The organism is Streptomyces sp. NPDC096152 (assembly GCF_044763235.1).
Lineage (GTDB): Bacteria > Actinomycetota > Actinomycetes > Streptomycetales > Streptomycetaceae > Streptomyces.
Genome location: NZ_JBIWFW010000005.1, coordinates 56502 through 114172 on the forward strand (window position 1 = coordinate 56502; position 57671 = coordinate 114172).

The window sequence follows — 57671 nt, forward strand, 5'->3', positions numbered from 1 at the left end:
ACCCGGGCATGAACGAGCTGCTCATCGTCGCCGCCCTCCAGGCCGCGCCGAAGTTCGGCGTCCAGCGGATCTCCCTCAACTTCGCCATGTTCCGCTCGGCCCTCGCCCGCGGCGAGAAGATCGGCGCGGGCCCGGTGCTGCGCGCCTGGCGCGGGCTGCTGGTGTTCCTCTCCCGCTGGTTCCAGATCGAGTCGCTGTACAAGTTCAACGCCAAGTTCCAGCCCCGCTGGGAACCGCGCTTCGTCGTCTACCGCGCCTCCTCCGACCTGCCTCGGATCGGCTTCGCCGCCATGCAGGCGGAGGGCTTCGTCAGCCTCGCCCTGCCGCTGCCCCGCTTCCTGCGCCGCCGCACGGCCGCCGCGCGCCCGTGCCCGCACGCGGTGGCGGAGCGGGACGTGCGCGCGGCGTGAACCGGCCCGGGCCCGGGCGCAGGCCGCCGCCCCTCCGGCGCCGAGGTCCACGCCAGGGCCCGGGCGGCGGGAAGTCACGACGCCCGGGCCGCGGGAAGTCACGGCCGCACCCTGGGCCTACGCTGAACGTATGAACAACCAGAGCGGGCGCGGCCGAGTGGCGGGACTTCCGGCATGGGACCGCTGCGCGGTCATGGGGGTCGTGAACGTCACCCCCGACTCCTTCTCCGACGGCGGCCGCTGGTTCGACACGACCGCCGCCGTCAAGCACGGCCTCCACCTGGTCGCCGAGGGCGCCGACCTCGTCGACGTCGGCGGCGAGTCCACCCGCCCCGGCGCCACCCGCGTGGACGAGGCCGAGGAACTGCGGCGCGTCGTCCCGGTCGTCCGCGGCCTCGCCTCCGAGGGCGTCACCATCTCCGTCGACACCATGCGCGCCTCCGTCGCCGAGCAGGCCCTCGCCGCCGGCGCCGCGCTGGTGAACGACGTCAGCGGCGGCCTCGCCGACCCCGCCATGATCCCCGTCGTGGCGGACGCCGGCGCCCCCTTCGTCGTCATGCACTGGCGCGGCTTCCTTCAGGGCGGCAACGTCCACGGGTCCTACGAGGACGTCGTCACCGAAGTCGCCGACGAGCTCCGCACGCGCGTCGAGGCCGTCCTGGCGGGCGGCATCGCCCCCGACCGCGTCGTCGTCGACCCCGGCCTCGGCTTCTCCAAGGAGGCCGAGCACGACCTCGCGCTCCTGGCCCACCTCGACCGCCTGCGCGCCCTCGGCCACCCCGTCCTGGTCGCCGCCTCCCGCAAGCGGTTCCTCGGCCGCGTCCTGGCCGGCCCCGAGGGTGCCCCGCCCCCCGCGCGGGAACGCGACGCCGCGACGGCCGCCGTCTCCGCCCTCGCCGCACACGCCGGCGCGTGGGCGGTACGCGTGCACGAGGTCCGCGCGACGGCGGACGCGGTACGGGTCGCGCACGCCGTGGAAGAGGCGCGCACCGGCCGGCACACGCCCGGCGAGAACGCGCCGGAAGGAACCCGGTGAGCGCCCCCCACACCGACGTCGAACAGGTCGAGGCCGCCAACACCGCCTTCTACGAGGCGATGGAACGGGGCGACTTCGAGGAGGTCGCCTCACTCTGGCTCACGCCCTCCGACCTGGGCGTCGACGAGGAGTACCACGACCCGGCCGACACCGGCGTGGTGTCCTGCGTGCACCCCGGCTGGCCGGTCCTCACCGGCCGCGGCGAGGTCCTCAGGTCGTACGCGCTGATCATGGCGAACACCGACTACATCCAGTTCTTCCTCACCGACGTGCACGTCTCGGTCACCGGCGACACCGCCCTGGTGACCTGCACCGAGAACATCCTCAGCGGCGGCCCCGCCCCGGAGGGCGCCGACGAACTCGGCCCGCTCGTCGGACAACTCGTCGTCGCCACCAACGTGTTCCGGCGCACATCCGCCGGGTGGAAGCTGTGGTCGCACCACGCCTCCCCCGTTCTGGCCGAAAACGGCGAGGACGAGGACGACGAGGCACCCGCCTGAGTGGGCAGGCGGCCTCGCGAGGGCCAGGAAGTGGTTGGAATCACGGGCCACCGGGTAGGGGCGGCTTCCGACCCGCGAGCGGCCGGGTTCTCCAGGGGAAACACCCGGTGAAACCTGACGGACCGGCCCGAAACCCACCGCCCCGGGGCCTGGCGCTGTCCGTGCCCGCAGGTAGATTCGTCCCAGACCGGCCGCACCGCCCGCACTCGGTACGGACCGGCCGTCACCGACGATTGCAGGAGTGATTCGCGTGGATCGTGTCGCGCTGCGCGGCCTGAAGGCCCGCGGGCACCACGGTGTGTTCCCCGAGGAACGCGAGGAGGGCCAGCTCTTCGTCGTGGACCTCGTCCTCGGACTGGACACCCGTCCGGCCGCGGCCGACGACGACCTGGCGAAGACCGTGCACTACGGCATCGTGGCGGAGGAGGTCGTGGCCGTCGTCGAGGGCGAGCCCGTCAACCTCATCGAGACGCTCGCCGAGCGCATCTCCCAGGCCTGTCTGAAGCACGAAGGGGTCCAGGAGGTCGAGGTCCGCGTCCACAAGCCGGACGCACCGATCACCGTCCCCTTCGACGACGTGACCGTCACCATCACCCGGAGCCGAGCATGACCCGACCTTCCCTCCAGGGTCACAGCGACCCGACCGTCCAGCCGGTGCCCGCCTCCGTCGTCGAGCAGGTCGACGCAGCCGACACCACCCTGTCCAATCCGAAACGGGCCGTGATCTCCCTCGGCTCCAACCTCGGCAACCGCCTGGAGACCCTCCAGGGAGCCGTCGACGCGCTGGAGGACACGCCCGGCGTGCGCATCAGGGCGGTCTCCCGCGTCTACGAGACGGAGCCGTGGGGCGTCGAGCCCGGCACCCAGCCGTCCTACTTCAACGCCGTGGTCGTCCTCAAGACGACCCTGCCGCCGTCCTCCCTGCTGGAGCGGGCGCACGCCATCGAGGAGGCCTTCAACCGGGTCCGCGACGAGCGCTGGGGGCCGCGCACCATCGACGTCGACATCGTCGCCTACGCCGACCTCGTCTCCGACGACCCGCACCTCACCCTCCCCCACCCCCGCGCCCACGAACGCGCCTTCGTCCTCGCCCCCTGGCACGAGGTGGACCCGGAGGCGCAGCTCCCGGGCCGCGGCGCCGTGGCCGACCTCCTGGCCGCCGTCACCCCCGCGGGCGTCCAGCCGCGCCCCGACCTGGAACTCCGGCTGCCCGAGTAGTCGTTAAGGTCAAGACGACGCACGGCGCGACCAGGCCGGGGACCGGACCGGGGCGGGCCGCCGACGACCGGCCACAGTCCGGGGGAGCTGAAGGGACACCGTGAAAGAGCTGCGCATCAGGGTGCTGGCCGGCGTGTTCGTCGTCGCCGGAGTGCTGTCCTGGGCGGGCGCCCGCCTGTGGAACTCGGTGGGGACACTCCCCAGCGTCCCGCTGGCCGCCCCCATCGTCCTCGCCCTGATCGCGGCGGTCCTGCTGTCCACGGCGCTCTCGCTGCGCGCCCGCCTCAGAGCCCAGCGCGAGCGCCGCCCCGGCGCCAAGGGCGTCGACCCCCTGATGGCCGCCCGCGCGGTCGTCTTCGGCCAGGCCAGCGCCCTGGTGGCCGCCCTCGTCTCCGGGATGTACGGCGGTACCGGCGTCTTCCTGCTGGAACTCCTGGACATCCCCGCCCGCCGCGACCAGGCCCTCTACGCCGCCTTCTCCGTCCTCGCGGGCATCGCCGTGATAGGGGCCGCCATGTTCCTCGAACGCGTCTGCAAACTCCCCGAGGACGACGACGAGAACCCCCCGGGCGCGGAACCGGCGGCGTGAGCGGCCGCTCGAGGACCTGAGGCGCCCCAGCCGGCCCGCCGGGTCAGCGAGCCATGATGAGGCTCATCGCCTCGTTCCGCGTCGCCGCGTCCCTCAGCTGACCGCGCACCGCCGAGGTGAGGGTCTTCGCGCCGGGCTTGCGGATGCCGCGCATCGACATGCACATGTGCTCGCACTCGATGACCACGATCACGCCGCGCGGTTCGAGGATCTCCATCAGCGAGTCCGCGATCTGCGTGGTGAGTCGTTCCTGCACCTGGGGGCGGCGGGCGTAGACGTCCACCAGCCGGGCCAGCTTGGACAGCCCGGTGATCTTCCCGCTCACGGACGGGATGTACCCGACGTGGGCGACTCCCCTGAAGGGCACCAGATGATGCTCACAGGTGCTGTACACCTCGATGTCCTTCACCAGGACCATCTCGTCGTGCCCGAGGTCGAACGTGGTCGTCAGCACGTCCTCCGGCTTCTGCCACAGTCCCGCGAATATCTCCTTGTACGCCCGCGCCACCCGGCCCGGGGTTTCTCGGAGGCCCTCGCGGTCCGGGTCCTCGCCGACCGCGATGAGGAGTTCGCGTACGGCGTTCTCGGCGCGCTTCTCGTCGAACTCGCCGATGGGGCCCTCGCCGTCCAGCGTCACGGGGTCGGTCATCTGCAGCCTCGTTCCTGTGCTTGTCACGCGTGTGGGCCACGCGCCTCATCTGCGGACATACGGAAATGCCGCGTCCCCCAAGGCTAGAACCTTGGGGGACGCGGCATCCATTCCGGTCCGGTGGGACCACCGGGGCCCGGACAGTGAGCTCCGTCAGCTCTCGCGGCGGTCCTCGGGTGCCTGATCGGTGGCCGGGCCGCCGTGCTCCGTCGCCGTGGACTTGGCGGTGCTGATGGCCGGCGTAGCGCCGTTCGCACCGTTGGTCAGGGCCAGCTCCTTCGGGGAGAGGACCGGCGGGCGGGTGGACGGTGTGCGGCGGGAGGAACCGGTCCAGGCCGGCCGCGCCGGGCGCTTGACGATCTGCGCGAAGATCTCGGCGATCTCCTCCTTGCCGAGCGTCTCCTTCTCCAGCAGGGCCAGGACGAGGTTGTCGAGGACGTCGCGGTTCTCGACCAGGATCTCCCAGGCCTCGTTGTGCGCGTTCTCGATGAGCTTCTTGACTTCCTCGTCCACCAGCGCGGCGACCTCTTCCGAGTAGTCGCGCTGGTGAGCCATCTCACGTCCGAGGAACGGCTCGGTGTTGTCGCCGCCGAACTTGATCGCGCCGAGACGCTCGGTCATGCCGTACTGCGTGACCATGGCGCGGGCGGTGGCGGTGGCCTTCTCGATGTCGTTCGCCGCGCCCGTGGTCGGGTCGTGGAAGACGAGCTCCTCGGCCGCGCGGCCGCCCAGCATGTAGGCCAGCTGGTCCAGCATCTCGTTGCGCGTGGTGGAGTACTTGTCCTCGTCCGGCAGGACCATCGTGTAGCCGAGGGCACGGCCGCGCGACAGGATCGTGATCTTGTGGACCGGGTCGGAGTTCGGCGAGGCCGCCGCGACCAGGGCGTGACCGCCCTCGTGGTACGCGGTGATCTTCTTCTCCTTGTCCGACATGATCCGGGTCCGCTTCTGCGGGCCCGCGACCACGCGGTCGATCGCCTCGTCCAGCATCTGGTTGTCGATCAGACGCTTGTCGCTGCGGGCCGTGAGCAGCGCGGCCTCGTTCAGGACGTTGGAGAGGTCGGCGCCGGTGAAACCGGGGGTGCGGCGGGCGACGGCGGCCAGGTCGACGTCCGGCGCGACCGGCTTGCCCTTCTGGTGGACCTTGAGGATCTCCAGGCGGCCCTGCATGTCGGGGCGGTCGACCGCGATCTGGCGGTCGAAGCGGCCGGGACGCAGCAGCGCCGGGTCCAGGATGTCGGGCCGGTTCGTCGCGGCGATGAGGATCACGCCGCCCTTGACGTCGAAGCCGTCCATCTCGACGAGCAGCTGGTTCAGCGTCTGCTCGCGCTCGTCGTGACCGCCGCCGAGGCCGGCGCCGCGGTGGCGGCCGACCGCGTCGATCTCGTCGACGAAGACGATCGCCGGGGCGTTCGCCTTGGCCTGCTCGAACAGGTCACGGACCCGGGAGGCACCGACACCGACGAACATCTCGACGAAGTCGGAACCGGAGATCGAGTAGAACGGGACGCCGGCCTCGCCCGCGACGGCACGCGCGAGCAGGGTCTTGCCGGTGCCGGGCGGGCCGTAGAGCAGCACGCCCTTGGGGATCTTGGCGCCGACGGCCTGGAACTTGGCCGGCTCCTGCAGGAACTCCTTGATCTCGTGGAGCTCCTCGACGGCCTCGTCCGCACCCGCGACGTCCGTGAAGGTGGTCTTCGGGGTGTCCTTGGTGATGAGCTTGGCCTTGGACTTGCCGAAGTTCATGACCCGGGAGCCGCCGCCCTGCATCTGATTCATCAGGAACAGGAAGACGACCACGATGAGGACGAAGGGCAGCAGGGAGAGCAGCACGCCCAGGAAGGGGTTCTGCTTGGACGGCGACACCGTGTAGCCGTCGGGGATCTGCTTGTCCTGGTACTTGGTCTGCAGCGTGTTGGCGATGGTCACGCCCTGGTCGCCGATGTAGCTCGCCTGGATCTTCGAGCTGCCGTCGACCTTCTGGCCGTCCTTGAGCTCGACCTTGACGGTCTGCTCGTCGCCTGTGGTCAGCTTGGCCGACTGGACTCTGTTGTCATTGATCGCCGCCACGACCTGGCCGGTGTCAACCGTCTTGTAGCCGCCGGACGAGCCGACGACCTGCATCAACACGACCACGGCAAGGACGGCCAGCACGATCCACATGACCGGCCCACGGAAGTATCGCTTCACGTCCATCCATACGGAGCGGTGCCGCCCCGTCCCTCCTGCCATAGTGAGTTTGATAAGACAGTTCTTCTGACGGTACCCCAGCATTGTGGCCCGAAGCCGCACGGGAGGGCTGGCGTTCCCGTCTGCATCCTCCAACGGCCGGAGGGCCTCCGGGGTTCCCGATCACCGTAGTGAGGTTGGGCCCTTCGGGGTCATCCGCCGTAGACGTGGGGCGCGAGGGTACCGACGAACGGCAGGTTCCGGTACTTCTCGGCGTAGTCGAGGCCGTAGCCGACGACGAACTCGTTGGGGATGTCGAAGCCGACCCACTCCACGTCGATGGCGACCTTGGCGGCCTCCGGCTTGCGCAGCAGGGTGCACACCTTCAGCGAGGCGGGCTCGCGGGAGCCGAGGTTGGAGATCAGCCAGGACAGGGTCAGGCCGGAGTCGATGATGTCCTCGACGATCAGGACGTGCTTGCCCTTGATGTCGGTGTCGAGGTCCTTCAGGATCCGCACGACACCGGAGGACTGGGTGCCCGCCCCGTAGGAGCTGACGGCCATCCAGTCCATGGTGAGGGGGGTGGACAGTGCTCGGGCGAGGTCGGCCATGACCATCACCGCGCCCTTGAGGACGCCGACGATGAGCAGGTCCTTGCCCGCGTACTCCGCGTCGATCTTCGCGGCCAGGTCGGCCAGCTTCGCGTCGATCTCTTCCTTGGTGATGAGCACCTGCTTGAGGTCTGCACCCATGTCTTTCGCGTCCACCCGCATCACTTTCGGTCGTCCCGCACATGTGGCTCGCCGGGCCTCTCCGGGGAGGAGACCGGCCGCCCGGCACCTCCTCGGCGGAGAGGCCGGCCGCCTCCCGGGAGGGGAGGGATTCAGCCTTGCCGAATCACCAGTCTGCCACCCTGCCGCTGGGCGACGACCCGGCCGGGGAGGTTGATGGCCCCCTGACCGCGCCATCCGGTGATCAGCCGGTCGACTTCCTCGATGTGCCGGGCGAACAGCGAACCGGCCGGTGCGCCGGCCTCGATGGCGGCGCGGCGCAGGATGCGGCGGCGTACGGCGGGGGGCAGGGCGTACAGCTTGGCGCACTCCAGACGGCCGGCGGCGTCCTTGACGGAGGCCTCGGCCTGGCTGGCCCAGGCGTCGAGGGCGTCGGCGTCGTCGCGGGAGAGCTGGGCGGTGCGGGCGAGGGCCTCGACGACGCCCTTGCCGAGGGCCTTCTCCAGGGCGGGCAGGCCCTCGTGGCGGAGCCGGGACCGGGTGTAGGCGGGGTCGGCGTTGTGCGGGTCGTCCCAGACCGGCAGCGACTGGACCATGCAGGCCTTGCGGGCGGTCTGCCGGTCCAGGTGCAGGAACGGCCGGCGGTAGCGGCCGCCGGCCCCCGAGACCGCGGCCATGCCGGACAGGGAGCGGATGCCGGAGCCGCGGGCGAGGCCGAGCAGGACGGTTTCGGCTTGGTCGTCACGGGTGTGGCCGAGCAGGACGGCGGCGGCCGTGTGTCGTTCGGCGGCCGCGTCGAGGGCGGCGTAGCGGGCGTCGCGGGCGGCTGCCTCGGGGCCGCCGCCGCGGCCGACGGTCACGGCGACGGACTCGACCGGGTCCAGGCCGAGCTCGCGCATGCGCAGGGCGACCTCGTCGGCGCGCAGGTCGGAGCCGGGCTGCAGGCCGTGGTCGACGGTGATGCCGCCCGCGCGGACGCCCAGCTTGGGGGCCTCGAAGGCGAGGGCGGAGGCGAGGGCCATGGAGTCGGCGCCGCCGGAGCAGGCCACGAGGACGAGGGGCGACGGGGGGCGCTCGTGCGGGGCGGGCGGCGCGCCCTGCGGGGCCGGCAGCACGCGCCGCGGGGGCTGCTCGCGCCGCGGGCCGTGCAGTGCCTTCGCGGGCCGCGCGGGCGGCAGTCCGGCGGGGGACGAGGCTTGCTCGTCGAGGATGTCGTGGAGGACGCGGCGCACCGCCAGGCGTATCGCCGCGACCGCAGGATGGGGACCCATGTCCGGTTCCCTTCACGGAGTTTTCGGGGGGTGAGCCCGAAGTTCGGTCACTCAGAGTATGTAGATGGTGACAGAAACGGGCCGTTCCCCGAGCATTGCACGCCTACCCATCGCTCACGGTCCCTCGGACGGGTGATTGGCGGGGCGTTCGCCTGCCGACGGCCGGATCGGGTTCACGAAGTTCGAACGTTTCTCACGACTCGGCCCTGCGGTGCACCCGTGCGATCCAGTCCGCCGGCTTGGCGATCTCCGCCTTCGTCGGAAGGGTGTTCGGGGACGTCCACACGCGGTTGAAGCCGTCCATGCCGACCTCGTCGACGACCGCGCGGACGAAGCGCTCGCCGTCGCGGTACTGGCGCAGCTTGGCGTCCAGGCCGAGGAGCTTGCGCAGGGCCAGGTCGAGGCGGGAGGCGCCCTTGGCGCGGCGCTGCTGGAACTTCTCGCGGATCTCCGCGACGCTCTGTACGACGTCCGGGCCGACGCCGTCCATCACGAAGTCGGCGTGGCCCTCCAGCAGGGACATCACGGCGGTGAGGCGGCCGAGGATCTCCCGCTGGGCCGGCGACTGGACCATCTCGACGAGGGACCGGCCGCCGTCGCCCTCCTCGCCCTCGGGGCGGCCGCCGGCGAGCGACTGGGCGGCCTCCCGGATGCGCTCCAGGAAGGCCATGGGGTCGACGTCCGTCTCCGCCAAGAACGACTGGATTTCGCCCTCGAGGTGGTCGCGCAGCCAGGGCACGGCGGTGAACTGCGTGCGGTGCGTCTCCTCGTGCAGGCACACCCAGAGGCGGAAGTCGTGGGGCTCGACGTCGAGCTCGCGTTCGACGTGGACGATGTTCGGGGCGACGAGCAGCAGCCGGCCGCCGCCGTTCTGGCCGGCGGGCAGGTCGCGGGCGGAGGGGGCGAAGGTCTCGTACTGGCCGAGGACGCGGGAGGCGAGGAAGGACAGCAGCATCCCGAGTTCGACGCCGGTGACCTTGCCGCCGACGGCGCCGAGGACCGAGCCGCCGGCGGTGCCGCCGCGCCGCTCCTGCATCTTCTCCAGCAGGGGCCTGAGGATCTCGCGGAACCCGGCGACGTTCGCCCGCACCCAGCCGGGGCGGTCGACCACCAGCACCGGGGTGTCGTGGATCTCGTCGGTGCCCAGACGAGTGAAGCCCCGGACGTGTTCCTCCGAGGCCTTGGCATGTCGGCGCAGCTCCGCGACGACGGCCCGGGCCTCGTCGCGGGTCACCTCGGGGCCCGGCCGCAGGAGCCGGGTCGCGGTCGCCACCGCGAGGTTCCAGTCGATCATCCCGGAAGATGCGGCACCACCGATGCTCGTCATGCGTCAACGGTACGTGAGCGCCGCCGCTTGGGGCAGGCCGCGAAGTCCGGCCCCGGGGGCGGGGCCGGGCCACGGCGTCAGCGGCAGCCGCAGGACGCCAGTGCCGTCGCGGTGCGGTCCAGGGCCGACTGGGCGGCCGCCGGGGCGGTGGTGTTCTCCGTGAGGAAGGCGAAGGCCAGGAGGCGGCCGTCCTGGTCGACGACGGTGCCCGCGAGGGTGTTGACGCCCGTCAGGGTCCCGGTCTTGGCGCGTACGAGACCTGCCGCGCCGTCCGCGTAGCGGCCGCTCAGGGTGCCGGTGAAGCCGGCGACCGGGAGGCCGGTGAGGACGGGGCGCAGATCGGGCCGGGTCGGGTCGCCGGCCTTCGTCAGCAGGGCGGTGAGCAGGTCCGCCGTCAGCTTGTCGGCGCGGTTCAGACCGCTGCCGTCGTGGAAGACGGCGCCCCCGAGGGGGAGATGGAGCTTGTCGAGTTCGGTGGCGATCGCGGCGGCACCGCCGTCGAAGTCGGCCCGCCCGCCGGTGGCGACGGCGGTCTGGCGGGCCAGGGCCTCCGCGATGTCGTTGTCGCTGTTGGTGAGCATGCGCTCGACCACGGCGGACAGCGGTGGCGAGGTGACCGCCGCCAGGGTCTGCGCGCGGGCCGTCGCCTTGGAGGGGCCGGGGGCGGTGGTCGCGATGCCGCGGCCGGCCAGCAGGCGGGCGAAGGTGCGGGCCGCGTCCGGCGCCGGTTCCGCCGCGCGGGGCGCGGGGCCGCCGGCCGAGTCGTCGGTGCGCGCCTCGTCGGCCATCAGCGCGCTGACCGGGGCGAGGTTTTCGTTGACGCCGATGGGGTGCAGTTCGGGGCCGGCGTACAGGGTGGTGTCGTACGAGAGGGTCACCTTGCTCACGCCGCGCTTCTTCAGGGCCGTCGCCGTCCTGTCGGCGAGGGTGCGCAGGCTCGCCCAGCCGCCGGCGTCCTTGCGGGCGGTGAGCGTGGGGTCGCCGCCGCCGACGAGGACGAGTTCGCCGGTGCCGGGTTCGAGGGCGGTGCGGGTGGTGAGGCGGTGGTCGGCGCCGAGCGCGGACAGGGCGGCGACGGCGGTGGCGATCTTCGTGGTGGAGGCGGGGGTGAGCGCGTCGCCGGAGTTCTCGCCGTAGAGCCGCCGGCCGGTGGCGACGTCGACGACCTCGGCGGTGTGGTGGGTGCCGAGCGCCGGGTCCCCCAGGAGCGGGCCGAGGACGTCGGCGAGGGCCGGTCCGGCGGGGGCCGACTTCACGACGGCGCCGGTGCGGCCGAGGCCCACGAGGACGGCGGCGGCGCTGGGGGCCGGCCGCGGCCCGCCGGACCAGGTGCCGGTCGACGTATCGGACGTATCGGAACCGCGGCCGTGATCTGTGCCACCCGCGCGTTCCCGGGCGGCTGCCCAGTCCCGCTCGGCCGTACGCTGACCGGAGGAGTCCCAGGGACCCGCGGCGGTGACCACACCGGCGGCCAGCGCCAGCCCGGCGGTGGCGGCGCCCGCGGTGTACCGCCAGGCCTTCGGCACGGCGAGCCGTGGCCCAACGGCCTGCGTGAGCCGCGCGACCCGTGGTTCCACGGCCCGCGTGACCCGCGTGACCCGCGGTTTCACGGCCCGCGCGGCCCGTACGAGGTGCGGTCGCGCGACCCGCGCGACCCGCGCCAGACGCGGCCTCGCGGCACGCCAGGCCCTCAGCTCCGGCACGACCACCAGCCCCTTTCGCGATCACACACGTGCGTGAGGGACACTTAACCACCAGAACTATGTGTTGATCATGGAGGAGCCACCGGTGGAGTTCGACGTCACGATCGAGATTCCGAAGGGTTCGCGGAACAAGTACGAGGTGGACCACGAGACCGGTCGGATCCGCCTGGACCGTCGACTCTTCACCTCGACCAGCTACCCGGCCGACTACGGCTTCGTCGAGAACACCCTCGGCGAGGACGGCGACCCGCTGGACGCGCTGGTGATCCTGGACGAGCCGACGTTCCCCGGCTGCCTCATCAAGTGCCGCGCGATCGGCATGTTCCGGATGACGGACGAGGCCGGCGGCGACGACAAGCTGCTGTGCGTGCCGGCGTCCGACCCCCGGGTCGAGCACCTGCGGGACATCCACCACGTGTCGGAGTTCGACCGTCTGGAGATCCAGCACTTCTTCGAGGTCTACAAGGACCTGGAGCCCGGCAAGTCCGTCGAGGGCGCCAACTGGGTCGGCCGCACCGACGCGGAGGCCGAGATCGAGCGTTCCGTCAAGCGCGCCCAGGAGCACGGCGGTCACTGATCCGCGCACTGCCGCCGGGCCGCGTGCCCCCTACGGGGGTGGCGCGGCCCTTCGGCCTGCCCGTGCGCATACTGAGGCTTACGGAAGGTGTCGTTCAGGGAGCGTTGCCCAGTGAAGGATGCGGAGGACCGCAAGCCGCAGTCGGACCAGGCGAGGAGCGTGTTCAGGGCTCCCGCGGCGGCGTCGGTGGCCCCGGTCGTCGAGGGCGAGTCGTCCACGACGTCCGAGTTCGCACTGCCCGAGGGGCTGGCCGCCCCCAGAGCCGGCGGCGGTGAGTCCGAGACCACCTCGGAGTTCGCGCTCCCCAAGGGGCTCGGCGTCCCGCAGACGCCGGGCGCGGAGACCGAGGGGTCCGCGTTCAGCCCGCCGAGCACCTACAGCGCCTGGCAGCCTCCCGCCTTCACCCCGCCGAACGGCATCCCCGTGGTCAGCCTGACCAAGGACGTGCCCTGGCAGGACCGGATGCGCACGATGCTGCGCATGCCGGTGGCCGAGCGCCCGGCGCTGGAGCCGGTGCACAAGACGGAGGACGGCGGCCCGGCCGTCCCGCGCGTCCTCGACCTGACCCTGCGTATAGGCGAGCTGCTGCTCGCGGGCGGTGAGGGCGCCGAGGACGTCGAGGCGGCGATGTTCGCGGTGTGCCGGTCCTACGGGCTGGACCGCTGCGAGCCCACCGTCACCTTCACGCTGCTGTCGGTCACCTACCAGCCGTCCCTGGTCGACGACCCCGTGACGGCGTCCCGGACGGTGCGCCGACGGGGCACCGACTACACGCGCCTGGCGGCCGTGTTCCGGCTCGTCGACGACCTCAGCGACCCGGAGACCCATGTCTCCCTGGAGGAGGCCTACCGGCGGCTCGCCGAGATCCGCCGCAACCGGCACCCCTACCCCGGCTGGGCCCTGACCGGGGCGGCCGGGCTGCTCGCGGCGGCGGCCGCCGTGCTCGTCGGCGGTGGCCTGCTCGTCTTCGTCACGGCCGCGATCGGCGCGATGCTCGGCGACCGGCTGGCGTGGCTGTGCGCGGGGCGCGGGCTGCCGGAGTTCTACCAGTTCACGGTCGCCGCGATGCCGCCGGCGGCGCTCGGCGTCGCGATCACGGCGACGCACGTCGACGTGAACGCCTCCGCGGTCATCACCGGTGGGCTGTTCGCGCTGCTGCCGGGACGGGCGCTGGTGGCGGGCGTGCAGGACGGCCTGACCGGCTTCTACATCACCGCCTCCGCGCGCCTGCTGGAGGTCATGTACTTCTTCGTCGGCATCGTCACCGGCGTGCTGGTGGTCCTGTACTTCGGTGTGAAGGTGGGCGCCCAGCTGAACCCCGACACGGCGATGGGCATCAGCGAGCGGCCGTTGCTGCAGATCATCGCGTCGATGCTGCTGTCGCTGACCTTCGCGGTGCTGCTCCAGCAGGAGCGGTCCACCGTGCTCCTGGTGACGCTCAACGGCGGTGTCGCGTGGTCGGTGTACGGCGCGATGCACTACGTCGGCGACCTGTCGCCGGTGGCCTCGACGGCGGCCGCGGCGGGCCTGGTCGGACTGTTCGGGCAGCTGCTGTCCCGGTACCGGTTCGCCTCGGCGCTGCCCTACACGACCGCGGCGATCGGTCCGCTGCTGCCCGGTTCGGCGACGTACTTCGGGCTGTTGTCCATCGCCCAGAACAACGTCGACAAGGGGCTGGTGTTCCTGGCCAAGGCGGTGTCCCTGGCCATGGCGATCGCGATCGGCGTGAACCTCGGGTCGGAGATCTCGCGGCTGTTCCTCAGGCTGCCGGGCGGCGTCGCCGCGGGGCGGCGGGCGGCCAAGCGTACGCGAGGCTTCTGAGGCCCCTCGGGCCTACGGGTCCCGAGGGGGCTCAGCGGGTCGGAGGCTTCAGGGAGCGCGGTAGTAGCCCTGGTCGTACGGGTACTGCTGCTGGTCGCGGCCCGGGTCCCGGTCCTGGCGCGGGTTCTGGCTCTGGCCCGGGGCCCGGTCCTGGCTCGGGTTCTGCCCGTGGGCGCCGCCCGGCCGGGCGTCGTACGGCTGCTGGGGGTACCGCTGGTCCGGGTACTGCTGGTGCGAGGGGTACTGCGGCTGCTGCTGGGGGTACTGCGGCTGCTGGTGCTGCCCCTGCTGGCCGCCGTCGTAGTACCGCTGGTCGTAGGCGCCGTAGTGCTGCGGCTCCTGGGGGTACTGCTGAGGCTGGTGGGGCTGGTGCTGCTGCTGGGGGCCGCCGTAGCCGTGCTCCCGGCCCTGGCCCTGGCCCTGGCCCTGGACCCGGCCCTGCTCCTGGTAGGACGGCTCGACGCGGCGCAGCCGGGTCGTCGCGTCGTCCATGACCGGCTGTCCGGCCGGCTGCTGCTGGTACGGGGCGGCCGGCTCCTGCGGGTTCTTCTTCGCCTTGGAGCGGGCGCGCAGGAACTCGATGGCGATCGGGACCACCGAGACGAGGACGATCAGGATGAGGATCGCCTCGATGTTCTGCTTGACGAAGGGGATGTTGCCCAGCCAGGAGCCGAGCAGGGTGACGCCCGCGCCCCACAGGACGCCGCCGATGACGTTGAAGACCAGGAACGAGCGGTACCTCATGCCGCTGACGCCCGCGACGATCGGCGTGAAGGTGCGCACGATCGGCACGAAACGGGCCAGCACCAGGGACTTCGGACCGTACTTCTCGAAGAACTCGTGCGCCTTGGTGACGTTCTCCTGCTTGAACAGGCGGGAGTCCGGGCGGTTGAAGAGGGACGGGCCCACCTTCTTGCCGAACATGTAGCCCGCCTGGTCGCCGAGGATCGCGGCGACGCAGATCAGGGCGATCGCGCCCCACAGCGGGAAGTCCATCTGGTGCGAGGTGATCAGCAGACCGCAGGTGAACAGCAGGGAGTCGCCCGGCAGGAAGAAGCCGATGAGCAGCCCGGACTCGGCGAAGACAATGAGGAGCAGGCCCCAGATGCCGAACGTGTCGAGGAGGTGGTTCGGATCGAGCCAGCTCGGGCCGAGGGCAAGCGTCATCACGGTTCCGGGCTCCTGAGGGGGTGGGAGGTACGGCGTCGGGGGTGCGGCCGCACAAAGCTATCAACGGATGGTGTACGGAACGGGTTCCACATGTGCCGACCAGGATGCACGGCCGCCCGCCCTGACCCAAGCTGAGAACCATGGGAATCGAGGATTACGGCGGCGGCCAGGGCCCCCACCCGGCGGTGCTGGTCGTGACCACGAACGACGTGCCCGGCTTCCGTGTGCAGCAGGTCATCGGCGAGGTCTTCGGCCTGACCGTGCGGTCCCGGCACCTGGGCAGCCAGATCGGCGCGGGTCTGAAGTCGATGATCGGGGGCGAGCTCAAGGGGCTCACCAAGACGCTGGTGCAGACCCGCAACCAGGCCATGGAGCGGCTCGTGGAGCAGGCACGCGCGCGGGGCGCCGACGCGGTGCTGGCGTTCCGCTTCGACGTGAGCGAGGCGGCGGACGTGGGCACCGAGGTCTGCGCGTACGGCACGGCGGTGGTCCTGGCCCGGGAGTGACCCGCACGGGGCTCCCAGGCCGAGGTCCTGGACGGGGTTCTGGGCCGGACTCCCGGGCCGGGTCCCTGGACGGGGTTCCGGGCCCGGAGTCGCGGGCCTGCGCGGTCCCGGGCCGCGGTCGCGGGGTCCGGGTCAGGAGCCGTGCCGGTCCGCGTTGGCGAGGATCGCCCCCTTGAGGTGCTCGGCGAGACCCGGACGCATCGCGTCGTAGAACGCCTTGAAGCGCTCGTCGGCGACGTACATCCCGGCCAGGCACCGGTGCATGTCGTACGGGCACTCGTAGAACCAGCGGGAGATGTGCCGCCGGTGCTCCTCGGCCAGGTCCATGGCAGCCTCGCCGGTGGGCGGCCCGCCCGCGGCCACCACGTCCGCGTAGCGCGCGTACCAGGCGTCGGACTCGGCCTGCATCCGCTGCCAGTCGTCCTTGGTGTAGCGGGCCGCCCGGCGCTGCGACTCGGCGTACGCCTCCGTGCCGCCCCAGCGCCGCTCCGTCTCCTCGGCGTACTGCTCGGGGTCGTTGTCCCCGAAGACCTCGAACCGCTCCTCGGGCGTGAGGTTGATGCCCATTCTGCGTGCCTCCATGGCGTGCTCCACGGCCGCCGCCATCTTCTGCAGTCTCTCGATCCGGGCGATCAGCACCTCGTGCCGGCGGCGCAGCTGCGCGCGCGGGTCCACGTCCGGGTCGTCGAGCAGCGCGGCGACCTCCTCGAGCGGGAAGCCGAGCTCCCGGTAGAACAGGATCCGCTGCAGCCGGTCGAGGTCGGCGTCGGTGTAGCGCCGGTGCCCCGCGTGGCTGCGCTCACCGGGGACCAGCAGGCCGATGCCGTCGTAGTGGTGCAGGGTGCGCACCGTCACCCCGGCGAAGCCGGCGACCTGTCCCACGGAGTAGCTCACTTCCGCTCCCTTCTCGTTCCGCCCTCCACGCTGCGCCCTCACGCGGCGTGAGGTGCAAGCCCGTTCGGCCTCCGGGGCGGGATTCCCTCCGGATGTTGGGCGGCATTTGTCCGCTTATCGTGAGCGCGTGACCCAGGACACCGCTCAGCAGGCCGCCGGCACCCCGGCGGCCCCGGCACGCGTCCTGCTGACGATGCTCGTGCCCGCCTTCGTCGTCGGGGTCGCCGCGAGCCTGCTGCTCCTCCTGGTGAGCGGGGTGGCGGAGCGGTTGCAGCGGGTGCTGTGGGGGAACCTGCCCGGGGCGCTCGGGGTCGGGCCGTACTCGGTGGCCTGGATGCTCATCATGCTCACCGCGACCGGCGTGGCGGTGGGGCTGGTGGTGTGGAAGGTGCCGGGCCACGCGGGTCCCGACCCGGCCACCCTGGGCCTCACGGCCGCCCCGATGGCGCCGCGTGTGCTCCCCGGTCTGCTGCTGGCGGCCGTCCTGATGCTGGCGGGCGGTCCCAGCCTGGGTCCGGAGAACCCGATCATCGCGGTCAACGTCGGGCTCGCGTTCTGGGCCGGGCGCAGGCTGCTGCCCCGGGTGCCGGGCGCCGCGTGGGCCGCGCTGGCGGAGGCGGCGACGATCGGCGCCCTGTTCGGCACGCCGGTGGCGGCCGCGCTGGTGATCTCCGAGGCACTGGCCGGGCGGCCGGTGAAGGGGGCGCTGTGGGACAACGTCTTCGCGCCGCTGGCGGCCGCGGCCGTGGGCTCCATGACCGCCACCCTGGTGGCCCATCCGAGCCTCGACCTGCGTCTGCCCGAGTTCGGCGAGCCCGCCTGGAAGGACCTGCTGTCGGTGCTGGTGGTCGCGCCCCTGGCGGCCGTGCTCGGCATGTGCGCCGTGTACGTCTTTCCGTACGTCCACCGGGCCTTCGGGCGCCTCGGGCACCCGATGCTGGCCCTGCCGGCCGGCGGGCTGGTCCTGGGTCTGCTGGGGGCGCTCGGCGGTCCGCTGACGCTCTTCAAGGGGCTGTCCGAGGTGGCGGAGCTGGCGCGCAACCCCGACGGCTGGACGGCGGGCCGGTTCGCCCTCATGGCGGTGGTCAAGCTGGCGGCGCTGGTCGTCGCGGCGGCCTGCGGCTTCCGCGGCGGCCGGATCTTCCCGGCCATCTTCATCGGCACGGCGCTCGGCCTGTGCGCCCATGCCCTGGTGCCCGCGGTGCATCCCGCGCCGGGCGTGGCGTCCGCCGTTCTGGGCATCCTCCTGGCCACCACCCGGCAGGGCTGGCTCAGCCTGTTCACGGCCGCGGTCCTCGTGGCCTCGCCGATGATCCTGACCCTGCTCTGCGTCGCCTCGCTGCCGGCCTGGCTGCTGGTGACCGGACGGCCGAAGATGCAGCTGAAGGGGGACGGTACGGCGATGTCGTGAACCCCCTTGTCCGTAGCCCCCGTTGCTCTCTCGACCCTTGCTCTTTCGGCTCCTTGCCCTCTCGCCCCTCGACCCCGTGAATCCCCGCTCCTCCAGGAGGACCGTTCATGCCGCTCCACCACGGCCATCGCAAGCGCGACGAACGCCCCGTGTCCGTCAACCCCTTCTACGGCGAGGCGAACCCGGTCGGCGACATGACCGAGGCCCCGTCCAAACACCGGCTGCCGGACGCCCCGATGGCGCCCACGACGGCGCATCAGCTCGTGCACGACGAGCTGATGCTGGACGGCAACTCCCGCCTGAACCTGGCCACCTTCGTCACCACCTGGATGGAGCCGCAGGCCGGGCAGCTGATGGCGGAGTGCCGCGACAAGAACATGATCGACAAGGACGAGTACCCGCGCACCGCCGAGCTGGAGCGGCGCTGCGTGGCCATGCTCGCCCATCTGTGGAACGCGCCGGACCCGGAGGCGGCCGTGGGCTGTTCGACGACCGGGTCGAGCGAGGCGTGCATGCTCGCCGGGATGGCGCTCAAGCGGCGCTGGGCGCGGCGCAACGGCGACCGGTACCCGGGCAGGGACGCCCGCCCGAACCTCGTCATGGGCGTCAACGTGCAGGTCTGCTGGGAGAAGTTCTGCGCCTTCTGGGAGGTGGAGGCCCGCCAGGTCCCCATGGAGGGCGACCGGTTCCACCTCGATCCGCAGGCCGCCGCCGACCTGTGCGACGAGAACACCATCGGTGTCGTCGGCATCCTCGGCTCCACCTTCGACGGCTCCTACGAGCCGATCGCGGACCTGTGCGCGGCCCTGGACGCCCTGCAGGAGCGCACCGGCCTCGACATCCCGGTGCACGTCGACGGCGCCTCGGGCGCGATGATCGCGCCCTTCCTCGACGAGGACCTGGAATGGGACTTCCGCCTCCCGCGCGTGGCCTCGATCAACACCTCGGGGCACAAGTACGGACTGGTCTACCCGGGTGTCGGCTGGGCGCTGTGGCGCGACAAGGAGGCGCTGCCCGAGGAGCTGGTCTTCCGGGTCAACTACCTGGGCGGCGACATGCCGACCTTCGCGCTCAACTTCTCCCGGCCGGGCGCGCAGGTCGTCGCGCAGTACTACACGTTCCTGCGCCTGGGCCGCGAGGGCTTCCGGCTGGTGCAGCAGTCCACCCGGAACGTGGCGCGCGGACTCGCCGAACGCATCGAGGCACTCGGCGACTTCGAGCTGCTCACCAGGGGCGACGAGCTGCCGGTGTTCGCGTTCACGACCGCCCCCGACGTCGAGGCGTACGACGTCTTCGACGTCTCCCGGCGGCTGCGGGAAAGCGGCTGGCTGGTGCCGGCCTACACCTTCCCCGCGAACCGGGAGGACCTCTCGGTGCTGCGGGTGGTGTGCCGCAACGGCTTCTCCGTCGACCTCGCGGACCTGTTCCTGGACGACCTGAACCGGCTGCTGCCGGAGCTGCGCCGGCAGCCGCACCCGATGACCCGGGACCGGCAGGCGGCGACCGGCTTCCACCACTGACCGCCGCCGACTGCCACTGATCTCCGCCGACGGCACTGACCACCGACGACCGTCACCGGCCACCGAGCGCCGCCGCGGGCCGCCCGGACGGGGCGGGCGCGGCTCCGACGCCCGCCCCGCCCGGTCAGTCCCAGGACGTGCCCCGCTCCAGCGCCACCAGCTCGAACGCCGTCTTCCCGTCCAGCGACTCGCGGACGATGTCGGCGTGGCCGGCGTGCCGGGCGGTCTCGCGGATGAGGTGCAGGCACAGCCACCGCATGGAGACGCGCTCGTCCGGCGGGAACCAGGGCTGGTCCGGGAGCGGGAAGGTGTCGTCGAGGCTCGGCACCGAGCGGATGAAGGCCTCCGTCTCGGCCGCGGTCTTCTCCCAGTACGCGAGCTGCGACGCCAGGGTCTCGTCGCCGACCAGCTGGAAGCACTCGTGCCAGTTCGCCTGGTTCCGCTCCACGGCCGGCGGCTCCTGGCGGGCGCGCGCCAGCCAGGCCTGCTCGACCTCGGCGCAGTGCTTGACCAGCCCGGCCAGGGTCAGTTCGCTCGCGCTGGGGCGGGACCGGGCCTGCTCCTCGGTCAGCCCGAGCACCGCCCGGCGGATGCCGCCGCGCTGTTCCGCGAGGAACGCCAGCAGCGCCCCGCGCTCGTCTCCGTGTGCCTCGGCTCGCACGTGCGTGACCATGACCGGCCGCCCTTCGTCGGGGTCGTCTTTCCTGACACCGACGAAGCTACGGGCCCATGCGGTCAGATTCTGTCCGCAAGGGCCCGTCGTCCGGAGAAAACCCGGAGGCCTAGAACGGGAAGCCGCTCCGGCCGTGCTGCACCGAGATCCACTTGACCGTGGTGAAGGCCTCCAGGGTCGTCTCGCCGTTCAGGCGGCCGAGGCCGGAGTGCTTCTCCCCGCCGAAGGGGACGAGCGGCTCGTCGTGGACGGTGCCGTCGTTCACGTGGAACATGCCGGTTTCGATCTGCTGGGCGAAGCGCACGCCGCGCTCGATGTCACCGGTGTGGACGGCGCCGCTGAGGCCGTACGGGGTGTCGTTGACGATCCGGACCGCCTCCTCCTCGCCGTCGAAGGGGAGGACGAAGACGACCGGGCCGAAGACCTCCTGCCGGAGCAGGGCCGAGCCGACGGGGACGTCGGTCAGCACGGTCGGTTCGACCAGGTTGTCGGTGGCGGTGCCGCGCACCAGGGCCGTGGCGCCCTCGGCGATCGCCTGCTCGACCACACCGGACACCGCGTCCGCCTGCGACGAGTTGATCACCGGGCCGATGACCGTCTCGGGGTCGCGGGGGTCGCCGACCTTGAGGGACCTGACCTTGGCGACGAACCTCTCGGTGAACTCGCCCGCCACCGAGCGGTCCACCAGCACCCGGTTCGCGGCCATGCAGACCTGCCCCTGGTGCACGAAGCGGCTGAAGACGGCCGCGTCGACCGCGTAGTCGACGTCCGCGTCGTCGAGTACCACCAGCGCGCTGTTGCCGCCCAGTTCGAGCACCGAGCGCTTGAAGTGGGAGGCGCAGACGGTGGCGACGTGCCGGCCCACGGCGTCGGACCCGGTGAAGGAGATGACCTTGGGGATCGGGTGCTCGATGAAGGCGTCGCCGATCTCGGCGATGTCCGTGATCACGACGTTCAGCAGGCCGCCCGGGAGACCCGCGTCCTCGAAGATCTTCGCGATGAGCGAGCCGCCGGTGATCGGCGTGTTCTGGTGCGGCTTGAGCACCACCGCGTTGCCGAGGGCGAGGGCCGGTGCGACGGACTTGATCGACAGCAGGAAGGGGAAGTTGAAGGGGCTGATCACACCGACGACGCCGACCGGGACGCGGTAGACGCGGTTCTCCTTGCCGTCGATCGGCGAGGGGATGATCCTGCCCTCGGGGCGCAGCGCCAGATGGATCGACTCGCGCAGGAACTCCTTGGCGAGGTGCAGTTCGAAGCCGGCTTTCAGACGCGTGCCGCCGAGCTCCGCGGTGATCACCTCGGCGATCTCCCGCTCGCGCTCCTCGATCAGGCGCAGCGCCTTCTCGAAGACCGCGCGGCGGCTGTAGGCGTTGGTCGCCGCCCACTCCTTCTGCGCGCGGGCGGCCGCCCGGTAGGCCTGATCGACCTCGTCGGCCGTGGCTATCGTGATCGAGGCGAGTTTCTCGTCGTCGAACGGGTTGAAGTCGATGATGTCCCAGGAGCCGGTTCCCGGGCGCCACTCACCGTCGATGTACTGCTGTGCCAGGTCGGTGAAGTAGGACGACATGTGATCCCTTTCCCCCTGCTGCCGAGGCGGTCGAAGCAGTCGGAGCCCGATCAACTCCCGATCACTTCACGTTCAGGTCTGTCTGATCACGCGTCATCGTACTGTCGTCGCACACCAGTTGGGCCTTCGCGCAGGCGTTCCGGCGAAATCCCCGGGACGGGATCCGGGGACGGCGTCCGTGACCTGGGCTAGGACAGGGTCAGCAGCCCGCGCAGCAGGTCGCGGCTCTGGTCCGGACCCGGGCTGTCCTGCTGCAGCTCCTTGAGCGCCTTCTCGTACTGGGCGACATCCTCGCGCTTGTCCAGATAGAGGGCGCTGGTGAGCTGCTCCAGGTAGACGACGTCCGACAGATCGGACTCCGGGAAGCTCAGCAGCGTGAAGGCGCCGGACTCGCCGGAGTGCCCGCCGAAGCCGAACGGCATGACCTGGAGCCGCACATTGGGCCGCTCGGAGACCTCGATCAGGTGCTGGAGCTGGCCGCGCATCACTTCACGGTCGCCGTACGGCCGTCGCAGGGCGGCCTCGTCCAGGACGATGTGCAGTTCCGGGGCGTTCTCGGAGACGAGGTACTTCTGCCGTTCCAGGCGCAGCGCCACCCGCCGCTCGACGTCTGCCTCGCTCGCGCCCTGCATACCGCGCCGGACCACCGCGCGGGCGTACGCCTCGGTCTGCAGCAGGCCGTGCACGAACTGCACCTCGTAGACCCGGATCAGCGACGCCGCGCCCTCCAGGCCCACGTAGGTGGGGAACCAGCTGGGCAGGACGTCGGAGTAACTGTGCCACCAGCCCGCGACGTTGGCCTCCCTGGCGAGGGAGAGGAGCGAGGTGCGCTCCGCCTCGTCCGTGATGCCGTACAGCGTCAGCAGGTCTTCGACGTCTCTCGTCTTGAAGCTCACCCGGCCCAGCTCCATGCGGCTGATCTTCGATTCCGAGGCGCGGATCGAGTAGCCCGCCGCCTCTCGCGTGATCCCCCGGGCCTCACGCAGTCGCCTGAGTTGCGAGCCGAGCAGCATGCGCCGCACCACCGATCCGGGCTCTCCCGCGCTCACGTTCGTCAGCCTCCCCAACCCCGTCCTCAAGGGCCGCAGTCTGCCACTAAATCACTTCGAGCAGTACTCGCGCGATTACACAAACGGAAAGAGATCGAAGAAAGTGCGCAGTCGGCGGCACGAAGGGGGCACGGCGAGGGCGAGAAGAGGGCGGAAAAAATGGCCTGTAAGCGGTACGTGAGGGTCCAATTCGGTCACGTGCACGTGCATCTGCCCTTGCATCTGCTGTACGCATCCGAAACCATGGTCCCGCGCCACCGCTGCATCGCAACGACCGCGAATTCCCGGGAGTGCCTCGCATGGGGACGAATGGATCGACCATGCTCGAGCCGTTACGGCAGGGCCTTCCGCCGCTCGACCTCGCGGCCGTGTCCAACGCCGCCTCCTGCGCCCTGCCCGCCCGCTACGAAGCAGTGCGCGAGGCACGGCAGTTCACTCGCAGAACGCTGGACCAGTGGAACACGGGCGACCGCTTCGACGACGTATGCCTGGTGGTCTCCGAACTGGTCACCAACGCGCTGCGGCACGCACTGCCGGCGTCCACGCCGCGGACCGGCGAGCAGAGTTCGCCCGTGCGCCTGCACCTGATGCGCTGGACCGAGCGGTTGGTGTGCGCCGTACGCGACCCCAGCCGGGACAGCCCGGTCGCCCGGGACCCGGACGACTGCTCGGCGGAGTCGGGTCGCGGCCTGTTCCTCGTCGACTCCTTCAGTGACAGCTGGGGCTGGCAGCCGCTCTCCGGCGCGCTGAACGGCAAGGTGGTCTGGGCACTGTTCCGGCTCCAGCCGGCCGAATGACGAACCGCGGCGTCGAGCGACGCCGCGGTTCTACGCGCGTCACCAAGCGTTACGCGCCGATTGCCCCGAGGCGCCCCCGGCCCGAGGCGGCATCAGCCCACGATCAGGTGGTCGAACTCGCCGTCCTTGATGCCGAGCAGCATCGCCTCGATCTCCGCACGCGTGTAGACGAGCGCGGGACCGTCGGGGAACCGCGAGTTGCGCACGGCCACCTCTCCCCCCGGCAGGCGCGCGAACTCCACGCAGGATCCCTGCGAATTGCTGTGCCGGCTCTTCTGCCAGGCCGCCCCGCTCAGTTGCGTGGCCGCCATGCCGTTGTGCACGTCGTACCCCCCGCGCACGCCCTCAACGTCGTGGTCCACAGGTCGCTCCCCGGTGGTGCACTGGCTGGTGTGGCCATTGATGCATCGGTCAACTGACCCGGATCATAGCCCCGTTCAAGTGCAGATGCATGAGCAGATGCACGTGCACGCGCAGTGGTGCGGCCGTTACAGCTTTGACGCTCGCTTTGCTCGAACTGTTGCTGCGTCTGCCCAGGAACCCTCAGTACATGCGAGTGCCGCCCCCCGTCCATGATCGGCCGCGCCGCCCTCGGCGCGGGACCGTCCGGATCCGATCGGTCGTGCTCCGGTAGTCGTGCTCCAGTAGGAGACGCTCGCCGCGGCCTTCCTGTTCCAGCGTCCGTGTGCGGGTCCGGCGGACGGGCCGGAGAGGCGAGGTGAACGGGAGCCCACGGCCCCGCCGGCCGGGCCTGGTAGCTTGCTGCGGTCGTTTCGGCCCACGCTTGGGAGCTGCCAGTGACCACGCCGACCCTCTCACCTGTCTCCCGTACCGTCGCGCGCCGCCGGACGCGGATCGCGGCCGCGGCCGTGACCCTGGCCGGCGCGCTCGCGCTGACCGCCTGCGGCAGTGGCGGCGATGCCAAGGGCGACGCCTCGTCCACCGCCGACGCCTCCCCCACCGCCACCGCGGGCAGCGGCGGCGGCACCGGCGGCTCGACGGGCAAGGACGCCGGCCTGGAGGGCAGTTGGCTCGCCACCACCGGAGGCAAGGCGGTCGCGCTGGTGATCACCGGTGCCAAGGCGGGGCTGTTCACCACCGGCGGGTCCGTGTGCAGCGGGACGGCCGGCGAGGAGTCCGGGATGCAGATGATCCATCTGAAATGCGCGGACGGTGGCAAGGACCGCACCACCGGCATGGTGGAGTCCGTCAACAAGGACACCCTCAAAATCACCTGGGAGGGTGGTCTCGGCAAGGAGACGTACACCCGTTCCGAAGGCGGGACGCTCCCGCCCGGCCTGCCCACGGCGAGCCTCGGCTCCTGAGTTCACCGAGGTCGGCGCGGTGTGGTCGGCCCCGGCCGTCGCACCGGCGCCGGCCGGCCCGCGCGGGGTCCGGGTACGGCGGCCGAATGCGGCCACGCGCGGCGCGCTCGTGCGCGATGATCCTGGGGCATCGTCACGGACCCCAAGGAACCACCTCATGCGCGCGATTCCGATCACTGTCACCGCCCTCGCCGCGGCCCTCCTCCTCACCGCCTGCGGCAGTGGCGGCAGCGGAGGCGGCGACGACACCGGCAGCAAGAACACCGACGGCACGGCCTGCCGGATCGGCGACCTCGGGGTGCAGGTGGGCCCCGCCAACACCGCGCCCGCGGCAGGCGACTCCGGCGACGTCCCGGTCACCCTCGCCAACCACGGCGCCCAGTGCACCCTGCAGGGATTCCCCGGCGTCGGGCTGGCCGCCGGGAGCACCTCGGCGACCGTGGCCGCGGACAAGGCCGGCGCCCCGCAGAAGCTGACCCTCGCCAAGGACGCCACGGCGACCTTCACCCTCACCTATGTGCGGGGCAAGGAGGGCGACCCGAACAGCCTGGCGGCGAAGACGCTGAAGCTCACCCTGCCCGGAGCCACCGACAGCAAGAGCTTCACCTGGTCCTACGGCCCGGTCCAGGGCAAGAAGGACGCGACCGACCCGAACGCCACGGTGACCGCCTTCACTCAGGCCGGGGACTGAGGGGCGCGGGCCGGGCGGCGCGGGGACTGGGCAACGCGGGTTGACGGCGCGGCTCGGGGGCCGGGCTACCCGGCGCGGCTCGAGGGCCGGGCCGCGGGTTGACGGCGCTGCTCGGGGCCCGGGTCGGCGGCGCGGCTCGGGGCCCGGGGGATTGCGGCACGCGCGCCACTCCGCTCGCGGCGTGCGCTTCGCCGTGGGCGGCGCGGGGGTCAGCCCAGTCGTGGGCGGGATCTCATCTGTGCCCGGTCCGCCGCCTGGGCGCCCTCCGTCCAGCCGTCCACGTCGCTCACCCCGCGCAGGCGGGTGGTGGTCGTCTCCGGGAACAGGCGGTCGAGACGGTCGGTGACCGCCACGTCCCGGCTCGCCAGCACCGGAAGCAGGTCCTCGGTGACCTGGGTCTCCGCGGCGGCCGCGAGACGGGTGCCTATGCGGTGGGCGTAGGCGGCCAGGAAGGACTGCCGGAAGGTCTTGGTCCGCTTGCGGCCGCCCGCACGTTGCGCCGCCTCGGCCCTGGTCATCGCGGTCGTGGCCTGGACGAGCAGCGAGGTGTAGAGGATCTCGACCGCCTCCAGGTCGGCCTCGAAGCCGACGACGGTGGAGAAGCCGAAGGGTTCGTTCCACACGGCCCGGCAGTGGTTGGCGGTGGCGACGGCGTCCAGCAGCACGGCCTTGGCCTGCTCGTACGGCGGCTCCACGCCGATACGGCAGGCGCCGGGAGCGTCGCGGGCCTGGGCGCGGGACGCGAGCAGCGCCTCGTCGATGCTGTGCCGCGCCATCAGCTCCTGCGCCTTGGCGCTGAGCGCCTCCGCCTCCTCCGGAAACCCGGTCGCCTCCGCCTTGGCGAGCAGCGCACGGATACGGGTGAGCATCCGGGAGCCGGTCCCGGGCGCCCGCTCGGCGTCGGCCCGCGTTCCGCGTTCGGGCCCACCTTCGGACCCGCGACCGGAACCGGAACCGGCACCGGCACCGGCACCGGCACCCGGCTCGTCGAGGGCTTCCAGCGTGGGCAGCCGCAGCAGCAGGCGGTACAGCTCCAGGACGGCGGTGGCGTGCGTGAACCGGTCGGTGCGAGCGGGCTCCTCGCGGATCAGTTCGTCGAGCTGGGCTGCCCAGCGGCGGCCGCGCGGCCGGTCCGCCGGCGCCTGGGCGCGGACGAGCTCCGACAGAAGGCGCAGGTGCGCCTCGTCCAGTTCCCGCCGCACGATCCGTACGACGTCGGCGGGCTGCCAGCCCCGCCGCCATGCCGCCGCCACGAACTCCTGCCCGCGCCGGGCGAGTTCGGCGTCGGCAGCCGGGTCGGCCGCGAGCAGGGAGGCGCCGAGGTCGAGGGAGTCGTCGGCACGGGCGTAGAGCGCGGCCTGGAAGGCGCGGTCGACGGTGCTGGGATCACTCACGCGTCGATCGTGCCATGAGGCCGCGACACCGCATCCACACCCTGTGGACAACTTTTCAGGCACCGGCGCCGCGGCCACCAGTTGTCAACTTCGGGTTGACGACCCCCCGCTGTCAACCTAAGGTTGACACATGACGAACCCCGCCATCAGGTCGTCCATCCGTCTCGACGACCTCATCTCGGCCATCAAGACCTCCCACCAGGAGCCCCTCGAACAGCTCCAGGACGCCGTGATCGCCGGCGAACACCTCGGAGAGGTGGCGGACCACCTCATCGGGCACTTCGTCGACCAGGCGCGACGCTCGGGCGCCTCCTGGACCGACATCGGCAGGAGCATGGGCGTCACCCGGCAGGCCGCGCAGAAGCGGTTCGTGCCCAAGGAACCGACCGACCCCGACCCCAGCCAGGGCTTCAGCCGGTACACGCCCCGCGCCCGCAAGGTCGTCATGGCAGCCCACGACCGCGCCCAGGCCGCCAAGAGCGCCGAGGGGCTGCCCGCGCACCTGGTCCTCGGGCTGCTCGCCGAGCGCGAGGGCCTCGCCGCTAAGGCCATCCAGGCGCAGGGCGTCCCCCTGGACACGGTCCGCGAGGCCGCGACCGCCGCGCTGCCCCCGGCGTCCGCCGACGCTCCCGAGCTGGTCCCGTACGGCCCGGCCGCCAAGAAGGCCCTGGAACTCACCTTCCGCGAGGCCCTGCGCCTCGGCCACAACTACATCGGCACCGAACACATCCTGCTGGCCCTGCTGGAGCTGGAGAACGGCACGGGCCCCCTGAGCGACCTCGGCCTCGACAAGACCCGCACCGAGGAGTACGTCACGGCGGTCCTGGCGGAACTACTGGAGACCCGCACCCAGGAGGAGCACAGGGAACAGGGAGAACAGGGAGAACAGGAGCAGCAAGGAGGACAGGGCGACTAAGGGGAACGGACGGACCGAGACGTAGCGGCGGACCACCCCGGAAACACCGGAAGCCCACCGGAACCCGCAGGTCACGGCCGTTGTCAGACCCGCCTGCGACACTCGCGGCATGACCGGCCGGTGGGCGCTCGCCCCGACCGAGGACGGCGGCGCTCAGGTCGCCCCCCTCGGTCCGGACGGGCTGGCCGCCGGGCCGGTGCGCCGGGAGCCCGACCTCGCCGCGGCCGTGAGCGGGAGGCCCGACGTCGCGCGGTGGGTGTGGCGGTCCACCGCCGAGGTCTATCCGCGCCTGCTCGCCGCGGGGGTGCGAGTGGAGCGGTGCTACGACATCGAGGACGCCGAGACGCTCCTGCTCGGCCACGAGGGGCGCTGCGGCGAGCCCCGTTCGGCGGCCGCCGCGCTGGCCCGGTTGCGCGGCGGTCCCGTACCGCCGGATCCGCCGCAGCGGTCCGCCGCACCCGGCGCGCAGTCGGCCCTCTTCGAACCGCAGGGCGCGCGCCTCCCGCTGGAGGACCTGCTCGCGGTCTACGCCGAGCAGCGGCGACGGCACGACCGGGCCGCCCACCCCGACCGCATGCGCCTGCTGACGGCCGCCGAGTCGGCCGGGATGCTCGTCGCCGCGGAGATGAACCGCGCGGGCCTGCCGTGGCGCGCGGACGTGCACCGCCAGGTGCTGCGCGAACTGCTCGGCGAGCGCTACGCCGGCGGCGGCGAGCCCCGCCGTCTCGCCGAACTCGCCGACCAGGTGTCGGCCGCCTTCGGCCGCCGGGTGCGGCCCGATCTGCCCGCCGACGTCGTGAAGGCCTTCGCCCGGGCCGGCATCAAGGTCGGCTCCACCCGCCGCTGGGAGCTCCAGTCCGTCGACCACCCCGCCGTCGAGCCCCTGCTCGCCTACAAGCGGCTGTACCGGATCTGGGTCGCCCACGGCTGGTCCTGGCTCCAGGACTGGGTGCGGGACGGACGGTTCCGGCCGGAGTTCCTCGCGGGCGGCACGGTCACCGGGCGCTGGGTGACCAACGGCGGGGGCGCCCTGCAGATCCCCAAGGTCATCCGGCGTGCCGTGGTCGCGGACCCGGGCTGGCGGCTGGTCGTCGCCGACGCCGACCAGATGGAGCCGCGCGTGCTGGCGGCGATCTCCCGCGATCCCGGTCTGATGGAGGTGGCCGGGCGGGAGACCGACCTCTACCAGTCCGTCTCCGACCGCGCCTTCTCCGGCGACCGCGCCCAGGCCAAGCTCGCCGTGCTCGGAGCGGTCTACGGCCAGACCTCCGGCGACGGCCTGAAGAACCTCGCCGCACTCAGACGCCGCTTCCCCCGGGCGGTGGCGTACGTCGACGAGGCTGCGCGGGCCGGCGAGGAGGGGCGGCTCGTACGGACCTGGCTGGGCCGCACCTGCCCGCCCGCGGCGGGGCGGGGCGACGACGCGGCGGAGGAGGCCGGCATCCCCGTGGCGGAGGACGGGGATACCGAAGGGGCCACCGACCGGCACCACGGGCATGATCGGCACGACCGGCACGACCGGCGTGACCAGCAGTGGATGCCCGGCTACGCCTCGGCCGACTCCCGCGCCCGCGGCCGGTTCGCGCGCAACTTCGTCGTCCAGGGCAGCGCCGCCGACTGGGCCCTCCTGCTGCTCGCCGCACTGCGGCGGACCTGCCGCGACATGGCCGCCGAGCTGGTCTTCTTCCAGCACGACGAGGTGATCGTGCACTGTCCGGCGGAGGAGGCCGACACGGTGGTCGAGGCGATCCGGGACGCGGCGGAGCTGGCGGGGCGGCTGACGTTCGGTGAGACGCCGGTCCGCTTCCCGTTCACGACGGCGGTGGTGGAGTGCTACGCGGACGCCAAGTGAGGGGGCCGTGTGAGTGCGCCGTGTGAGGAGGCCCCATGCTCGGGCCGGTCTCAAGCCGCCTCTTCGGCCCTGCTCAAGCCCCCTGGCCGGCCGTCGGCCGGGCGGTCCCGTCCGGCGGGCCGGCGAGCAGGGCGCGCAACTCGGCCGCCACCGCCTTGGCGTCCGTCCCGTCCAGCGCCACGAGGGCCGCGTGCCACTCCTCGTACGCTTCCTCGACGCGTCCCTCCTCCCTCAGCAGCAGCCCGTGCTGGTGCCGGGCGAGTCCGCCCGTGTAGCGGTCGGCGCGGGTGTCGGCGCGACGCAGCAGTTCGGCGCACTCACGGCGGGCGTGTCCGGCGCGACCGAGCTGCCGCAGCGCGCGGACGAGGCCGAGCCGGGTCTGCGACTCGCCGTGCCAGTCGCCGTGGCCGCCGAGGATGCGCAGGCTCTCCGCGAAGTGCCCGGCCGCGGCGGCCGGTTCGCCGAGGGTGAGGTGGGCGTAGCCGATGTTGCAGTGCGCGGTGTGCTGCACGATGACGGCGCCGATCTCGTCGCCGATGGCGAGCGAGAGCCGGTGCTGTTCGATGGCGGCGCGCGGGTCGGTGTGCTCGTAGAGGTTGCCGAGGTGGCTGTGGGTGACCGCCTCGCCGTAGGGGTCGTTGAGCTGCCGTGAGCACTCCAGGCTCTGCCGGAGTGCCTCGCCGGACTCGGCGTACCGGCCGAGTCCTTCGAGGAGCAGCCCGCGGTTGTTGAGGCCGCGCCGGATGCGCGAGGCGACGCCGAGCCTGCGCCAGATCGCGAGCGACCGGTCGTTGAGCACGAGCGCGTCGCTCTGCCTGCCGGTCAGGAAGTACAGCCCGGCGAGGTCGCCGAGGGCGTACGCCTCGGCCGCCTCGTCCCGCAGCCGGAGCGCCGCGTCGAGCCCGGCCCGCCCGAGCACCTCCATCTCGGCGACGCGGCCACTGCGCTGGGCGTACGGGAAGAACAGCCGGACCAGGACGGAGAGATGGGCGACGACACGGTCGCCGGCCGGCACGGGAAGGTCCTGCCGGGCGGGGGGCCGGCCGTAGCGGTCCGCCAGCGCGACGACGTTCTCCAGTTCCACGTCGCCCCAGGCGAAGGCCTCTTCGGGGCTGTTGAACGGCGGGACGGAGCCCACGTCCGCGCGGTGCCCGGGCGGCTGGGACGCGGTGGGGTGGCGGCGGTCCTCCCGGTCCAGGCCCGGCTCGACGATCGCGACGAGCGCGTGCTCGGCGACGGCGGCGTACCAGCGCAGGGCGGCCTCGGCGACGTCCGTACCCGTCTCCGCCCCCGCCCCTGCTCCGGGTCCGGCTCCGGCTCCGGTCCTTGGCCCGGCCTCCGCGCCGCTCTCCGCTCCGGCCCCTGCCGTGGTACCTGTTCCGGTCCCTGCCCTGGTACCCGTTCCGGCCTCCGCTCCGGTCCGGCTGCCGCTGCCGGCGCTCTCTTCGGCCTCCGCGAGTTCGCGGGCGAAGTAGCGCACCAGATCGTGGGGGGCGTACCGGCCGTAGGCCGACTCCTCCAGCAGGGCCACGTCGACGAGGCGGTCGAGGGCGGCCTCGGCGCGGCGCTCGTCGGTGCCGGTGAGGCGGGCGATCAGGGGTGCGCCGTACGTGGGCAGGTCGAGCGCGCCGATGCGGCGCAGGGCGACGGCGGCGTCCCGGTCGGCCTCGCGCTCGGAGGCGGCGAGGGCGTCGTGCGCGACGGCCAGCGAGCGGCGCACGCTCAGATCGTCGTACTCCAGATGGTGCAAGCGCTCTTCCGTGGCGGCCAGTTGACCGGCGAGCACGTCGGGGGTGAGGGCCCGGCGGGCGGCCAGCCGGGCGGCGACGACGCGCAGGGCGAGCGGGAGGCGGCCGGTGAGTGCGACGAGCGGGTGCCCGGCGTCGAGCCCGTGCCGCCCGGAGACCGCGCGCAGCAGCGCCGCGCTGTCCTCGCCGGACAGCGGCGCGAGCGGGAAGCGGCGGGCGCCGTCGAGGGCGGTCAGCGGCGAGCGGCTGGTGACGAGCACCGCGCACCCGGCCCCCGCCGGCAGCAACGGCCTTACCTGAGCGGCGCTCTCGGCGTCGTCCAGCACGAGCAGCGTGCGTGTAGGCGCCAGCAGCGAGCGCAGCAACGCGGCGGCCGCGTCGGGGTGTTCAGGAATGTGCCGCGGCTCGGCGCCCAGGTCGCGGAGCAGGGCGCGCAGCGCCTGGCGCGGGGTGAGCGGGGTCATGCCGGGGGTGGCGCCGTGCAGGCTGACGTAGAGCTGACCGTCAGGGAAACGTTCCAGCAGAGTGTGGGCCGCGTGCAGCGCGAGGGCGCTCTTGCCGACGCCGGCCATGCCGCTGATGACGGCGACCGGGCTGCCGCCGCCCGAGGACCCGGTCAGGGCCCGGCGCAGGGCCCGCAGGTCGTCGGCGCGACCGGTGAAGTGCGCGGGCTGCGGAGGGAGTTGGGCGGGCCGGGGCGGCTGGGGGCCGTCGTGGTCCGGTGCCGGCTCGGTGGAGCCGGAGACGGATACGCGCGTCGTCGCGGGGCCCCGGAGCACCTCCAGGTGGGCCTCCCGCACGGCCGGGCCCGGCTCGACGCCGAGTTCCCCGACCAGGCGGGCGCGCAGGTCCCGGTGGACGGCCAGGGCCTCGGCCTGACGACCGGTGCGGTGCAGGGCGAGCATCAGCTGACGGTGGTACGCCTCCCGCAGCGGGTGCCCGGCGGCCAGCGCCGCGAGTTCCGGTACGAGACCGGCGAGCCGGGTGCCGCCGAGGGCCAGCTCGGCGTCGTAGCGCCACTCCAGGAGCAGCAGCCGCGCCTCTCCCAGCCGCTGGACGACGGCGTACCCGCCCATGTCGGCGGGCAGGCCGCTCAGCGGCGCGCCCCGCCACAGCGCGAGCGCCGCCGTGCAGGCGCGCACCACCCGCGCCCAGTCCCGGCCGGCGTGCGCGACGCGCGCCTCGGCGAGCCGGGCCTCGAAGACGTGGAGGTCCAACTCGCCCTGGCCGACCCGGAGCAGGTAGCCGGGCGGCACGGCACGCAGCCGCTCAGGATCGTCGAGGAGGCGCCGCAGCCGGGCCACGTGGTTGTGCAGCGAGGCCTGCGCGGAGGCAGGCGGTGCGCCGCCCCACAGGGCGTCCTTGAGCGCCTCGACGGAGACCACCCGGCCGGCCTCCAGCAGCAGGGCGGCGAGCAGGGCACGGACCTTGGGGCTGCCGATGGGACGGACGGCGGGGAGGGGCAGGTCCTTCGGGACGAACTCCCCGGGGCCGGTCGGCCGGCACGGGACCGGGCCGTACAGCACGGGCGGCCCCAGCAGTCCGAAACGCAGCTCGCACCGCATCACGCCGTCACTGCCTTCCCGCGCGCCCCCCGCCTTCCCGTGCGGCCGGGACCGGCCGCACCGCGCGGCGGGCGCCCGCCGTCCTGGCGGATTTCCGCCCTCTGCACAGCGGTTTCCCGCCGCCTTTCACCGAGCGGCCCGGGCAGTTTTCCGCTACGGTTCGGGCCGTCTGCCGGTGCACCCCGGCGACTTCCAGCCAACTGGCCGACGACCATCGGGGGAACCGATGGCCACATGTTAGCGATCCGTTGGCGCGGCCTGATGTGATCACTGCATCGGATACGGCCCGACGGTGCGGGCGTACGCGCAACTCGGGGGAGTGTCGCCGCCGGCCGCATCCGGGGACGCGAGGGGTCCCGGTCGTCAGAGGTGAACGATCGGGGCCCTCGTCCGCTTTTCCGGGCCCCGGGTTTTCCTGGGGTCGGTTCTTCCGGGGGCCGGGCCAGATCTTCTGGGGCGAGCCAGGGTCCTCCGCGGCGGGTCAGACGACCGGCGGCCGCCCCAGCCGGGTGAGCCGCCAGACCGTTCGCCAGCGCATGGGACGCCGCTCGCCGGCGGGTTCGCGCAGCCCCTCCATGAACCCGCCGCACCAGGCCCGCAGCCCCGCGAGCGAACGGGTCCGCAGCAGCGTGAGAAGCGTCCAGACCCCCAGATGCACCGGGACGAGCGCAAGCGGCAGCCGCCTGCGGACGAGCCACACCCGGTTGCGGGCGGTGACCCGGTGGTAGATCGCGTGCCGGGCGGGCGAGGTCTTGGGGTGCCGGAGGAGCAGCTCGGGCGCGTAGAGGATCTTCCACCCGGCGTCGGCGGCCCGCCAGGCCAGGTCGGTCTCCTCGTGCGCGAAGAAGAACTCTGCGGGCCAGTCCCCCGTCTCTTCGAGCATCCTCATGCTCAGGGCGTGCCCGCCGCCGAGGAACCCCGTGACGTATCCGCCGCGCATCGGGTCGGACGCGCCGACGCGAGGCACGTGCCGCCGCTGGGTCTCGCCCTGCTCGTCGGCGATGCGGAACCCCACGATGCCGAGCCGGGGATCGGCGGCGTACAGGTCCCGTACGCGGCGCAGCACGTCCGCGTCGACCAGCAGCCCGTCGTCGTCCAGCTCGACGACCACGTCGGTGTCGCCGAACTCCCGGAGCCGGGCGAGGGCGACGTTCCGGCCGCCGGGGCAGCCGAGGTTCTCGTCGACGTCGACGGTGGTGACCTCGCCGGGGAGGGAGAGCCGGTGGGCGAACTCGGGCAGCCGGCAGCCGTTGCCGACGATCACGATGCGGGCGGGGGCGAGGTCCTGCTTGGCCACGGACTCCAGCAGGGCGTCGACCTCCGCGGGCCGGTTGCCCATGGTCACCACGGCGACGGCGATCCTCGGCTCCACCACGGCTCACTCACTCCATCCGGACGACGACGGCGCCCGCGCTCCCACCGCACGGCGCCCCTCGTTCACCAAGATGTTGTCCCAGCTCCCCGGGTTGTCCGCCCACCGACCTGCTTTACGCCCTCTTTGCGACGGTTTTCCGCGCACCGGACGGCACCGACCACTCGGGCCACACGCCGAAGGCCCGGCCGGAACATGTCCGGCCGGGCCTTCACAACAAGAGCCGCTTTCGGGATTCGAACCCGAGACCTACGCATTACGAGTGCGTTGCTCTGGCCATCTGAGCTAAAGCGGCGCGCTGCCGGGCACCATGGTGCGATCGGCAACGTCGGTAAGTCTACACAGTTTCCGGAGGTGCTTCGCACACGCCCCCGGGGCCGAGGACCCGGGGCCGGGGCCCCGGGGCAGGGGGCTACGAGCAGCGCATTCCGGCAGCCGGTGGGGTGCCGCGGAGCAGGTAGGTGTTGATCGCGGAGTCGACGCAGGCGCTGCCGCGGCCGTAGGCGGTGTGGCCGTCGCCCTGGTAGGTGAGCAGGCGGGCCGAGGCGAGCTGGCGGGACAGGGACCGGGCCCACGTGTAGGGGGTCGCCGGGTCGCGGGTGGTGCCGACGACCACGATCGGAGCGGCGCCCCGGGCCTCGATGCGGTGCGGCGCGCCGGTGGGCGCGACCGGCCAGTACGCGCAGTTCAGAGAGGCCCAGGCCAGCCCCTCGCCGAAGACCGGCGACGCCTTCTCGAAGTCGGGCAGCGCCTTCTCGACCTGCGCGGGGGTGGAGAAGGCCGCGGGAAGGTCGAGGCAGTTCACGGCGGCGTTGGCGTACATCAGGTTGGCGTAGTGGCTGTTGGCGTCGCGTTCGTAGTAGCTGTCGGAGAGGATCAGCAGGCCGGCGCCCTCGTTCTGCTCCATCGCCGAGGTGAGCGCCTCCCGGAGCTGCGGCCACGCCGTCTGGTCGTACATCGCCGCGATCACCGCCGTGGTCGCGAGCGCCTCGCCGAGCAGGCGGCCGTTCGCGTCGCCGGTGGGGAGGGGGTGGGCGTCCAGCCTGCGGAAGAACGCCTTGAGCTTCGCGCCGACCTGCTCGGGCGTCGCGCCGCGGCCGCCCAGCGGACAGTCGGTCTGCCGCACGCAGTCCTTCGCGAACGACCGGAACGCCGTCTCGAACCCCGCCGTCTGCTCCAGGTTCAGCCGGCGCGCGGACAGCGAGGGGTCCATCGCGCCGTCCAGGACGAGCCGGCCGACCCGGTCCGGGAACAGCCCCGCGTACGTCGCGCCCAGGAAGGTCCCGTACGAGGCCCCGACGTAGTTCAGCTTCCGGTCCCCCAGCACCGACCGCAGGATGTCCATGTCCCGCGCGGTCTCGACGGTGGAGACATGGCGCAGCAGGTTCGGCGCGTGGGCGCCGCAGCCCTCCGCGAACCTCCGGTACGCCCCGACGAGCGCGTCCGTCTCCTCCCGGCTGTCCGGGGTGATGTCGGTCTGGGTGTACGTGTCCATGGCGCGGTCGTCGAGACACATGACGGGTTCGCTGCGGGCGACACCGCGCGGGTCGATCGCCACCATGTCGTAGCGGGCGCGGACCGCGGCCGGGTAGCTGACGCCGGCGAACTGCTGGAGGTAGCCGACCGCCGAGCCGCCCGGGCCGCCCGGGTTCACCAGCAGCGAGCCCAGCCGCTTGCCCGGGCCCGTCGCCTTCTTGCGGGTGACCGCCAGCCGGACGTCGCCCGCGTCCGGCCGCGCGTAGTCGAGCGGCGCCTTCATCGTGGCGCACTGGAAGCCCGGCACCCCGCAGTCGCGCCAGGTCAGCTTCTGGGCGTAGTACGGCGACAGGGTGGACGGCGTGGAGCGCGGCAGCGCGGCCAGCACCGCCTCCGCGGCGGAGGCGGTGTGCGTGGCCGTGTCCTGGGCAGAGCAGGCCGACACGAGCAGCGCGGCGGCCGCGAGCAGCGCGCCGCCCGCGCGGGCCGTGCGGAGTGCGCGGTCGGTACGCGTCGTGCGGGCGGTGCGCGTCATGCGCCCCGTACGGGCGCTGCCGGCGGTTCGAGGGGTACGGGTCCGGGGACTCCGGCCGGTCGGACGAAGGGCGCGGCTGAGGTACATCGAACGAGCGTAACCCTCCGCGATCAGGCATGCGCGAAACGTGCGCAGCGTGCCCCGTACGAGTCATGCGGTGCCCCGAACGAGGGACGGCGTGCCCCCTACGAGGTACGCCGCGCCCCGTACGAGGTACCGCGTGCCGCACACGGGTCGTGCCGTGCCCCCGCGCGAGGTAGGGCGTCGGTGTCGGTCCGTGGGCCTGACGGGGGCGCCGTCGTCAGCCGGAACGCAGCGCCATCGTCATCGCCTCCACCGCCAGCAGCGGGGCGACATTGCGGTCCAGGGCGTCGCGGCAGGCGGCGATCGCCTCGATACGGCGCAGGGTGGACTCCGGGGAGCCGCCGCGGGCCAGCCGCTCCAGGGTGTCCTCGACGTCCGCGTTGGCGATCGCGACCCGGGAGCCGAGCTGGAGGGCGAGAACGTCGCGGTAGAGCGCCGTGAGGTCGGTCAGGGCGAGGTCCAGGCTGTCGCGCTGCGTACGGGTGCGCCGGCGCTTCTGCTTGTCCTCCAGGTCCTTCATCACGCCCGCCGTGCCCCGCGGCATCCGGCCGCCCTGGGCCGCGCCGAGCGCCGCCTTCAGCTCCTCCGTCTCCTTGACGTCCATCTCCTCGGCGAGCGCCTTGGCGTCCTCCGCCGCCGCGTCGACCAGTTCCTGGGCCGCCTTCAGGCAGCCGCCGATGTCGTCCAGGCGGAGCGGGAGCTTCAGCACCGTCGCCCGGCGTTCGCGTGCGGCCGGGTCGGTGGCCAGGCGGCGGGCCCGGTCCACGTGGCCCTGCGTGGCGCGGGCGGCCGCGGCCGCCACGGCGGGTTCGACACCCTCCCGGCGCACGAGCATGTCGGCCACCGCGTCCACCGACGGTGTGCTCAGGTTCAGATGGCGGCAGCGGGAGCGGATCGTGGGCAGGACGTCCTCGATCGAGGGGGCGCACAGCAGCCAGACCGTACGCGGGGCAGGTTCCTCGACGGCCTTGAGGACCGCGTTGGCGGACTTCTCGTTCAGCCGCTCGGCGTCCTCGACGAGGATGACCTGCCAGCGGCCGTTCGCCGGCGAGGTGAACGACTTGCGGACGGTGTCCCGCATGTCCTCGGCGAGGATCTGGGTGCCGACGGCGGCGACCGTGGAGACGTCGGCGTGCGTGCCGACCAGTGCCGTGTGGCAGCCGTCGCAGAAACCGCAGCCGGGGGCTCCGCCCAGGGCGCGGTCGGGACTCACGCACTGCAGGGCGGCGGCGAAGGAGCGCGCGGTCTGGGTGATCCCCGCGCCGGGCGGCCCGGTGAACAGCCAGGCGTGGGTCATCTTCGACGCCTCGGGCGGCGGGGCGCCGGTGGCGACGGCGGTGACCAGCGCGTCGGCGTCCCGGGCGGCGGCGGTCAGTTGCTCGCTGACCCGCTCCTGCCCGACGAGGTCGTCCCACACGCTCATGGGTCACGCCGCCCTTTCGTCACGTTCGGTGGTGGCCAGTCCATTGTGCGGGCAGCCACTGACAACGCGGGCGGCGCCCGCCGCCCACCCGGTCGTGGGCGGGCGACGGGCGCCGGTGCGTGTACGGGGCCGTACTGCTTCGGGGGCGTGCGACCGACGGCCGCGCGCCCGGCCGTGGTGCGGGGCTCAGCCTCGGCGGCCTCGGCCACGGCCGCGCCCTCGGCCGCTGTCACGGCCACCGTCCTGGCCGCCGTCCCGTCCGGCCTCGTGCTCGTCGGCGTCCCCGTCGTCGCCGCGCGGGCCCAGCAGCTCGTCCGCCAGCGTGGGCAGGTCGTCGAGCGGCGTCTGCTCGGCCCAGTCCGGCCGCTGCCGGCCCCGGCGCCCGCCGTCACGCGCGTCGGCATGGGCCTCGGGGTCGAACTGCGGCAGCTCACGCGTACGGTCGTCGTCCCGACGCTCGGCCCGGTCGGCGGTCTGCCGCTCGTCCCGGAAGAACCCCGGCGGAACCCGGTCCGCCGAACCGTCGCCCTCTCCGACCGGAGGCAGGACAGCGGTCTCGTCCGCCGCGCCCTCCGGCGTCACCGGCGGCAGCACCGCGGTCTCGTCGGCGGCCCCGGCCGGGTTCTCCGGCCGTACCAGCGGCTGCGGCAGTCTCGCCGTCACCTCGGAAGCGGACTCGGGCCTGGCCCCGGAGCGCTCGGTCTCCCGGGACGACCCGCCGTCGACCGCGCCCGCGGCCTCGGCCGCGTCGGCCCGCTCGTCGCGCTCCTCGCTCACCCGCGGCAGCACCGCCGTCTCGTCCACCGGTCCGCCCGAGGCGTTCGTCGGGGTCACCATCGGGGTCGACACGGTCGCCGCGTCCGGCGGGGACGCTGGAGCGGAAGCGGAGTCGGAGGGAGCTGTCGACTTCCGGGGGCCCGCCTGCGCGGCGGCGGCCGCGTGCTCCGCCGCCCGCCGGGCCTCCTCGGCCCGCAGCAGGGCCTCCTCGGCCTTGCGCTGCTTGTCCAGGCGGCGCGCCTCGGCCTCGGCCCGCAGCCGGGCCTCCTCCTCGGCCTCCTTGCGCCGGCGCTCCTCCTCGGCCTTGCGCCGCGCCTCCGCCTCGGCCCGCGCCTTCTCCTCCGCGAGGAGGCGGGCGCGCTCCTCCTCGGCACGCCGGCGCGCTTCCTCCGCCCGCTGCCGGGCCTCCTCGGCCTGCCGTTCGGCCTCGCGCCGCTGCGCCTCCTCCAGCTCGCGCCGCTTGCGCTCCTCCTCCTCGGCGCGCAGCCGGGCGAGCTGCTCCTGGCGCTCTCGCTCCAGGCGCTCCTCCTCCGCCTTGCGGGCAGCCTCCTCCTCCGCCTTGCGGCGGGCCTCCTCCTCGGCCTTCCGGCGCGCCTCCTCCTGGGCCTTCACCTCGGCCTCGGACAGCGGCAGCATCTGGTCGAGGCGGTGCCGGACGACGGTCGTGACGGCCTCCGGCTCCTGGCCCGCGTCCACGACGAGGTAGCGCCCCGGGTCGGCGGCGGCCAGCGTCAGGAAACCGGCGCGCACGCGCGCGTGGAACTCGGCGGGCTCCGACTCCAGGCGGTCGGGGGCCTCCGTGAACCGCTCGCGGGCCGTCTCCGGGGAGACGTCCAGCAGCACCGTCAGATGCGGGACCAGGCCGTTCGTCGCCCAGCGGGAGATACGGGCGATCTCCGTCGGGGACAGGTCGCGGCCCGCGCCCTGGTAGGCCACGGACGAGTCGATGTACCGGTCCGAGATGACGACCGCGCCACGCTCCAGCGCGGGACGGACGACCGTGTCGACGTGCTCGGCGCGGTCCGCCGCGTACAGCAGCGCCTCCGCGCGGTGCGACAGGCCCTGCGACGACACGTCGAGCAGGATCGAGCGCAGCCGCTTGCCCACGGGCGTCGCGCCCGGCTCGCGGGTGAGGACGACCTCGTGGCCCTTGGACCGGATCCACTCGGCGAGCGCCTCGGCCTGGGTCGACTTGCCGGCCCCGTCGCCGCCCTCCAGGGCGATGAAGAAGCCGGAGGACGCGGGCACCGTCTCCGGTTCGTCGCCGCCGCGCAGCGCGTCCAGGAGGTCGTTGCGCAGCGGCACGCCGGAGCGGTCGTCGACCTTGGCCAGGACCAGCGCGGCCACCGGCAGCAGCAGCGCGCCGACCAGCATCAGCGTGAAGGCGGCGCCGCCGTGCGCGAACACGAACCTGCCGTTCTGCAGCCGGTGCGGTCCGATGGCCGCGGCGACCAGCGGGGCGATCACGACACCGAGGGCGACGAAGATCCGTACCACCGCGTGCAGGTGCTCCGTCATGCGCGGGCGGCGGTAGTCCTCGGCCTCCTGGTCGAGCAGCGCGTGCCCGGTGTTGGCGGCAACGCCCGCGCCGACCCCGGCCAGCGCCAGGAGCAGCAGCACGGTGGTGACGTCCGGGACGAGACCGGCGGCGAGCAGCGCGATGCCGGTGAAGGCGATCGCCAGCGACAGCATCCGGCGCCGGGACAGCGACACCAGCACCCTGGGGGCCGTACGGATGCCTACGACGGTCCCGCCGGTCAGGGCGAGCACCGCCAGCCCGTACAGCACCGGGCCGCCGCCGAGGTCCTTGGCGTGCAGCGCGCACACGGCGACCCCGGCGGAGATCGCGCCGGCCACGGCTGCGGACGCGACCACGAGCAGCGGAACGGCCCCCGTGCGGCCCTTGTCGATCCCGGTGCCCGTCTTCGGGCGGCGCAGTCCCTCGAGCGGCGACCGCGCGCGCGGGGTGCGCGTGCCGGGCAGTTCCAGGGCGGTCAGCACGGACAGGGACGCGGCGAACAGCCCGGCCGCGACGTACGAGCCGAGGGCGGCCTGGTGCTGGTCGAACCAGTCGAGTGCGGTGCCCAGGAGGTTGTTGAGCAGGGCCGCGACGACGAGGGTGGCGGCGGCGAGGGGGATCGCCGCGAATCCGGTCCGCAGCGACAGGCGGCGCAGGGCTTCCATGTGGTCCGGCAGCGGGCGCACCGTGGCGCCCTCGGGCGGCGGGGCGGGCAGCAGCGCGGGCGCCGCGCTCTCGCGGCACACCGTCCAGAAACGCTCGGCGACACCGCCGACGAAGGCCGTGGCCAGCAGGAAGATCAGGGCGTCGCCGGGCATCCAGTCGATCCACAGCGGCGCCACGATCAGCAGCGCGGCCCGCACCCCGTCGGCACCGACCATGGTCCAGCGCCGGTCGAGCGGCCCCTCCGGGGCGGTGAGGGAGGTGAGCGGTCCGAGCAGGACGGCGCCGAAGAGCAGAGTGGCCAGGATGCGCACCCCGAAGACGCTCGCCACCGCGAACGCCATGCCCCGGTAGCCGCCACCGAAGGCGTCCTCGGCGATCGCGGCCTGGAGGGCGAGGAGGACCAGGACCAGGAGGGCGAGGGTGTCTCCGACACCCCCCACCAGCTGCGCGCTCCACAGCCGTTTCAGCTGCGGCTGCCGGAGCAGCGCGCGGACGGCACGCTCGCGGGAATCCGCTACGAGGGCGGCGTCGGGGGCCGGATCATGGCCGGTTGGCTGCTCGGCTCGCGTCATGCTTTCAGCCTATCGGCACGCACCGACGGCCTGTCGTGACCGTCCGAACGTGCGCACGCTCCGTCACCAAAATGATGCCGAGGTGTTGGTTACGCGAACCCGTTCCGGGGAAGCGAGGCCGTGGCCGGCCGCTTCGGGTCGAGGCCACCCGCCGCATAACGGGCACCCCATCACGCGCGCCGCGGCCGGGCGACAAGCGCCCGGCCGCGGGCCGGCTCAGTCCGTCGTCTTCGAAGCGGCCGCCTTCGAAGCAGCCGTCTTCGCGGCCGTCTTCTTGGTGGTCGTCTTCTTCGCCGTCGTCTTCTTCGCCGCGGTCTTCTTGGCGGTGGTCGAGGCCGTCTTCTTCGCCGCCGTCTTCTTGGCGGGCGCCTTCTTCGCGGTCTTCTTCGCCGGGCCCTTCGCCCGCTTCTCGGCGAGCAGCTCGAAACCGCGTTCGGGCGTGATCGTCTCGACGCTGTCGCCGGAGCGGAGGGTCGCGTTGGTCTCCCCGTCGGTGACGTACGGACCGAAGCGGCCGTCCTTGACGACCACGGGCTTGCCGCTGACCGGGTCCTCGCCCAGCTCCTTCAGCGGCGGCTTGGCGGCCGCGCGACCCCGCTGCTTGGGCTGGGCGTAGATCGCCAGCGCCTCTTCCAGCGTGATCGTGAAGAGCTGGTCCTCGGACTGCAGCGAGCGCGAGTCCGCGCCCTTCTTCAGGTACGGGCCGTAGCGGCCGTTCTGCGCGGTGATCTCCTGGCCCTCGGCGTCGGTGCCGACGACGCGCGGCAGCGACATGAGCTTCAGCGCGTCCTCGAGCGTCACCGTGTCCAGGGACATCGACTTGAAGAGAGAAGCGGTGCGCGGCTTGACCGCGTTCTTGCCCGTCTTCGGGGTGCCCTCGGGGAGGACCTCCGTGACGTACGGGCCGTACCGGCCGTCCTTGGCGATGATCTGGTGGCCGGTCTGCGGGTCCGCGCCCAGCTCGAAGTCGCCGCTCGGCTTGGCGAGCAGCTCCTCCGCGAGCTCGACGGACAGCTCGTCCGGCGCGAGGTCCGCGGGGATGTCCGCCCGCTGGTGCTGCTCGGTGTCCTTCTCGCCGCGCTCGATGTAGGGGCCGTAGCGGCCGACCCGCAGCACGATGTCGTTGCCGACCGGGAACGAGGACACCTCGCGCGCGTCGATCGCGCCCAGGTCGGTCACCAGCTCCTTGAGGCCGCCGAGGTGGTCCCCGTCGCCGTTGCCGGCGTCGGCGGCCGCGCCCCCGACCGAGCCCTCGCCGAAGTAGAAGCGCTTCAGCCACGGCACGGCCTGCGCCTCGCCGCGGGCGATGCGGTCGAGGTCGTCCTCCATCTTGGCGGTGAAGTCGTAGTCGACGAGCCGCCCGAAGTGCTTCTCCAGGAGGTTGACCACGGCGAAGGACAGGAAGGACGGCACGAGGGCCGTGCCCTTCTTGAAGACGTACCCGCGGTCGAGGATCGTGCCGATGATCGACGCGTAGGTCGACGGGCGGCCGATCTCGCGCTCTTCGAGCTCCTTGACCAGGCTGGCCTCGGTGTAGCGGGCCGGGGGCTTGGTGGCGTGCCCGTCGACCGTGATCTCCTCGGCCGTGAGCGCGTCGCCCTCGGCGACCTGGGGCAGTCGGCGCTCGCGGTCGTCGAGCTCGGCGTTCGGGTCGTCGGCGCCCTCGACGTAGGCCTTCAGGAAGCCGTGGAAGGTGATCGTCTTGCCGGACGCGCTGAACTCGACGTCCCGGCCGTCGGCGGCCGTGCCACCGATCTTCACGGTCACGCTGTTGCCGGTCGCGTCCTTCATCTGGGAGGCGACCGTCCGCTTCCAGATCAGCTCGTACAGCTTGAACTGGTCGCCGGTCAGGCCAGTCTCGGCGGGCGTGCGGAAACGATCACCCGAGGGGCGGATCGCCTCGTGCGCCTCCTGCGCGTTCTTGACCTTCCCGGCGTACGTACGCGGCTGCGCGGGCAGGTAGTCGGCGCCGTACAGCTGCGTGACCTGGGAGCGGGCCGCGGCGACGGCCGTGTCGCTCAGCGTCGTGGAGTCCGTACGCATGTACGTGATGTAGCCGTTCTCGTACAGCTTCTGGGCGACCTGCATGGTCGCCTTCGCGCCGAAGCCCAGCTTGCGGCTGGCCTCCTGCTGAAGCGTCGTCGTACGGAACGGGGCGTACGGCGAGCGGCGGTACGGCTTGGACTCGACGGACCGCACCGAGAACCGCGTGTTCTCCAGGGCGGCGGCCAGGGCTCGGGCATTGACCTCGTCGAGGTGGAGCGTGTTCGCGCTCTTCAGCTGCCCCAGCGAGTCGAAGTCGCGGCCCTGCGCGACGCGCCGGCCGTCGACGCTCTGCAGGCGCGCGACCAGGGACGAGGGGTCGCTCGGGTCCCCGGCGCGACCGGTCGCGAAGGTGCCCGTCAGGTCCCAGTACTCGGCGGAACGGAACGCGATGCGCTCACGCTCGCGCTCGACGACGAGTCGGGTGGCGACGGACTGGACACGGCCGGCCGACAGGCGCGGCATGACCTTCTTCCACAGGACCGGCGAGACCTCGTAGCCGTAGAGGCGGTCGAGGATGCGGCGGGTCTCCTGGGCGTCGACGAGCCGCTGGTTCAGCTCACGCGGATTGCGCACGGCCTGCTGGATCGCGTCCTTGGTGATCTCGTGGAACACCATGCGCTTGACCGGGACCTTGGGCTTGAGCACCTCCTGCAGGTGCCAGGCGATGGCCTCGCCCTCGCGGTCCTCATCGGTGGCCAGGAAGAGCTCGTCGGAGTCGCGCAGCAGGTCCTTGAGCTTCTTGACCTGCGCCTTCTTGTCGGCATTGACGACGTAGATGGGCTGGAAGTCGTGCTCGACGTCCACGCCGAGGCGGCGGACCTCGCCGGTGTACTTCTCGGGAACCTCCGCAGCGCCGCTGGGGAGATCGCGGATGTGCCCGACGCTCGCCTCGACGATGTAGCCGGGGCCGAGGTAGCCCTTGATCGTCTTCGCCTTGGCAGGCGACTCGACGATGACGAGTCGGCGGCCGCCCTGCGCGGTCTCGCTGGTCGGGGACAACTTCGCTCTTCTCTCCGGTCGACGCTGAGGCTCCCCAGGCCTTGGTTTCCCGGGGTCGGATCGTGCTGACGCTGCGGAGTGTGACGGTACATCCCGCCCCCGTGTCAAACGGGAAAAGCCCGCAACGGCCACTCGAACGGTAACCCGACTACCGCCCTTCCTGCCGCCCGGAGTGCCGACCAGGCCTTCTCCCACGATGCGGAGGGTCATCTTTCGGTTACGGAAACCGGAGCGCTGCGACCGTGCTCACAGCCGGGTGAAGCACCACGCGCCGAGGGCCAGGGCCGCCACGGCGACCACTCCGGCGACGGTCGCGGAGACGACTCGACGCGCGCCGAGCGCGACGGGCTCGCGGTGCCGGACCCGGAGCGCCGTCCACCCCAGCAGTGCCGCTCCGAACAGGGCGAACACCGCGCCCGTGAAGATCGCCGGCTCGCTCTCCATATACGTTCCCCCTCGTCCCGGATGCCCCGGTTGGGGAGGCTGGCACGCCCACGCGACGACCCGGCCAACCTCCGGTGAACACCGGGCGGCCGCGCCGCGTGCGGGACCACGGAAGGAGGGGAGGATCACGAGGGAGCGGGACTCCGAAATTTTTTTCCGGGCCGCCTTCCGGACGGCTGCGGCCCGCGGCGGCCGGGCGGGGAAGAAGTCGACGCGATCTCACCGCCCGGTACGCCGGCGCGGACCCCGGCTCCGGGCGCCGACCCTTCACACCGGAGCGCGGACCCGCGCGCACTGCGCGCTCCCCCTCACCCCGGGGCGCCGACCCGGCCCTCCGGGGCACCGGCCCACGCGCGGGTCGGGTCAAGGCCGCACTCGACCGGTCTTATTCGGCCGATCTCATGTGGCCGGTCTCAGTGGGCCGGTCCTGCTCGGCCGGTCTCATGCGTCCGATCTCATACGGCCGGATCGAGGAACCCCTGCTCCACCAGCAGCCGGATCTGGGCGGGGGTGCGATCGCGCAGCAGCACCGGGTCCTCGCCCATCAGCTGGGCGATCGCGTCCAGGATGCGCCCGGCGCTGAGCGAGCCGTCGCAGACCCCGGCGAAGCCCGCGCCGACCGTGTCCACCGTGGTGGCCCGGCGCATCCCGCGGTGCTGGCGCAGCACCACGTGTTCCGGGTCCTCGGCTCCGGGCAGACCGACCTGCTCCTGGACGATCTCGGAGACGAGCCGGAAGTGCCCTTCGAGCAGCGCCGCGTCGTCGTGGTCCCGCAGATAGTCCAGACGCGCGAAGTGCGCCCGGATCGTCTCCCCGAGCGGCTGCTCAACCGGGTGCGGCCACTCCTCGACGGTGATCGAGGGCACGGCGGCGCCCGTCCTGCGCAGGGTGATCCACCCGAAGCCGACGGCCCTCACCTTGCGTGCCTCGAACTCGTCGAGCCAGGCGTCGTAGCGCGCCTGGTACTCCGCCGGGTCGCCGCGGTGGTCTCCCGCGTCCCGGAGCCACAGCTCGGCGTACTGCGTCACGTCCTGCACCTCGCGCTGCACGATCCAGGCGTCGCAGCCGCGGGGCACCCACGACCTGAGCCGGTCCTGCCAGTCCTCCCCCTCCACGTGCTGCCAGTTGGCGAGGAACTGCGCGAACCCGCCCTCGGCCAGCCGCTCCCCCGACTCCTGAACGAGCGTGCGGCACAGATCGTCCCCACTCATCCCGCCGTCGCGGTAGGTGAGCCGGGCGCCCGGCGAGATGACGAAGGGCGGGTTCGAGACGATCAGGTCGTACGTCTCGTCGGCGCGAATCGGTTCGAACAGCGAGCCCTGGCGCAGATCCGCGGCCGGGGCGCCGGACAGCGCGAGGGTGAGCGCGGTGATGTGCAACGCGCGCGGGTTGACGTCGGTCGCCGTCACGCGCGTGGCGTGCTGTGCGGCGTGCAGCGCCTGGATCCCGGAACCGGTGCCGAGGTCGAGCGCGGAACCGACGGGCGTACGGACCGTGATGCCGGCCAGGGTCGTGGAGGCGCCGCCGACTCCCAGGACGACGCCCTCGTTCCGGCTGCCGATGCCTCCGGCACCGCCGACCGCGCAGCCCAGGTCGGAGACGATGAACCAGTCCTCGCCGTCGAGCCCGCCGTAGGGCCGGATGTCCACGGTCGCGGCGACCTCGTCCGCGCCGACCCGCACCAGCCAGCCGCTCTCCAGGCACTCCTGGACGGGCAGGACGTCGGCGGCCACGCGCGCGGGCGGCACGGGCTGCTGCAGCAGGAAGAGCCGGACGAGCGTCTCCAGCGGCGTGTCCCCGCGGGTGGCCCGGAGGGCGGGCACGGTCTCGCTGCGCGCCAGGGCCGCGTAGGCGGGGGCGCCGAGGAGTTCGAGCAGTCCGTCGGCGGTGAAGGAGGCGGCGAGCAGGGCGTCCCGGAGGCGGGCGGCGACGTCCGGTCGGTCGGCGGCGGGCAGGGTGGGCAGGCTGGAGTCACTCACGCACCCCATTGTGTCGGCTCACACCGACATCGCACGTGCGCGTACGGAACAGGGCGCACCACACGCGCGTGGTGCGCCCTGTTCCGGCCGACCGGACCGAAAACCGGCCGGCCACCAAATCGGCAGTCACCTGCCATCGGACCGGAGCGGGTCAGCCCCGCGTCACCGGAGCCCGGTCAGCCTGTGCCGGCGAAGCCCGGTCAGCCCTGTGTCGCCGGGGCCGACGCGGGCGCGGAGGCGGACTTGCAGCTCGGCTGCTGGGCCATCGCCCTGCCCACGTCGCCCTCCTCGAGGTTCTTCAGCGCGTCGTTGCCGGTCCTGCTCAGCTTGTCGAGCTGGGTGGCGATGTCCTTGAGGCCGTCCGCGAACTTGCCCTGGTCCTTGGTGTCGAGCCCGTCCACCTTCTTCTTCAGCGAGGCGTACGACGTCGAGAGGCCGTTGAGCTCCTTGACCGCGTCCTGCTGCTTCTTCTTGCCGTTGTCGACGTGGGGCGCGCCCGCTCTGTCCACGGCGCTGCCGATCGCCTTGTAGGCGTCGGACATGTCCTGGAAGGCCTGCGCGTCCGTCTTCTGCACCGCCGACGGTGTGCTGTTGTCCGAGGTCTGCTTCTGGATCGCGGCGTTGGCGGCCTCGATCTTCTTCGCCTGCGGCTGCACCGCGTTGCACACCTGCTTGGCCCAGGTGTCGAGCGCGTCGTTCTTGTCGTCGGCGCTGCTGCTGGAGCAGCCGGACAGTGCCAGTACCAGTACCGCACCGCCGGACAGCGCGGCCCCAACCTTCTTGTTCACCGGATTGGTCCCTTCCATGGCTCTCGGCCCCGGAACTTACACGGCGTACGGGTCACGACCGCAGGTCGGATGTCCTTTACGTGACTCCTTGCAGCCATTTGCACCATGCGAGAGAAGGCTCACGGGCGAGAACGCACACAGACACGAAGCGGGTGGGCGGCGCGTCGATGCGCGCCGCCCACCCGCCTCCTGAGCTGGGCCTCGTGTGAGTGCCGCCTACGAGACCACCGCGGGATCGGCCGGTTTGGACACCCGTTCCGCGTTGTTTTCGTCACCCACGGCGATTCCGCGCCGCTTGGAGACGTAGACCGCGCAGACGATGACGAGCAGGGCGAGGACCGCGATCGTGATCCGTACGCCGATGCTCTTGTCCGCGCCGTAGCTGAACTTGATCACCGCGGGCGCGATGAGCAGCGACACCAGGTTCATCACCTTCAGCAGCGGGTTGATCGCGGGACCCGCGGTGTCCTTGAAGGGATCGCCGACGGTGTCGCCGATCACGGTGGCGGCGTGGGCCTCGCTGCCCTTGCCGCCGTGGTGGCCGTCCTCGACGAGCTTCTTGGCGTTGTCCCAGGCGCCGCCGGAGTTGGCGAGGAACACGGCCATGAGCGTGCCCGCGCCGATCGCGCCCGCGAGGTAGGCGCCGAGCGCGCCGACTCCGAGCGTGAACCCGATGAAGATCGGCGCCATGACGGCGAGCAGTCCGGGTGTGGCCAGCTCGCGCAGGGCGTCCTTGGTGCAGATGTCGACGACCTTGCCGTACTCCGGCTTCTCGCTGAAGTCCATGATCCCGGGCTTCTCGCGGAACTGCCGCCGCACCTCGAACACCACCGCACCCGCCGACCGCGACACCGCGTTGATCGCCAGCCCCGAGAAGAGGAAGACGACCGCCGCGCCGGCGATCAGGCCGACGAGGTTGTTGGGCTGGGAGATGTCCATCATCAGGCTCAGCGGGGCGCCCGGGCCGGAGAGCTGCTGGCCCACCTCGCGCGCGCCGGTCGTGATCGCGTCTCGGTACGACCCGAACAGCGCCGACGCCGCCAGCACGGCGGTGGCGATGGCGATGCCCTTGGTGATGGCCTTGGTGGTGTTGCCGACCGCGTCCAGGTTGGTGAGCACCTGCGCGCCCGCGCCCTCGACGTCACCGGACATCTCGGCGATGCCCTGCGCGTTGTCGGAGACCGGACCGAAGGTGTCCATGGCAACGATCACGCCGACGGTGGTGAGCAGGCCGGTGCCGGCCAGCGCCACCGCGAACAGCGCCAGCATGATCGACGTACCGCCGAGCAGGAACGCCCCGTACACGCCGAGGCCGATGAGCAGGGCGGTGTAGACCGCCGACTCCAGACCGACCGAGATTCCGGCGAGGACGACGGTGGCCGGGCCGGTGAGGGAGGTCTTGCCGATGTCCCTGACCGGGCGCCGGGTCGTCTCGGTGAAGTAGCCGGTCAGCTGCTGGATCACCGCGGCGAGCAGGATGCCGATCGCCACCGCGACCACGGCCAGGATGCGCGGGTCGCCGTGCTTGACCGAGATCGCCGTGTCGGTGACGCCTTCGAGGTCGGCGTACGACGACGGCAGATAGACGAACACGGCGGCCGCGACCAGGGCGAGCGAGATCACCGCGGAGATGAAGAAGCCCCGGTTGATGGCGCTCATCCCGCTGCGGTCGGCCCGGCGCGGCGCGACCGCGAAGATGCCGATCATCGCGGTGATCACACCGATCGCCGGCACCAGCAGCGGGAAGGCGAGTCCGGCGTTGCCGAAGGCCGCCTTGCCGAGGATCAGCGCGGCGACGAGGGTGACGGCGTACGACTCGAAGAGGTCGGCCGCCATACCGGCGCAGTCGCCGACGTTGTCGCCCACATTGTCGGCGATGGTCGCGGCATTGCGCGGATCGTCCTCCGGAATGCCCTGCTCGACCTTGCCGACCAGGTCGGCGCCGACGTCGGCGGCCTTGGTGAAGATGCCGCCTCCGACACGCATGAACATGGCGATCAGGGCCGCGCCGAGGCCGAAACCTTCCAGCACCTTCGGCGCGTCGGCCGCGTACACGAGCACCACACAGGAGGCGCCCAGCAGGCCGAGCCCCACCGTGAACATGCCGACGACGCCGCCCGTACGGAAAGCGATCTTCATGGCTTTGTGCGAGACGGCGGTGAGATCCTTTTCCGGCTCTCCCGCCGCCGGGGTCGCTTCCCTGGCGGCCGCGGCGACGCGCACATTGCTGCGCACGGCGAGCCACATGCCGATATAACCGGTGGCCGCCGAGAACGCCGCTCCGATCAGGAAGAACACCGATCGTCCGGCGCGTTGATTCCAGTCGTCCGCGGGCAGCAGCATGAGCAGGAAGAACACGACGACGGCGAAAACGCCGAGCGTGCGCAGCTGCCGGCCCAGATAGGCGTTGGCGCCTTCCTGGACCGCCTCCGCGATCTTCTTCATGCTGTCGGTGCCCTCGCCCGCCGCGAGCACCTGGCGCACCAGGATTCCCGCGACCACGAGCGCGGCCAGCGCGACGACCCCGATGACCGCCACGATGATCCGGTTGTCATCGGTGAGTACTGCGGCTGCGAAGGTTGTGGGGTGGCCCAACTGATGAGGGGTAGAAAGCCCCGCCATTCGTCCTCCTTGACGCTTGGGCTGAGCTCAAGATGTGGACGGATTGTAGGTACCGGAACCCGATCAAAACAGAGCCCGGTAAATGGAATCAGCCTTCACATGCTCCTCAGCAAATGATCGCCGGGCTTCCACGGAACCCGAAAGTGGTAATGCCTCAAAAGCATTGACGCTTGATCCATTATCGGGCTATTGATCGTGAATGAATTCACGATATCGCTGCATCCCTACTGTAAGCCCGGGCGACGACATGCCGACACGCCGAAGGGCCCTACCGGAGTAGGGCCCTTCGGGACAGACGCTGTGTGCGGCCGGCTCAGGAAAACACCGCGGCCGGTGGTGTGGACGGCCAGGTCATCTTGATGGACCCGCCGTGCTCCCCGGCCGTGACCTCCACGTCGTCGACGAGGCCGCTGATGACCGCGAGGCCCATCTCGTCCTCCTCGGCCTCGACCTCCTCCGGAGCGCCCGTGGCGCCCCCGGCGACGTGAGGTGCGTGCGGGGCCTCGTCGCCGACCTCGATGGAGAACTGTTTCTCCTCCTCGATCAGCATCACCTTGACCGGTGCCGAGATCCCGCCGTTCTGATGCAGCCCGACGGCACGGGTGCAGGCCTCGCCGACGGCGAGCCTGACCTCGTCGAGGGCGGCCTCGTCCACTCCTGCCCTGCGCGCCACCGCTGCCGCCACCAACCGGGCGGTCCGGACGTGCTCGGGCAGCGCGCTGAAGCGGAGTTCGACGATGGCCATACGTCCCCCTCGGAGCTACGGGCGTGCTGTCGGGGGGCCGGGCCGCCGAAAAGCCCGGTCCCTCGCTGGTACTTCGTCCGCCCCGGGCACCGCCCCGGGGCCGGTCGTCAGTCGGTGGCCGCCACCGCTTCCTCGACCGAGGTGTGAATCGGGAACACCTTGGTGAGGCCGGTGATACGGAAGATCTTCAGAATGCGCTCCTGGTTGCAGACCAGGCGCAGCGAGCCCTCATGGGCGCGCACACGCTTCAGGCCGCCGACCAGTACGCCGAGCCCGGTGGAGTCGAGGAAGTCCACGCCCTCCATGTCGACGACGAGGTGGAAATTCCCGTCGTTCACCAGCTCGACCAACTGCTCGCGCAGCTTGGGCGCGGTATATACGTCGATTTCGCCACCGACCTCGACGACCGTACGATCGCCGACGGTACGGGTCGACAGGGACAGGTCCACGGATCCTCCAGCACCTTGCTATCGAGCGGTCGCCCCTTGGGCACCTCGGCTTGAAGCCCCCAGGACGGTTCGCCAGCCGCGATGGCATTCAATCACTTACCGGCAGGCGTGCACGACGCCTTGGCTCCATTGTCCGTCACGCCGGTGACACACTCGGTGCCGATGGCCGAGAATCACCGATCCGATCGATCCCCGACGAACACCGCGTCCCGCCTGGCGCCGGGCGCGGTCCTGCACCGGCTCGCCTCGGGGCCGAGCCGGGCTGCGCGCATCACTCATACGGAGCACTTGCCCCCGCGGGCGGGTCGCCATGCCGTTTGGCCTGACCGTATTCGTTCGGAGGTCGTCGCCGCGGTGCAGGCGTGCGGCATCGAGCACCCCTGGGCCCATCAGGCGCGCGCCGCCGAGCACGCCCTCGACGGCGACTCGGTCGTCGTCGCCACGGGCACGGCGTCCGGCAAGTCCCTGGCGTACCTCGTGCCCGTGCTGTCCACCCTGCTGGACGGCTCCGAGGCCCCGAACGGGCGTGGCGCGACCGCTCTGTACCTGGCTCCCACCAAGGCCCTGGCGGCCGACCAGTGCCGCGCGGTCCGGGAACTCGCGCGGCCGCTGGGCAAGGCCGTACGCCCGGCGGTGTACGACGGCGACACCCCGCCCGAGGAGCGCGAGTGGATCCGCCAGTACGGCAACTACGTCCTCACCAACCCCGACATGCTGCACCGCGGGATCCTGCCCTCGCACCCGCGCTGGTCCTCCTTTCTGCGTGCCCTGAAGTACGTCGTCATCGACGAGTGCCACACCTACCGGGGCGTCTTCGGCTCCCACGTCGCCCAGGTGCTGCGCCGTCTGCGCCGCCTGTGCGCGCGCTACGGCGCCTCGCCGGTCTTCCTGCTGGCCTCGGCGACCGCCGCCGAGCCCTCGGTGGCCGCCCGCCGGCTGACCGGCGTACCGGTGGTCGAGGTCGCCGACGACGCCTCACCCCGCGGGGAACTGGTGTTCGCCCTCTGGGAGCCCCCGCTCACCGAACTCCAGGGCGAGAAGGGCGCACCCGTCCGACGCACCGCCACCGCGGAGACCGCCGACCTGCTCACCGACCTGACCCTCCAGGGCGTCCGCTCGGTCGCCTTCGTACGCTCCCGGCGCGGCGCCGAACTGATCTCGGTGATCGCCCAGGAACGGCTCGCGGAGACCGACCGGTCGCTGGCCCGGCGTGTCGCGGCGTACCGCGGCGGCTACCTCCCCGAGGAACGCCGCGCCCTGGAACGCGCCCTGCACTCAGGCGAGCTCCTCGGACTCGCGGCGACGACCGCCCTGGAACTGGGCGTCGACGTGTCCGGCCTGGACGCTGTGGTGATCGCCGGCTACCCGGGGACCCGTGCGTCCCTGTGGCAGCAGGCCGGCCGGGCGGGCCGCGCCGGGCAGGGAGCCCTGGCGGTGCTGGTCGCCCGCGACGACCCGCTGGACACCTTCCTCGTCCACCACCCCGAGGCCCTGTTCGACCAACCGGTCGAATCCACCGTCCTCGACCCGGACAACCCGTACGTCCTCGCCCCCCACCTGTGCGCGGCCGCCGCCGAGCTGCCGCTCACCGGCGAGGACGTCGAGCTGTTCGGCCCCGCCTGCGCGGAGCTGCTGCCGCAGCTGGAGGCCGCGAAGCTGCTGCGCCGCCGGGCCAGGGCCTGGCACTGGACACGCCGGGAGCGGGCCGCCGACCTGACCGACATCCGCGGCGAGGGCGGACGCCCGGTGCAGATCGTCGAGGCGGGCACCGGACGGCTGCTCGGCACGGTCGACGCGGGCGCCGCCCACACGGCGGTCCACGAGGGCGCGGTCCATCTGCACCAGGGCCGCACCTATCTGGTGCGCTTCCTCGACCTGGAGGACTCGGTCGCCCTGGTCGAGGAGGCGAACCCGCCCTACACGACGGTCGCCCGCGACACGACGTCGATCTCCGTCCTGGAGACGGACGTCGAGGTCCCCTGGGGCGACGGCCGCCTGTGCTACGGCTCCGTCGAGGTCACCAACCAGGTGGTCTCCTTCCTGCGCCGCCGGGTCATCACCGGTGAAGTGCTGGGCGAGACGAAACTCGACCTCCCTCCTCGTACGCTGCGCACGCGCGCGGTGTGGTGGACGGTCACCGAGGACCAGCTCGACGAGGCCCGGATCAACCCGGAGATCCTCGGCGGCGCCCTGCACGCCGCCGAGCACGCGTCGATCGGCATGCTGCCCCTGTTCGCGACCTGCGACCGCTGGGACATCGGCGGCGTCTCCGTCCCGCTGCACCCGGACACGCTCCTGCCCACGGTCTTCGTCCACGACGGCCACCCGGGCGGCGCGGGCTTCGCGGAGCGCGCCTTCCACACCGCCCGCGCCTGGCTCACCGCCACCCTCGAAGCCATCGCCTCCTGCGAGTGCGAGGCGGGCTGCCCCTCCTGCATCCAGTCCCCCAAATGCGGCAACGGCAACGAGCCACTGCACAAGAGGGGCGCGGTACGCCTGCTGACGGTGCTGCTCAAGGGGGCGCCCGACGCTGCGGAGGGGGAGCCGGAGGGGGAGGCCTAGCACCCTCGGGTGCGGGGAGCCGGAGCCGGCTCCCCGGAGAACGGGTTCCGGCTTACCGCGGAACGGGGCCCGCCGGTCCCGCCCGTGCTCTCACCTCCGCGGTGAACGGTCCCCGCTCCGAGGCCGCGGTCACGTCCGAGGTGTCGCCGACGATCGCGCACCGGACCAGCCGGGTGCCCTGGGCGCCTGCCACCCGCTCGGCCCGGGCACAGGCGGCCGCGGTGCCCTCCGCCCAGTGGTCGGCGGCGGCCAGCGCCGCGAGGTCGGCCGCCCCCGCGGCGCGGTGCCGGGTCACCACGGCCTGCCCCAGGGCCAGTGCGACGCCGAACACCGCACAGAGCACGGCGATCGCCCCGACGCTCCAGACGGTGGCCGAGCCACGGTCCGAGATACGGCCCGCGAGTGGTTTCGAGAGGCGTCTCGAAAGGCGTCTCGAGACGCTTTCCCAGATGTGGCCTCTGATGGAGCCGCACCCGCTCGAACGACGCATCATGGCTTGGCTCCTCCCGCCGCTCGCGCCCCCTGCGCCGGCTCCGCTCCCACCGTCTCCTCGGCCTCCGCCACCGCCTCCTCCCTCAGGCGGAACGGCAGCACGCCCATCCCGGGCGGATCCGCCACGACGACCACACGGACCTCTCCTCCCTTCCGGGCCACCGAGACGCTCGCGCCGTGCGGCGCCGCCTCGCGGGCCACCTCGGTGACCGCGCCGTCCGGGTCCTGGCGGGCGGCGGCCCGGGCGCCCGCCCGAGCCGCGTCCACACACTGGATCTGCGCGAGCACCACCAGCAGCCCCCACACCAGCGCCGTCACGACCAGCACCAGCACGGGCAGTGCCATGGCCGCCTCCGCCGTCACGAACCCCCGGTCGCGGTCCCGTTCACATCCGCGCACTGAGGGCCCGCTTCACGATGGCCTGAAGTTCCGACTTGACCTGCCCGCTCGTGACCACCTCGTACAGCAGCACGGCGAACGCCACCGCCGCGATGATCCCCATCGCGTACTCGGACGTGACCATCCCCGCATCCCCGCGCACCAGGGCACGCGCCCGCACCACCAGGGCACGCATCCGCGCCCGTACCTTCCCGTTCATCTCAACCCCCGCGAGATCTCGCTCTGTTGCTCGTTCTTTGTTCGAAAACCGCTCCTGCGCGGTGCCGTTCGGCTCCCGCTCATCACCCCGTCACCCCGTCAGCCACCACCTCCTCGCAGCACCCCGCCCGCGAGACCGATCACCACGGGCAGCACCCCGACCGAGACGAAGGCGGGCAGGAAGCACAGCCCCACCGGCGCGGTGACCAGGACGGCTGCCCGGCGGGCCCGGGCCGTGGCGGCGCGCGCCCGGTCGGCGCGGGTGTCAGCCGCCAGCCGTGCGGCCGGTGCCGCCGCGGGGAGGCCGGACTCGCCGGCCCGCTCCAGCAGCCGGGCCAGGGCCGCGGCGCCCGGTATCGCGGCGAGCCCGCGCCACGCGTCGGCCGGTTCCCCGCCGAGCCGGACCTCGGCAGCTCCTCGCGCCAGCGCTGCCCCGACGGGGCCCGCCAGTGCCTCGCCCACCGCCTGGGCGGCGACCACCGGGCCGGCACCGGCCGCGACGCAGGCCGCCAGCAGGTCCGCGGCGAGGGGGAGTTGGCGTGCCGCCTCGACCGGATCGAACGCCTCCGGATCGGCCTCCCCCGGACCCGCCGGCGCCCGTCGCCGATGCCACTGCCGGAGCCCGACCGCGGCCACCACCCCGACCACGACACCGGGGAGCCCGCCGACGAGCACCCACCCGGCGCCCACGACACCCACCGCGGGCAGCAGCCATCCCGGCACGGTGCCCCGGACCCGCCACCACCGTCCGGCACGTAAGCCCCACGACGCCGCTCCCGCCTCCGGCTCCGCCTCCAGCAGTGAGGCCAGTCGTCGCCGCACCCTCCGTCTGCGGCGGACCGCCTCCGGCCACCGGACCAGCTGCCACAGGAGCAGCGCCACCCCGACGGCCGCCCCCAGCCTGTGGACGGCTTCCACGTTCGCGTTCATGCCGCCTCCGCCCGGCGCACGATGCGCAGCGCCCACCACAGCCCCACGGCCTCGAACGCCCCGCCGACGACCAGACAGCCCAGGCCCGCTCCGGTGTGCAACAGCACCCGCAGGGGGTCGGCCCCCATGGCCGTACCGAGAAGGAGACCAAGGGCAGGCAGACCGGCCAGCATGAGCGCCGTCGCCCGGGCCCCGGCCAACTGCGCCCGCAGGTCGGCCCGTTGGTCCCGCTCCACCCGCAGCGCCCCTTCGAGCCGGTCCAGGCCGGCCGCCAGGCCCGCGCCCCGGTCCACCGCCACCCGCCAGCAGGCCGCCAGACCCCGCAGCCCCTCGGCGCCCGGCTGCCGTGCGGCCAGGGCGAGCGCGCCCGGCACGTCACCGCCGAACCGCGCCGCCGCCAGCACCGCCGCCTGGGCCTCCCCGAGCCCGCCCGAGTCCCGGGCGGCGCACAACAGCGCCTCGCCCGGCTGCCGTCCGGCCCGCACCTCCCCGGCGAGCGTCCCGCACAGGGCGATCACCGCGTCCGCCCGCCGCTCCCGTGCCCGGTGGGCGGCCCGGGCGAGCCGGGTCCGGCGCAGCAGCGGAACCCCGGCCGCCCCCGCGGCGACCGGCAGCACCGAGGCACCCAGCACCGCCAGCACCAGCCCGGCGGCCAGCGCCCACCACTCGGCCCGCAACCGACCGCGGATCCGCCGGAGTTCGCCGAGGGCCCGGTCCCAGGACGGCGGACCCGTGGCCACCGCCCCGCCGCCGGACAGCAGCAGCCGCACCCGCCGTGCCCCGTAATGCCGCCCACCCGTCAGCCACAAGGCGGCCCCGGCGCACGCCGTCGCCGCGCCCAGCCACACCTGGCCCAGGGACGTCCCACCCATGCCGCTCACCACTCCCTCTCCGGGTGGAGCAGCTGTCGCAGCCGCTCCCACCCCCGTTCCTCCACGAAGGCCTCCGCACCCCAGCGCAGCGCCGGAACCGTGCGGACCAGCCCCGACGCATCCCGTTCCAGCACCCGCACCTCGGCGATCCGCCGCCGCCCGGAGCGGTCGCGGACGAGGTGCAGCACCACCGACAGCGCGGCCGCCAACTGGCTGTGCAGCGCGGCCCGGTCCAGCCCGGCCGCCGTGCCCAGCGCCTCCAGGCGGGCCGGGACGTCCGCGGCCGCGTTGGCGTGGACCGTGCCGCAGCCGCCTTCGTGGCCGGTGTTCAGCGCGGCCAGCAGGTGAACGACCTCGGCCCCGCGCACCTCGCCCACGACCAGCCGGTCCGGCCGCATCCGCAGCGCCTGCCGCACCAGGTCCTCGAGCGTGACGAGGCCCGCTCCCTCCTGGTTGGCGGGTCTGCTCTCCAGCCGGACCACGTGCGGATGGTCGGGCCGAAGCTCCGCCGAGTCCTCGGCGAGCACGATCCGCTCACCCGGTCCGACCAGACCCAGCAGGACGCTCAGCAACGTGGTCTTCCCGCTGCCCGTCCCCCCGCTGATGAGGAAGGACAGGCGCGCCTCCACCAGGGCCCGCA

General features: G+C 72.6%; 48 protein-coding genes and 1 tRNA gene (2 of these 49 cut by a window edge). 17 read left to right on the forward strand and 32 right to left on the reverse strand.

What is annotated here, in order from left to right:
* From ACIQ9G_RS18005 to ACIQ9G_RS18030, 6 genes are all read left to right on the forward strand, one after another.
* Positions 1-410, forward strand: the 3' portion of a protein-coding gene (locus ACIQ9G_RS18005; RefSeq protein ID WP_403610199.1) for a phosphatidylglycerol lysyltransferase domain-containing protein. 1402 nt of this gene lie to the left of the window's left edge; the window shows 410 of its 1812 coding nt (coding positions 1403-1812); its start codon lies off the left edge, out of view; its stop codon occupies positions 408-410.
* Between the two features lie 130 nt (positions 411-540).
* Complete coding sequence (gene folP / locus ACIQ9G_RS18010) at positions 541-1446, forward strand: dihydropteroate synthase (protein ID WP_403610201.1); 906 nt, start codon at positions 541-543, stop codon at positions 1444-1446.
* Positions 1443-1946, forward strand: a complete 504-nt coding sequence (locus ACIQ9G_RS18015) for a nuclear transport factor 2 family protein (RefSeq protein ID WP_392192385.1) — start codon at positions 1443-1445, stop codon at positions 1944-1946. Before folP ends, ACIQ9G_RS18015 begins: the two co-directional genes overlap by 4 nt.
* Before the next feature lie 250 nt (positions 1947-2196).
* A complete protein-coding gene (folB, locus tag ACIQ9G_RS18020) occupies positions 2197-2556 on the forward strand; it encodes a dihydroneopterin aldolase (protein ID WP_403610204.1) in 360 nt (119 codons plus the stop codon).
* Positions 2553-3164 carry a 2-amino-4-hydroxy-6-hydroxymethyldihydropteridine diphosphokinase gene (gene folK, locus ACIQ9G_RS18025; RefSeq protein WP_403610207.1) on the forward strand — a complete coding sequence of 204 codons (612 nt, stop codon included), beginning with the start codon at positions 2553-2555 and terminating at the stop codon, positions 3162-3164. Before folB ends, folK begins: the two co-directional genes overlap by 4 nt.
* Positions 3165-3264: 100 nt before the next feature.
* On the forward strand, positions 3265-3753 hold the full coding sequence (locus ACIQ9G_RS18030) for a DUF3180 domain-containing protein (RefSeq protein WP_403610210.1): 489 nt from the start codon (positions 3265-3267) through the stop codon (positions 3751-3753).
* Positions 3754-3796: 43 nt separating this feature from the next.
* On the opposite strand, the gene folE is transcribed toward ACIQ9G_RS18030, so the two are convergent.
* The 6 genes from folE to dacB form a co-directional block, all read right to left on the reverse strand.
* Positions 3797-4402 carry a GTP cyclohydrolase I FolE gene (folE, locus tag ACIQ9G_RS18035; protein ID WP_403610212.1) on the reverse strand — a complete coding sequence of 202 codons (606 nt, stop codon included), beginning with the start codon at positions 4400-4402 and terminating at the stop codon, positions 3797-3799.
* Positions 4403-4555: 153 nt separating this feature from the next.
* Positions 4556-6598, reverse strand: coding sequence for an ATP-dependent zinc metalloprotease FtsH (gene ftsH, locus ACIQ9G_RS18040; protein WP_403610214.1), 2043 nt, complete (start codon positions 6596-6598; stop codon positions 4556-4558).
* Positions 6599-6783: 185 nt separating this feature from the next.
* Complete coding sequence (gene hpt, locus ACIQ9G_RS18045; protein ID WP_403610217.1) at positions 6784-7344, reverse strand: hypoxanthine phosphoribosyltransferase; 561 nt, start codon at positions 7342-7344, stop codon at positions 6784-6786.
* A gap of 110 nt (positions 7345-7454) precedes the next feature.
* On the reverse strand, positions 7455-8573 hold the full coding sequence (gene tilS / locus ACIQ9G_RS18050; protein ID WP_403610219.1) for a tRNA lysidine(34) synthetase TilS: 1119 nt from the start codon (positions 8571-8573) through the stop codon (positions 7455-7457).
* A 193-nt stretch (positions 8574-8766) separates the two neighbouring features.
* On the reverse strand, positions 8767-9900 hold the full coding sequence (locus ACIQ9G_RS18055) for a zinc-dependent metalloprotease (protein ID WP_403610222.1): 1134 nt from the start codon (positions 9898-9900) through the stop codon (positions 8767-8769).
* A 77-nt stretch (positions 9901-9977) separates the two neighbouring features.
* Positions 9978-11609, reverse strand: coding sequence for a D-alanyl-D-alanine carboxypeptidase/D-alanyl-D-alanine-endopeptidase (dacB, locus tag ACIQ9G_RS18060; protein ID WP_403610225.1), 1632 nt, complete (start codon positions 11607-11609; stop codon positions 9978-9980).
* Positions 11610-11688: 79 nt separating this feature from the next.
* On the opposite strand from dacB, the gene ACIQ9G_RS18065 reads away from it, so the two are divergent.
* Positions 11689-12180 carry an inorganic diphosphatase gene (locus tag ACIQ9G_RS18065; protein ID WP_356190816.1) on the forward strand — a complete coding sequence of 164 codons (492 nt, stop codon included), beginning with the start codon at positions 11689-11691 and terminating at the stop codon, positions 12178-12180.
* A gap of 111 nt (positions 12181-12291) precedes the next feature.
* Positions 12292-14001, forward strand: a complete 1710-nt coding sequence (locus ACIQ9G_RS18070) for a threonine/serine exporter ThrE family protein (RefSeq protein ID WP_403610228.1) — start codon at positions 12292-12294, stop codon at positions 13999-14001.
* 48 nt (positions 14002-14049) lie between these two features.
* Here the strand turns inward: ACIQ9G_RS18070 and ACIQ9G_RS18075 are convergent, their stop codons facing one another.
* Entirely contained in the window at positions 14050-15171 is a 1122-nt protein-coding gene (locus tag ACIQ9G_RS18075) for a DedA family protein (RefSeq protein ID WP_403610231.1), read from the reverse strand.
* Positions 15172-15311: 140 nt separating this feature from the next.
* Between ACIQ9G_RS18075 and ACIQ9G_RS18080 the strand changes: the two genes are divergently transcribed.
* On the forward strand, positions 15312-15677 hold the full coding sequence (locus tag ACIQ9G_RS18080) for a YbjQ family protein (RefSeq protein WP_403610233.1): 366 nt from the start codon (positions 15312-15314) through the stop codon (positions 15675-15677).
* A 132-nt stretch (positions 15678-15809) separates the two neighbouring features.
* On the opposite strand, the gene ACIQ9G_RS18085 is transcribed toward ACIQ9G_RS18080, so the two are convergent.
* Positions 15810-16571 (reverse strand): MerR family transcriptional regulator, encoded by a 762-nt coding sequence (locus tag ACIQ9G_RS18085; RefSeq protein ID WP_403610236.1) that lies wholly within the window; start codon positions 16569-16571, stop codon positions 15810-15812.
* 127 nt (positions 16572-16698) lie between these two features.
* Between ACIQ9G_RS18085 and ACIQ9G_RS18090 the strand changes: the two genes are divergently transcribed.
* Together ACIQ9G_RS18090 and ACIQ9G_RS18095 are read left to right on the forward strand one after the other, a co-directional pair.
* Positions 16699-17982 carry an ion channel protein gene (locus tag ACIQ9G_RS18090; protein WP_403610239.1) on the forward strand — a complete coding sequence of 428 codons (1284 nt, stop codon included), beginning with the start codon at positions 16699-16701 and terminating at the stop codon, positions 17980-17982.
* Positions 17983-18089: 107 nt separating this feature from the next.
* The gene (locus ACIQ9G_RS18095; protein ID WP_403610242.1) at positions 18090-19502 is read left to right on the forward strand and encodes a glutamate decarboxylase; all 1413 of its coding nucleotides are present in this window, start codon (positions 18090-18092) and stop codon (positions 19500-19502) included.
* 124 nt (positions 19503-19626) lie between these two features.
* Here the strand turns inward: ACIQ9G_RS18095 and ACIQ9G_RS18100 are convergent, their stop codons facing one another.
* From ACIQ9G_RS18100 to ACIQ9G_RS18110, 3 genes are all read right to left on the reverse strand, one after another.
* Entirely contained in the window at positions 19627-20175 is a 549-nt protein-coding gene (locus ACIQ9G_RS18100) for a DinB family protein (protein ID WP_403610245.1), read from the reverse strand.
* 109 nt (positions 20176-20284) lie between these two features.
* Entirely contained in the window at positions 20285-21745 is a 1461-nt protein-coding gene (locus ACIQ9G_RS18105) for an aldehyde dehydrogenase family protein (protein WP_403610248.1), read from the reverse strand.
* Between the two features lie 188 nt (positions 21746-21933).
* Positions 21934-22758 (reverse strand): helix-turn-helix domain-containing protein, encoded by an 825-nt coding sequence (locus tag ACIQ9G_RS18110; protein ID WP_403611263.1) that lies wholly within the window; start codon positions 22756-22758, stop codon positions 21934-21936.
* Positions 22759-23093: 335 nt separating this feature from the next.
* Here ACIQ9G_RS18110 and ACIQ9G_RS18115 point away from each other — a divergent pair, with 335 nt between their 5' ends.
* Entirely contained in the window at positions 23094-23591 is a 498-nt protein-coding gene (locus ACIQ9G_RS18115) for an ATP-binding protein (RefSeq protein WP_403610251.1), read from the forward strand.
* Between the two features lie 92 nt (positions 23592-23683).
* Here ACIQ9G_RS18115 and ACIQ9G_RS18120 read toward each other — a convergent pair whose 3' ends face one another.
* On the reverse strand, positions 23684-23953 hold the full coding sequence (locus tag ACIQ9G_RS18120) for a DUF397 domain-containing protein (RefSeq protein WP_403610254.1): 270 nt from the start codon (positions 23951-23953) through the stop codon (positions 23684-23686).
* A 435-nt stretch (positions 23954-24388) separates the two neighbouring features.
* On the opposite strand from ACIQ9G_RS18120, the gene ACIQ9G_RS18125 reads away from it, so the two are divergent.
* Together ACIQ9G_RS18125 and ACIQ9G_RS18130 are read left to right on the forward strand one after the other, a co-directional pair.
* The gene (locus tag ACIQ9G_RS18125) at positions 24389-24916 is read left to right on the forward strand and encodes a hypothetical protein (protein ID WP_403610256.1); all 528 of its coding nucleotides are present in this window, start codon (positions 24389-24391) and stop codon (positions 24914-24916) included.
* 157 nt (positions 24917-25073) lie between these two features.
* Positions 25074-25607 (forward strand): DUF4232 domain-containing protein, encoded by a 534-nt coding sequence (locus ACIQ9G_RS18130; protein ID WP_403610259.1) that lies wholly within the window; start codon positions 25074-25076, stop codon positions 25605-25607.
* A gap of 209 nt (positions 25608-25816) precedes the next feature.
* Here ACIQ9G_RS18130 and ACIQ9G_RS18135 read toward each other — a convergent pair whose 3' ends face one another.
* Positions 25817-27001, reverse strand: coding sequence for a DUF2786 domain-containing protein (locus ACIQ9G_RS18135; protein ID WP_403610262.1), 1185 nt, complete (start codon positions 26999-27001; stop codon positions 25817-25819).
* A 130-nt stretch (positions 27002-27131) separates the two neighbouring features.
* Between ACIQ9G_RS18135 and ACIQ9G_RS18140 the strand changes: the two genes are divergently transcribed.
* A complete protein-coding gene (locus ACIQ9G_RS18140) occupies positions 27132-27917 on the forward strand; it encodes a Clp protease N-terminal domain-containing protein (protein ID WP_403610265.1) in 786 nt (261 codons plus the stop codon).
* A gap of 109 nt (positions 27918-28026) precedes the next feature.
* Positions 28027-29769: a bifunctional 3'-5' exonuclease/DNA polymerase gene (locus ACIQ9G_RS18145; protein WP_403610268.1), complete on the forward strand. Its 1743-nt coding sequence runs from the start codon at positions 28027-28029 to the stop codon at positions 29767-29769.
* A 73-nt stretch (positions 29770-29842) separates the two neighbouring features.
* On the opposite strand, the gene ACIQ9G_RS18150 is transcribed toward ACIQ9G_RS18145, so the two are convergent.
* The 13 genes from ACIQ9G_RS18150 to bldG form a co-directional block, all read right to left on the reverse strand.
* Entirely contained in the window at positions 29843-33082 is a 3240-nt protein-coding gene (locus ACIQ9G_RS18150) for a BTAD domain-containing putative transcriptional regulator (RefSeq protein ID WP_403610271.1), read from the reverse strand.
* Positions 33083-33563: 481 nt separating this feature from the next.
* Positions 33564-34457, reverse strand: a complete 894-nt coding sequence (locus ACIQ9G_RS18155) for a glycosyltransferase family 2 protein (RefSeq protein ID WP_403610273.1) — start codon at positions 34455-34457, stop codon at positions 33564-33566.
* 218 nt (positions 34458-34675) lie between these two features.
* Positions 34676-34749, reverse strand: a tRNA-Thr gene (locus ACIQ9G_RS18160).
* Between the two features lie 117 nt (positions 34750-34866).
* Positions 34867-36465, reverse strand: coding sequence for an alpha/beta hydrolase (locus tag ACIQ9G_RS18165; RefSeq protein ID WP_403610276.1), 1599 nt, complete (start codon positions 36463-36465; stop codon positions 34867-34869).
* A 301-nt stretch (positions 36466-36766) separates the two neighbouring features.
* Positions 36767-37972, reverse strand: a complete 1206-nt coding sequence (locus ACIQ9G_RS18170) for a DNA polymerase III subunit delta' (RefSeq protein ID WP_403610278.1) — start codon at positions 37970-37972, stop codon at positions 36767-36769.
* A gap of 186 nt (positions 37973-38158) precedes the next feature.
* A complete protein-coding gene (gene tmk / locus ACIQ9G_RS18175) occupies positions 38159-41506 on the reverse strand; it encodes a dTMP kinase (protein WP_403610281.1) in 3348 nt (1115 codons plus the stop codon).
* Positions 41507-41722: 216 nt separating this feature from the next.
* A complete protein-coding gene (gene topA, locus ACIQ9G_RS18180; RefSeq protein ID WP_403610284.1) occupies positions 41723-44551 on the reverse strand; it encodes a type I DNA topoisomerase in 2829 nt (942 codons plus the stop codon).
* A gap of 246 nt (positions 44552-44797) precedes the next feature.
* Positions 44798-44995 carry a hypothetical protein gene (locus ACIQ9G_RS18185; protein ID WP_403610286.1) on the reverse strand — a complete coding sequence of 66 codons (198 nt, stop codon included), beginning with the start codon at positions 44993-44995 and terminating at the stop codon, positions 44798-44800.
* Between the two features lie 455 nt (positions 44996-45450).
* Positions 45451-46974, reverse strand: coding sequence for a methyltransferase (locus tag ACIQ9G_RS18190; RefSeq protein WP_403610289.1), 1524 nt, complete (start codon positions 46972-46974; stop codon positions 45451-45453).
* A gap of 200 nt (positions 46975-47174) precedes the next feature.
* Positions 47175-47780, reverse strand: coding sequence for a small secreted protein (locus ACIQ9G_RS18195; protein ID WP_403610291.1), 606 nt, complete (start codon positions 47778-47780; stop codon positions 47175-47177).
* Positions 47781-47978: 198 nt separating this feature from the next.
* Positions 47979-50384 carry a sodium-translocating pyrophosphatase gene (locus ACIQ9G_RS18200; protein ID WP_403610293.1) on the reverse strand — a complete coding sequence of 802 codons (2406 nt, stop codon included), beginning with the start codon at positions 50382-50384 and terminating at the stop codon, positions 47979-47981.
* Between the two features lie 313 nt (positions 50385-50697).
* Positions 50698-51129, reverse strand: a complete 432-nt coding sequence (locus tag ACIQ9G_RS18205) for an ATP-binding protein (RefSeq protein ID WP_403610295.1) — start codon at positions 51127-51129, stop codon at positions 50698-50700.
* 107 nt (positions 51130-51236) lie between these two features.
* Positions 51237-51578, reverse strand: coding sequence for an anti-sigma factor antagonist BldG (gene bldG, locus ACIQ9G_RS18210; protein ID WP_010986038.1), 342 nt, complete (start codon positions 51576-51578; stop codon positions 51237-51239).
* 81 nt (positions 51579-51659) lie between these two features.
* Between bldG and ACIQ9G_RS18215 the strand changes: the two genes are divergently transcribed.
* Positions 51660-54140: a DEAD/DEAH box helicase gene (locus tag ACIQ9G_RS18215; protein WP_403610298.1), complete on the forward strand. Its 2481-nt coding sequence runs from the start codon at positions 51660-51662 to the stop codon at positions 54138-54140.
* Between the two features lie 52 nt (positions 54141-54192).
* Here ACIQ9G_RS18215 and ACIQ9G_RS18220 read toward each other — a convergent pair whose 3' ends face one another.
* The 6 genes from ACIQ9G_RS18220 to ACIQ9G_RS18245 all read right to left on the reverse strand — a co-directional run.
* Positions 54193-54630 (reverse strand): Rv3654c family TadE-like protein, encoded by a 438-nt coding sequence (locus ACIQ9G_RS18220; RefSeq protein ID WP_403611266.1) that lies wholly within the window; start codon positions 54628-54630, stop codon positions 54193-54195.
* Positions 54630-55031, reverse strand: coding sequence for a TadE family type IV pilus minor pilin (locus ACIQ9G_RS18225; protein WP_403610301.1), 402 nt, complete (start codon positions 55029-55031; stop codon positions 54630-54632). The genes ACIQ9G_RS18220 and ACIQ9G_RS18225 overlap by 1 nt, the downstream gene beginning before the upstream one ends.
* Positions 55018-55230, reverse strand: coding sequence for a DUF4244 domain-containing protein (locus ACIQ9G_RS18230; RefSeq protein WP_403610303.1), 213 nt, complete (start codon positions 55228-55230; stop codon positions 55018-55020). The genes ACIQ9G_RS18225 and ACIQ9G_RS18230 overlap by 14 nt, the downstream gene beginning before the upstream one ends.
* Before the next feature lie 98 nt (positions 55231-55328).
* Positions 55329-56159 (reverse strand): type II secretion system F family protein, encoded by an 831-nt coding sequence (locus ACIQ9G_RS18235; protein WP_403610305.1) that lies wholly within the window; start codon positions 56157-56159, stop codon positions 55329-55331.
* Complete coding sequence (locus tag ACIQ9G_RS18240; RefSeq protein ID WP_403610308.1) at positions 56156-57031, reverse strand: type II secretion system F family protein; 876 nt, start codon at positions 57029-57031, stop codon at positions 56156-56158. Before ACIQ9G_RS18240 ends, ACIQ9G_RS18235 begins: the two co-directional genes overlap by 4 nt.
* Before the next feature lie 5 nt (positions 57032-57036).
* On the reverse strand, positions 57037-57671 hold the 3' portion of the coding sequence (locus tag ACIQ9G_RS18245) for a TadA family conjugal transfer-associated ATPase (protein ID WP_403610311.1). 574 nt of this gene lie beyond the right edge of the window; only the last 635 of its 1209 coding nucleotides appear in the window; its start codon lies beyond the right edge, outside the window — the gene reads right to left on this strand; it ends in the stop codon at positions 57037-57039.

Coding starts and splice junctions, on each gene's coding strand:
- folP (WP_403610201.1), top strand. CDS start 541: ATGAACAACCAGAGCGGGCGCGGCCGAGTGGCGGGACTTCCGGCATGG.
- folK (WP_403610207.1), top strand. CDS start 2,553: ATGACCCGACCTTCCCTCCAGGGTCACAGCGACCCGACCGTCCAGCCG.
- folE (WP_403610212.1), bottom strand. CDS start 4,402: ATGACCGACCCCGTGACGCTGGACGGCGAGGGCCCCATCGGCGAGTTC.
- ftsH (WP_403610214.1), bottom strand. CDS start 6,598: ATGGACGTGAAGCGATACTTCCGTGGGCCGGTCATGTGGATCGTGCTG.
- hpt (WP_403610217.1), bottom strand. CDS start 7,344: ATGCGGGTGGACGCGAAAGACATGGGTGCAGACCTCAAGCAGGTGCTC.
- tilS (WP_403610219.1), bottom strand. CDS start 8,573: ATGGGTCCCCATCCTGCGGTCGCGGCGATACGCCTGGCGGTGCGCCGC.
- ACIQ9G_RS18055 (WP_403610222.1), bottom strand. CDS start 9,900: ATGACGAGCATCGGTGGTGCCGCATCTTCCGGGATGATCGACTGGAAC.
- ACIQ9G_RS18080 (WP_403610233.1), top strand. CDS start 15,312: ATGGGAATCGAGGATTACGGCGGCGGCCAGGGCCCCCACCCGGCGGTG.
- ACIQ9G_RS18095 (WP_403610242.1), top strand. CDS start 18,090: ATGCCGCTCCACCACGGCCATCGCAAGCGCGACGAACGCCCCGTGTCC.
- ACIQ9G_RS18100 (WP_403610245.1), bottom strand. CDS start 20,175: ATGGTCACGCACGTGCGAGCCGAGGCACACGGAGACGAGCGCGGGGCG.
- ACIQ9G_RS18105 (WP_403610248.1), bottom strand. CDS start 21,745: ATGTCGTCCTACTTCACCGACCTGGCACAGCAGTACATCGACGGTGAG.
- ACIQ9G_RS18110 (WP_403611263.1), bottom strand. CDS start 22,758: ATGCTGCTCGGCTCGCAACTCAGGCGACTGCGTGAGGCCCGGGGGATC.
- ACIQ9G_RS18115 (WP_403610251.1), top strand. CDS start 23,094: ATGGGGACGAATGGATCGACCATGCTCGAGCCGTTACGGCAGGGCCTT.
- ACIQ9G_RS18130 (WP_403610259.1), top strand. CDS start 25,074: ATGCGCGCGATTCCGATCACTGTCACCGCCCTCGCCGCGGCCCTCCTC.
- ACIQ9G_RS18140 (WP_403610265.1), top strand. CDS start 27,132: ATGACGAACCCCGCCATCAGGTCGTCCATCCGTCTCGACGACCTCATC.
- ACIQ9G_RS18145 (WP_403610268.1), top strand. CDS start 28,027: ATGACCGGCCGGTGGGCGCTCGCCCCGACCGAGGACGGCGGCGCTCAG.
- ACIQ9G_RS18150 (WP_403610271.1), bottom strand. CDS start 33,082: ATGCGGTGCGAGCTGCGTTTCGGACTGCTGGGGCCGCCCGTGCTGTAC.
- ACIQ9G_RS18165 (WP_403610276.1), bottom strand. CDS start 36,465: ATGACGCGCACCGCCCGCACGACGCGTACCGACCGCGCACTCCGCACG.
- ACIQ9G_RS18170 (WP_403610278.1), bottom strand. CDS start 37,972: ATGAGCGTGTGGGACGACCTCGTCGGGCAGGAGCGGGTCAGCGAGCAA.
- tmk (WP_403610281.1), bottom strand. CDS start 41,506: ATGACGCGAGCCGAGCAGCCAACCGGCCATGATCCGGCCCCCGACGCC.
- ACIQ9G_RS18185 (WP_403610286.1), bottom strand. CDS start 44,995: ATGGAGAGCGAGCCGGCGATCTTCACGGGCGCGGTGTTCGCCCTGTTC.
- ACIQ9G_RS18195 (WP_403610291.1), bottom strand. CDS start 47,780: ATGGAAGGGACCAATCCGGTGAACAAGAAGGTTGGGGCCGCGCTGTCC.
- ACIQ9G_RS18200 (WP_403610293.1), bottom strand. CDS start 50,384: ATGGCGGGGCTTTCTACCCCTCATCAGTTGGGCCACCCCACAACCTTC.
- ACIQ9G_RS18205 (WP_403610295.1), bottom strand. CDS start 51,129: ATGGCCATCGTCGAACTCCGCTTCAGCGCGCTGCCCGAGCACGTCCGG.
- ACIQ9G_RS18215 (WP_403610298.1), top strand. CDS start 51,660: ATGGCATTCAATCACTTACCGGCAGGCGTGCACGACGCCTTGGCTCCA.
- ACIQ9G_RS18220 (WP_403611266.1), bottom strand. CDS start 54,630: ATGCGTCGTTCGAGCGGGTGCGGCTCCATCAGAGGCCACATCTGGGAA.
- ACIQ9G_RS18230 (WP_403610303.1), bottom strand. CDS start 55,230: ATGAACGGGAAGGTACGGGCGCGGATGCGTGCCCTGGTGGTGCGGGCG.
- ACIQ9G_RS18235 (WP_403610305.1), bottom strand. CDS start 56,159: ATGAACGCGAACGTGGAAGCCGTCCACAGGCTGGGGGCGGCCGTCGGG.
- ACIQ9G_RS18240 (WP_403610308.1), bottom strand. CDS start 57,031: ATGGGTGGGACGTCCCTGGGCCAGGTGTGGCTGGGCGCGGCGACGGCG.